This window comes from Guptibacillus hwajinpoensis, from assembly GCF_001039475.1.
Taxonomy (GTDB): domain Bacteria; phylum Bacillota; class Bacilli; order Bacillales; family Guptibacillaceae; genus Guptibacillus; species Guptibacillus hwajinpoensis.
The window spans coordinates 114,719-172,389 of record NZ_LELK01000001.1 but is presented as its reverse complement, the minus strand read 5'-3'; the positions used below and the strand labels follow the sequence as shown (position 1 = coordinate 172,389).

Here is a 57,671-nt window from a genome sequence, read left to right as displayed (position 1 = left end):
ATCAGATGATGTTCAAACTGAAGAACTAATTGCAGTCATTATGGGCGTAAATGCATTCGAGAAGACTGCCGCAGCAGCTGGTGGGGGCGGAGCTGTATAATACAGCAGATTAAAATAAGCTTTCCCGCTCATAGCTTTTAATAAATAAGAAAGCAGAACAGAAAAGCTTGTTATGTTGTATTCAGTAGTCTTGCTAGAGCATTTTATTATTTTTAGGGCTGTTGCTTTCATGATAGATCGCGTAATGTATAGTCAAAAATGGGAGAGAAAAAATCCTCATATCATGAACCGCCTTCAAACCCCCAGATGCTAGTTCTTCAACTAAGAATTCTTCCTCAATCGGAAGTTTATATCGATTTCTTTTCGTAGATAAATAGGTTCCAGAATCTGCTTCTACGTCTTTTTTCTTACTACTGGATAACCCAAGGCTACTTCCATATTGATTGAGTTCAAGAATACCTGTCATTATTGATCCAGGCAAAGGCAGTCCTATGTTCATATAGGTTCGCCCTTTTGTTTGATGCGAAGAGTACAAAGCAACGAAACAAACTTCACCGTTTACTTTTCGAATCCACGCTCTCGTGTCTCGTCTGCCATCAACTTCGTCTTTAACTGAAAGGATATCGCCTGTCATTTCAACTTCTTTATTTGAAAGAGGTAAATTGATTTGAAGTATTTTACGACTAATAAGCCGATATACTGCCGCAAAAGGCTTAAACCAGCTATGCCAGTTGACGCTTGCAAGCAAATGATATTCATTCGTATATTCATAAAAGTGTCTAATGGTTGGTGAGAGAGTATTTAAATTAAGATCTTTTTCATACATCGCCATATCATCAACTAACCCACTATATGTCGCGTTCTGTTCCAATCGTTTCTTAAGAACGTTTTCACCAACAACTCGCTTGCCTCTTATCTGACTAATAGGAAATGCTTTCTTTGTCTGACGCATCGTCCCTAAACACTCCTTCATACGAAAAAAGACTACCAATGATAGGGTTTTCCACTTTGACCTTAATGTGAAAAGCTTTTTCTTTTTCTAAGTAGCTTTCTGTTACGGTAGCTAAACCCTGAAAGATTCGCGGCAATGGAATCTCCCACCTTCCAAGTACAAGCCGTTGATCTTGCGATTGAATCGTTATACTACCAGAAGCGTCATTTACATTAAAAGCTAAATCAGAGTACATTAACGCTGGTTCCCCAAGATAGTCCTTTATAATAGATCGTTCCTCGTCAAGACTCATCAAGGCATTAAAATACCGCTTCTTTTTATCAAAATAAAAGATTCGCTCCCAATGTATCTGTTCTTCACCATTCTTTCCTTTTCTAGGCGTATTTTTGATCACAAACGTAATGTTCTCTCCGGATTCAGGGAAAAGCAATTTCCACTTTGTGCCTAGAAAGAAAAATGGATACAACCAAACAGGCCCTCCGCTTAATTTCTCCATTACACCTGACCCTTGAAAAGAGTTCAAGCTAGAAATCTCATATCGTTTCTGAAGCATCGGATGCAGATGTTGAAATTGTTTGCCTATTGCTTTCTTGTAAATTGACATACCAACACTCCTTATCTCTTTCTCTTACAACTTCTAGCTGATGGCACATCACGGCTCATCATCAAACCGATAACTGAAAGCACTAGTAAACTACTATTAAATGTTAGTGGACTAAAAGGATGTGTTAGCGTACTTGGGTCCGCTATGATAGCGGAGATCGTTAGGATTGGAAACGCTAGTATTTGAAGGCGGAATAACCACTCTCGCTTCGGAAAGAACAACCATAAGCAACCAAATAGAATTTCACTCATTCCGATCGCATAAACAACAGATGAAGCTTCTAAATTTGGCGGAAGCAAGCTAGCTGCCATTGCTACTTCCTCCGGGTGCATACTTACCACTTTCGGAACAAGGCCATGGTACACCCATACAAAAAAGAACAGTAGTGTAAGCATCCAATTACTCAAAAGCCGACTGTACTGAGAACGAGGCGCTTCTCCTTTTTCCAACCAGCGCTTTAGCACATCAAAGCTTAATGCCGTACCCCAACCAATAAGCGGTCTGAAAAAATACGTATCTACTAATGTACCAAACTTCCCAAAACGCGTTTTATAATCATATTGTGTTAAAAAAGTTATAGTTGAATCTTCATTTTTTATGTATTTCCAATACCCTTTACCTTCTGAGATAATTGAAATCGCTTGATCTGTCCCAAAGTGTAACGAAGATGTTCTTGAGCCGTCTTTCCCATTAAACGTTCCAACGCTTCTTCCCCATCCTTCGATCGATTTACCAAAACCAAGTTTCGTCTTATATGAAAAATCCTGAGGATCACGTTCATCTCGTTTAGGTAAATAAGTAATAGAAGAAAAACGAACATCCCACTGTTCATGCAATTGAGGTGTCTGGGAAGCCTTCCAAAGGTCCTCCATCTCAGCTTCTATTGGTATTTCTACATATATAGGCTTTCTATTCATCTTGTTCCTCCCCCTACAATTAAATGACGCCTTCTCAGTTTACCATTTTAAGTTAACAGATCGAGAGATTCATAAAGAAAGACGAATTCAAAAAACGAGCTTCATCCCTTCATGACTAGCGACAAAACCCAACCGCTCATAAAACTGATGAGCATGCCCTCGCTGCTTATCAGTTGTTAATTGGACAAGACCACACTGCTCTGACTTTGCGATTTCGATCGCTTCCTTAAAAAGTTCCTCACCTACTCCTTTCCCGCGATAATTCTCTTGAACTCGTACTGCTTCTATTTGTGCGCGCTTCATCCCTCGCCTAGCTAGACCAGGAATGATTGTTAATTGAAGACACCCAATGACTTGTTGATCGTTGCTTGCTACGATTAGTTTATTTCCAACTTGCGCTTCTATTGCAGCGAAGGCTTCAACATACTCTAGTGGTAAAGGATCTCTATACTCCTCGCGCTTTGACCCTATTTCATCCTCTGCAAGTAGTCGAACAATCGCACTCAAATCTTCTTCAGTCGCTTTACGAATTTTCATGAGCATTCACTCCTTTAGATAAGTTGACCTTACCTTTGAATCTTGCAGTAGAACTTCTCTTCCATAACAGACATTTATTATCCTTTAGAAAACAAAAAAGGATCTTTTCTAATTATTGTTGCTATTAAAAGATTTTAAAAAAACCACACTTAGCTAATTGGAGCGGAAGGATGATCGACTCCTGCGGGACTAGCGGGACAGATAAGACCCCCACAGGAGCGTTAGCGACGAGGAGGCTCAAGTGTCCCGCCCCGCGGAAAGCGGGTAGGAGCGAAAATTAACCTACTCTTATAGCAAAATGTATACGAAAAGATCCAATAAAAAAAGAGCATCACTCGATGCCCTTTCACCTTACTTTTGATTAAAAAACTTACCAGACGCTTTTTCCACTAGACCTGGAGCTGTATGATAAAGTTTAGCTCCTGCATTCATCCAACCAGGCAAGTTCACTTCACGTTTTCCTTTTTCGATTGCAGAGATAATTTCATCTGATACTTTTTCCGGTGAAAGCATCATTTTCTCTACATTTTTTGTGTAAGTTCCACTGGAATCGGCAATATCAAAGAAATTTGTTTTGATCGGTCCTGGATTAACGGTTGTTACGAAAATACCGTGTTCCTTCATTTCCAGTCGTAAGCTGTTTGAGAAGCCAAGGACTGCATGCTTAGAGGCAGAGTAACCTGAAGATTTCGGTGTAGCAAGCTTCCCTGCCTGTGAAGCAATGTTAACAATGTGTCCTTTACCAGCATCAATCATGCTAGGAAGGACATGGGAAGTGAATCGCATTAATCCAATCACATTCACGTCAAACATCGCTTCAATTTCTTTCATATCCGCATCAACAAACGAATCAAATTTCCCAAATCCAGCATTGTTAATTAAGATGTCAACTGCTGGCATCTCACCAAGTAATTTAGGGAGAAGGTCATCGACTCGCTCTCCATCGCCTACATCCATCGTCCAAACAGCAGGAGGATAGCCGCCACTTAATTCAATTTGCTTTTTGACTTCCATTAGCTTCACTTCAGAACGAGAAACAAGGATCAGCTTTGCACCCTGTTTAGCTAAATCAATTGCTAACTGTCGTCCAATCCCACTAGAAGCACCTGTAATTAGAACTACTTTGTTTTTTAAACTTTTCTTCATCTGTTTCTCCCCTTATGTTCGATACGTATATAGCATCTTTTCCTCACTTTTCATTTTGTTAACCATGTTTTCAGATTCAAGATAGTCTAAATGACCAATAGTTTCTGACATGGTCAAGCCAACTTGCTTTTTATAAATGCCAGGGAATAGCTTCTGACAAACCTGAAAAGCTGTTAGCTGTTCATTTTTTAGAAAAGAAGCTACTTTATCAGACCGCTCCTCCTGCTTTAGGAAACGTTCCTTTATCAATTCGTCCGGGTTAAGAATTGGCTCGCCATGCCCTGTGTATACATATGAAAGGTGAGCATCTAACGTTTTTTGGTACGAATGTCGTTGTTGGAGAAGAGGTTTAGGACGCTCTGTTCCTTTAATATATGGTGGTTCAAGTAGAGGATTAGAAGAGATCTTCTTAATTAAATGATCCCCAGCTATTAGCGTTCGACTTTGTTCATGTAGAAGAGAAATGTGACTTTGAGCATGACCGGGTGTTTCCATAACAAACCATCCGGGACATCCAGGAATCTCATCTCCCTCCGCAAGGTGCACATCACATTTCGCACGATCCGTAAAAGCAAGATAGCCCCTTGTATCTTGAACATGATTGTAATATTGTTCGCTAACGCCAGCTTCACGGTAAATACTAGTCATGAATGTTTCATGTTCCTTCAAAAACGAATCACTCATTTGTAGCCATCTGTCATTCTTCCAATGCCCTAACACTCGTTTCCCTTGATCCATTAACATGCCTACAAAGCCGATATGGTCCGGATGATGATGCGTCAGTACAACCTGATCAATATCTTCTAATGTTAAATTGTAGTTTTGAAGTTGTGTAACGAGCGCTTCCTTCGCCTCTGGTGTACGAGGCCCAGTATCAACAAGCGTAAGAGCTTCTCCTCTAATTACAAAACAATTGACAGGACCAACAGCAAACGGCGTTGGTACCGTAATTGGAAGCACTTCATTAGTCTTTATAAGATTCAATTCATCCGCCACCTCTACTTTACGTTCTTTACCTTTCATTCTATCGCTCTTCCCTCAATTTGTCATTATAGTAAGATAGTTTTCTTCAAAATTTTCTAATAATTACGATTGACATTTATTAAGTTCCGTAGCATACTATGTAGAATTAGAATGATCGTCTTGGCTTTGAGCGGGATTAGTAAAAGCAATCGCATGTTCCAGAGAGAGGAATTCCCCGGCTGAAAAATTCCTTAACGTTGCAAGCTTTGAACCTACTTCGCTAGCCTGCTGTGGAAACACAGCCGCTTCCCACGTTATAGGGAGTTTGAGGATATCTAATGATATCGAAAAAAGGTGGTACCACGGATTACGCCCATTCGTCCTTTTAATAAGGATGAGTGGGCGTTTTATATGGAAAGGATGGAAAAAGTGGAAATGAAAAACATCGGATTTCTCGGTGCTGGAGCAATGACGGAAGCGATGATTCAAGGAATGATTACGAAAGAATTCATTGATCGTGATCGACTCTTCATCATGAACCGATCTAATTCAGACCGACTTGCAGAGCTTGAAGAGAAATACGGCGTTAGAACGTTACAGGATGTAGAAACGCTTCTCAAACATTCCGATGTTATCGTTCTTGCAATGAAACCAGTTGATGCGGCATATGCATTGGAAAGCATGGAACCTTTTTTAACTGATCAGCACGTTATCATATCCGTCCTTGCTGGAATCACCACGTCCTATATCGAAGAATCGATTCAACCAAATATCCCTATCCTTCGCGCAATGCCGAATACATCTGCAGCAATTGGCTATTCAGCGACGGCAATCGCTAGAGGGAAATATGCAAATCAGGAGCATTCTTCATTTACTCAACAGCTTTTTGAAACAATTGGAACGGTTGTTCAAGTAAGAGAAGAGAAATTAAATGCTATTACAGGATTATCTGGGAGTGGACCAGCTTATTTCTATTACATGGTGGAATGCATGGAGAAAGCAGCTATTCTAAACGGAATTGATCAGGAGACTGCGCGTCATTTAATCATTCAAACGATCACAGGAGCTGCTAAAATGCTTAGTGAGACGAACAATCATGCAACTCATCTTAGAGAAAGAGTCACAAGCCCAGGCGGAACAACTCAGGCTGGTTTAACCGTTCTGGAGAAATACAAGTATGAAGAAGCTATAACTGAATGTATTACAGAAGCTGGAAAACGATCTGAGGAATTAGGGAAAATCCTAGAACGACAATCACATCTATAGGAGTTAAACCGCCGTCTGAAGCGGCGGATTTCTCTTCTTATAGAACGCTTACAAAATGCCATAAAAAAAAAGACCCCCACTAATCTCTATCTATTAAACGCTTCTTCTCTGTACAACCATACAATGTTTTTTAAGTTGCTCTAGAACCTCTTCACTATCAAGTCCAGTTGCAATAATCGTCATTGGCCCAAAATGTCCATTCAATCTCCCCATGCTTAACAGGCTTTTCGCATTAAGTTTCTTTCCATCAACTTCGATGATAATGTAACTGCTGAAAAGGTTCGCACTCGTTACAAAGTCCATAATAAAAGACATCGTCACTTTTCGTGTGATCAAAACGGTTTCTTTATAAGTCATGATAACATCCTCCTTGTCATCTTATACAACCGTTTGCACATTTTCATTCTGACACCCTATTAAGAAAACCTCAACCACCTTGTCACCTTTCCTCACACGAATTAATTACTATCTACATATCATATGTTAGATATTCTAACAAACTAGTTATCTACCTTTATTCGTTATGCTATAATGATACCAGATTGCCAGTTTCGTAAAGACTTCAATAGTATATGTAGCGGTAGCTGCATTATGAAAATGTTCACAGGGAGTGACTGCAGATGTCTTATAAAGATAAAAAAGTTTTACCAATCGGATCTGTCAGTGAGTTAACCGGACTATCTCTTAGAAAAATTCGCTACTACGAAGAAAGAGGCCTCATTTTACCTGAGCGATCAGGCGGAGGTACTCGAAAATTCTCGTTTACGGATGTAGAGAAATTAATGGATATCGCTAACCAGATTGAAGATGGCATGCAAACGTTTGAAATCAAGAAGATTTATAAGAAAGAAAAACAAAAAGACAAAGATAAAATTCGCGATGAAATGATTCGAGGTCAACTTAATGCTGCGTTTAAAATGACGAAATAATACCTTGCTGTTTTGATCGTTTTGTTAATAATCCGTTTAAAACATACTCTCTAGGGTATACAAAGGATGGGAAGATATTAATTTGTATTAAGGGAGATGTTAAACATGAGTTTTCACTACACAGTTGAAACATCAAAAACAGTTGATCAAGCTGTTACAGATTTAAGCGAATCATTACAAGAAGAGAAATTTGGGGTCTTATGGGATTTCGACCTTACTAGTAAACTTCAGGAAAAGGGTATGGACTTCAACACACCTTATCGTGTTCTTGAAGTATGCAACCCTAAAGAAGCAGAACGCGTATTGAGCGAAGACAAATTAGTAGGTTACTTTCTTCCATGCAAAATCGTCGTTTTCGATGACGAAGGACAAACGAAGATTGGTATGCCTAAGCCAACAACCTTATTAGGGTTAACAGGTGATGATCAGTTGAATGACATTGGAACAGATATTGAAAAGCGATTAGTTTCTTGCATAGATAATAGTAAATAATTCAAAGGTCCATACCTACATCGGTATGGACCTTTTTACACCCTTCTAATGACCTGCTTATTCACTCCATTTAGTCCAACCAATTGTAGCCGGAATTCTCCCTAAAAAGACCGCTAAACAACTAAGCCTTTTGGAAAGGACGGATGGAGAAAAATTATCAGAAGAATATTTGAATATAAGATCGCCTTTTTGATTACTCTTGTTCAGCTATTTCTCTATCATCTGGATTGAAACGATATTTGTCTAGATCAATCCTATTTGTTGCACTGAATTTGATCCCCTCTTCCTCAAGCATCATTTTTTGGTTAATAAAACCTTCTTCACTCTTGATTCCAATTTCACCCTTCGAATTGATGACGCGATGCCAGGGCAACTGGTAGTTTGTACTCATAGAATGCAGGATTCGAACAACTTGTCTCGCTCCGCGTGGACTTCCTGCACATTTGGCAATCTGACCATAGGCCATCACTTTTCCTGATGGAATTCGTTGAATGATATGAATGACTCGCTCTGTAAACCTTTCCACTGTTCTCATCCTCTATTATTTGTTATTTCTACTATAACAAACGGTTAGGTGTTTAAGGAGAATTCCTCTTCACTTTCCTTTGCTGTATAAAAAGCTTTTTTTGCTGGAAACTAGGATCAGTATGCTATTGCAAAGGAGTTTGTTAGTGATGAATAAACGGTTGATTGATTGGCCTACATTTATAGGCGCTCTAAGCTTGCTGCTTCTTGTTACGCTTCCACTCGTTCTCTTCCCTGAAAGCGGAAAAGAATTTGTGGATAAAGCAAATGAATTTATGACAACTCAATTTGGCGTTCTTTATTTAATTGTTGGACTCGGCATCTTTTTCTTTCTGATTTATGTTGCTTTTAGTGATAATGGACGCGTAAAGCTTGGTGAAGAAGATGAGCGCCCTGAATTCAACAACTTCTCATGGGCAGGAATGCTTTTCTGTGCTGGGATTGGATCTAGCATCTTATACTGGGGAACGATTGAATGGGCTTACTATTATCAGGGTCCTCCATTCGGTGTTGAACCTGGGACTAAGGAAGCTATTCTATGGGCAAGTACATACGGAATTTTTCATTGGGGACCTATTGCCTGGGCAATTTATACACTGCCAGCATTGCCAATGGCGTATTTCTATTATGTACGCAAAAAACCGGTATTAAAAATAAGTGAAGCTACTAGGCCATTGATTGGAAAGTTAGCAGATGGACCACTAGGAACAATTATTGACGTACTATTTATGTTCGGACTACTTGGCGGAGCAGGCACTACGCTAGCACTTGGAACGCCAATGATTGCAGAAGGAATCAACGCGTTAACAGGCATCCCAGTTACAATGGTACTTAAAACAATGATTCTAATTCTCGTGACCGCTATATTTGCAGTCAGTGCTTATTCTGGGTTAAGAAAAGGAATTAAAGTGCTATCTGATGTTAACCTAATCCTTTCGATCCTCCTTCTTCTCTTTGTCTTAATTTTTGGACCTACTCGTTTTCTTGTGGAAACAACAACGAACAGCGTTGGTTTCTTACTTGATAATTTCTTCCATATGAGCACATGGACTGAACCATTTAATACGCTTGGTCCTTATGAAAAAACAAACTTTCCAGAAAGCTGGACTGTTTTCTATTGGGCCTGGTGGCTCGTATATGCGCCTTTCGTCGGATTATTCGTTGCTAAAATCTCACGAGGTCGCTCTATTAAGCAAATGATTCTTGGAACTATCGGATACGGAACATTTGGAAGCATCCTGTTTTTTGGAATCCTGGGTAACTACGGACTTCACATGCAATTAACTGGTAAGTTTGATGTTGTTAGTGTTTTAAATGATCAAGGTGCACCGAGAGCGATTATTGAAATCATTGGACAACTTCCACTCTCATGGGTCATGATCTTTATCTTTGTTATTCTAGCGATCATCTTCCTTGCTACTACTTTTGATTCAAGTTCCTATATCCTTGCTTCAGTCGTACAAAAAGAAGTAGATGATGAGCCGCTACGTTGGAACCGACTTTTTTGGGCTTTCGCACTATGTTTAATGCCACTTGTGCTAATGTTCGTTGGAGGTCTCAGTACACTACAGACCGCAAGTATCGTCGGAGGGTTTCCGCTGCTCTTTATCATGATTATGTTAGGCTGGTCATTTATGCGGGCTTCAACAGAGGATATTAAAGCATCAGAACATTATGAGCCAAAGACTTTCTCATTAAACTATAAGAAAATCCTCCAAACCCTCCGTCGTAGAAAGAAAAAAGAAGAAGAGCAGCAAGGTCCAGTAGATGCTCATTTTGAGGAAGAGAAAAAAGACGAAGAGTAATAATGTGAGTATGTTTTCTATACAAAATGTTTCTAAAAGCTACAATCTTGCAGAAAAGAACCTTGTTAAAAGAACATGATAAAATTTCCAATTCTAAATTGTTATTGACACTATCACTTGGTCATGATAAAAATTGAATAACCTTATAATAATTGAACTGCTTTGAAGGAAAATAAGTAGCTGTCCCTTTCCCTGTTTATAGAGAGCCGATGTTTGGTGTGAATCGGTACAAAAAGGTAAGTGAATTTCATTTCTGGAGCTTCTTTTGCATTGCAAAAGACGGTGAAGATCGTTAAACAAACAAGTGGTGAGTGTAAACTCACAACCAGGGTGGTACCGCGATAACAATCGTCCCTACGGATAACGTAGGGGCGATTTTTTTGTGGAAGTAACGTGATTAGCATTCAATAATAAAACGAGAGGAGAATGAGCATGAACGAAAATGAACAATGGTCCTCAAGGCTAGGCTTTATACTAGCAGCTGCTGGGTCTGCCATTGGACTCGGGGCAATTTGGAAGTTCCCATACACCGCCGGTCAAAACGGAGGTGGCGCTTTTTTCCTTATTTTTATTCTTTTCACCTTAATACTAGGACTACCATTACTCCTTGCTGAATTCTCGATTGGTAGAACCGCTCAAAGCAATGCGGTTGATTCTTACAAAACTATATCTCCTGAATCCAAATGGTACCGTGTAGGAATTATGGGAATGATTACTTCATTTATTTTGCTATCATTCTATAGTGTTGTCGGAGGATGGATTATATCCTACCTGTATAAAGCCGTAACTGGTGAATTAACAGGACTTTCTTCCGATGAATACGCACAAGTTTTTGGTTCAACGATATCGAATCCTTTTGTTAGCGTATTTGCACAATTCCTATTTATCATCCTAACCATCCTTGTTGTTGCCAGAGGTGTTGAAAAAGGGATTGAACAAGCTAGTAAAATCATGATGCCTGCTCTATTTATTCTTTTTATCATTCTTGTTATTCGAGCTGTGACGCTCGATGGCGCTGTAGAAGGAATAACTTTCTTATTACAACCTGATTTCTCAAAGGTTACCTCACAAACCATTCTTGAAGCAATGGGACAGTCATTCTTTACATTAAGTGTTGGTGTATCTGTCATGGTTACGTATAGTTCATACCTACCAAAATCACAAAGTTTACCGCGTTCTGCATTCTCCATCGTAGCAATGAACATATTCATTGTACTGTTAGCAGGACTTGCGATTTTCCCGGCAGTGTTTGCGTTTGATCTTGAGGTTGGTGCTGGACCGGTCCTTCTCTTTAACGTTCTACCAACAGTGTTCAGTCAATTGCCATTCGGAATGTTATTTTTCATTGCATTCTTAGTGCTTTTCTTGTTCGCGGCCCTCACGTCGGCTTTCTCAATGCTTGAAATCATTGTTTCCGTTATTTCCAAAGGAAACCTTGATTTGCGCAAGAAGTGGGCATGGATTATCGGTTTTGCGATTTTTATTGCAGGTATTCCATCAGCTCTATCGTACGGCTTGCTAAGCGACGTCACATTATTTGATAAAACGATCTTTGATCTTGCAGATTATGCAGTTAGTAATGTTCTCCTCCCAATTGGAGCACTGCTCATTGCACTGTTTGTCCCACGTAAAATGAAAAAGTCAGCTCTTTATGAAGAATTAAAGCGCGGAAGCAGTTTAAAGAAGGGATTGTTTGAAACGTGGTATTTCCTTATCCGTTTCGTTGCGCCACTACTCATTCTCTTCGTTATGCTGGATGTACTTGAAATTTGGTAAATGCACACAAGAAACCTCACACTGATCAGTGTGAGGTTTCTTTGTGTCTTATGGTTTCATGTTAAGAAGCTTCCTTTTTTTCTTCTTTAGCCGTTGGTGCAGCACTTTTTGGTTCATCTTTTAAATCAAAATAAGCTTTGAACAACTTTCGAGCAATGTCTTTGTTAACCGATTCATTTCGATCACTGCTTAAATTAGGAACGACAACAGCTAAAGCTATTTCAGGGTCTTCATAAGGAGCATAACCTACAAAGGTTAAGTTAAATCCCTTATCTACTTCAGCTGTTCCTGTTTTACCCGCGTGTGTAAAGTCTGTTCCTTTAAAGTATTTCGTTGCAGTACCATTGCTTCCATTCGTTACTCTCCAGAAACCATTTTGAACTCGATTCAGATCTCCTTCAGACATCTGAATATGATTTAAAACATTCGTCTCGAATTGATCTACAATAATATTAGATAAACCATTTACCTGCGACGCTTCATGAACTTCTTTTAAGAAATGCGGTTGAATACGTTGACCACCGTTTGCAATGGTGGAGATATATTGTGCCATTTGAAGTGGCGTATACGTATCAAATTGACCAATCATTAAGTCCATTAAGTTCCCAAGTTGTTGTGTACCTCCATTAATACCTGTCGTCTCAATAGGCATATCGATACCTGTTCTTGTTCCTAGTCCAAACTGGTTAAAATGATAGCGCACTTGATTATAAGCATCACGATTCCATGGGATGCCAGCCGTGTTAGGAGTATAATTATATCCCGCGATTTTCATAGCAATTCGGAACATATAAACGTTTGAAGAACGCTCTAGAGCAGTTAAATCATTAACATAACCAAGATTACTATAGGATGCTTTTGCCTTTGTTTTCGGGATCTCAATAGGTGTATCATACAGCGTCGTACCATGACCGATTACACCTGTTTGGTATCCTGTCAGAACAGAAGCCCCCTTAACAACTGACCCCATTTCATATGCTTCTGAAAGCGTCCCATAAGAATACTCGATATAATCATTTTCTTTAGAACTATATTTCGTGCCACCAAATGCTAAGATTTCTCCAGTATCAGGATCCATTCCAATAGCATAAGCCCGATCAGCATATGGGTTTCCTCGAGACCTTGCTTTCCTCAATTCTTCTTCAAGAATCTTTTCAAGCTCTTGCTGTAAATCAATATCCACAGTCAGAACAAGATCATTCCCACGTTTACCTGGTATATTCTCTGGTTCCCCAATTGGTTTACCTGATTTGTCTGTCACATATTTCTTCAAGGCTTTTTGACCTCTTAAGAGATCTTCATATTGTTTCTCAAGATAACTAATTCCAACTAAATCATTCTGCTCATACCCTTTTATGGTATAAGACTTCAACGATTCCTTAGGAATTTGACCGAGATTTCCAAACATAGTCTCCATAGTTTCGTCATAAGGATAGACTCGCTCGGCATCAGGTGCAATATCAACACCAGGGAGGTCTCCAAGATTCTCACTAATCTTAGCGATTTCTTTACGAGTCAGCCCTTTTTTAATAGATTGAGAAGACAGTGCATAACCTGTATCCATCTCTCGTTTAATCGCTGCCACTTTTAATTCATCTTTGTTATCTGTAATTTCCTTTAAGTCTTCTTCTTTAATTCGATCAATCTGTAGTTGATAAGCTTTCTTCGAAGTCAGGTTTGTCCACTCTTCTTCTGTTAATTTCGCTTTCGCTTTATCTGGTCTCGTAATGATCCAGAAATCCTTTAAATCTCGCTCAGTTATCTTGTCTGTATCCATCTCAATATAGTGAGATAATTGGCGCGCTACTTCAAGACGCTCTTGCTGTTTAGTGTTTTGATTTCGAATGTACGTTAGCGTAAACGTTGGCTCGTTATCAACAAGAACGCGACCATACCGGTCATACATCTTCCCTCGTGGTGCTGATGATTTCGCCGTTACATTCTCAGTTTGTTCTGAAATCCTTTCAAAATCTTCCCCTTGGACAATTTGTATTACCCCCAACCTTAGAATTAAGACGGAAAATAGTAAAAATACGAAAAGAAATAAAATATTTAACCGAAACGGCACATGTGTTTTTTTCATTTTTTCTTTAATCATATAGTGCCCCCCAACACAATTTCCTTATCTTCCCATCTATCATAACATAGGATTATTAGGACTTTTTTCCTTAAAAGTGAATAACTTCTACTTTCTTTCTCGTAATCAATTGGAAGTCTTATATAGACGATTGATGAGGAGCATAGGTTTCATAAGTAATCACGAAAAAAAGAGAGTGTAGAAACGACTACACTCTCTTTCTCAAATTATAAAATTGGTGATAGTAACCTTGAAATAGATTCTTTAAATCGAATCCACATTGATCGTTCATGGTACCCTTCTAACGTTAGTTCTGTACTTTTATCCATATCGTTAATGAAAATCTCTTCAAGTTGTTTTGAAATGTCTTCATCATAAATAAAAGCATTAACCTCAAAGTTAAGTCGAAAGCTACGTACATCGATATTAGCTGTCCCAACTGATGAAATCTCACCATCAACAGCAATTGTTTTTGCATGAATAAAGCCATTCTGGTAGATATACATTTTAGCTCCAGCTTTCAAGAGTTCCCCCACATAAGAGTAAGTTGCCCAGTAAACGAATGGATGGTCTGGTTTATTAGGGATCATTAACCTCACGTCTACTCCACTAAGTGCTGCGATTCGCAAAGCGTCTAACAAACTTGCATCTGGGATAAAATAAGGTGTCTGAATAAAGACTGTATGGTTTGCTGAAGAGATCAGTTTAATGTAGCCATTTTTAATTTGTTCCCATTCAGAGTCAGGACCACTGCTAACAATCTGCACTCCTGCTTTTCCTTTAGGTTCCACAATCGGAAAATAACAGGCTTCATACCCTACCTTATTACGTGCAGCGTGATTCCAGTCCAGCAGGAATCTCGTTTGCATTGCAAGTGTTGCACTACCTTCTATACGGAGATGTGTGTCACGCCAGTAGCCAAACTTTGCTTTTAAACCTAGATACTCATCCCCTACATTAAATCCTCCTACATAACCAAGGTTTCCATCAATAATAACGAGTTTGCGATGATTTCGATAGTTTAAGCGCGTATTAACATATGGAATGCGTGAAGGGAAAAAAACTTCCACTTCTCCGCCCGCTTCAATTAGTTCCCGAAAGAATCCCTTCCTTGTTTTCCGAGAACCCATCTCATCATACAAAACACGAACTTTCACACCATCTCTTGCTTTTTGTGCGAGCTTCTGAACAATTTTTCTTCCAAGGTTATCTTTTTGGAAGATGTAGTATTGAAAATGAATATGATCTTTCGCACGACTTAAATCGTCGAGTAAGGCATCGAACTTCTCTTCTCCATCTGTAAAGATTTGAATCGAATTGTCCTGCGTCAAAACAGCATCATCATTTACGAGATGCATGTAAATGAGTTCCTTGTGCCTCGCAATTTCTTCATGTCTAAAGGGATAGATTCCACTTTTGATTTCACTGACCTGCTCTTCAATCAGATCTTCAATCCCTACCTTCTTTATATTATCCCAGTCAAATAATCTTCTTCTACTTAGGTTTTGTCCAAATAGTAAATACATGATAAAGCCAAGAAACGGAATAAAAAACAAAACCATAAGCCAAGCCCATGTAGCTCCGGCATCTTTTCGTTCGAGAAAAATAACGATGACTGCAAATACAAGATTTAATACAAATAAGATTCCTAGTAAAATCGATGAAATTTCCATTATGACAGCTCCTTTAACCAACATTGGACGAATGAATAGCTGTCCACTTATTCCAACTCACTTCAGTTTACCTTATTTCTTACATGATATTAAGCATATTCATTAACGAATGATAAACCCTCTATAGTAATCATTCATAATGACAAAAAACAATTTCATTAGAGACTAATAAAAGGTAAAATATAGATAATCAAAGTAAGGAGGAATATAAATGAAAACTAAACCACTCCATTACGATGGAAGTAAGATTTATTCTGCTCCTTCAAATGAGCTACAAAAAGAACCCTTTAAAATGACGGATGAAATTAGAAAATGTATTAGCTGCAATCCTTATCAATTACCAAATGAAAAATGACAGAAAAAAGATTTGCCAATGCGGCAAGTCTTTTTCTTTTATCCACCCTATTGAGTTATCTATGACGCTTTAAAAAAGAGCAAATAAAATGTGTGAAGCATATTAGTTGAATCATTTCGTAATCTGTTATATTATTTATCTTGAATTAAGATATTTTTAATTCGAGATAATTGAACTCAACTTGAAAGGAATGTTTATCGAAATGGCAAAAGTTCTATATATTACAGCACATCCACATGATGATACACAATCTTATAGTATGGCAGTAGGTAAATCGTTTATTGATACTTACAAGGACGTTAATGAGAATGATGAAGTCGTTCATCTTGATCTATACCGTGAAAACATCCCACAAATCGATGCTGATGTTTTCAGCGGATGGAGTAAACTGCAATCTGGAAAAGGATTTGAAGAGTTGTCTGCAAGTGAGAAAGAGAAAGTTCAGCGCCTTAACGAGTTAAGTGACGAATTCATCAATGCAGATAAATATGTTTTTGTAACACCTCTTTGGAACTTCTCATTTCCACCAGTTATGAAGGCTTATCTAGATTCTGTTTCAGTAGCTGGAAAATCCTTTAAATATACGGAGAACGGTCCTGTTGGACTTCTCACCGATAAAAAGGCGATTCACATTCAAGCACGTGGTGGCGTTTATTCTGAAGGACCAGCTGCCGATATGGAAATGGGACATCGCTACTTCTCAGTAATGATGCAATTCTATGGCGTACCGGAGTTCGAGGGTCTGTTTGTAGAAGGGCATAATGCGATGCCAGAGAAAGCAGAACAAATTAAGCAGGATGCAATTGCACGTGCAAAAGATGCGGCTCACACTTTCTAAATGACTTTTTAATAGAATTAACAAAACCAGCTGAGTGTTCAGCTGGTTTTTGTGTTGTTATCCAACGTCGTACCCTTGCTCTTCCACGGCTTCTTTCAACTTTGAAGTAGGAACCTTGTTAGCATCAAACGTAACATCTGCATGTCCCTCATCTAAATGTACTTCTACCGCCGATACCCCATCAAGTTCTAATAAAGCAGTACGAACCGCTGACTTGCAATGTTCACAGGTCATTCCTTTAATAGCAATTGTTGCTTGCTCCATACCACCTACTCCTTCCTCTTATCATCTATATCTACTATTCCCTAAAATGGGCAGTTGTTAACAACGTTCTTTATTTAAGAAAAAACAGCATGACTATTTTGTCATACTGTCTTTCGGTTTCGCGGCCCAGTAGACCCACCAGATTAATAATGGTTGGAATAGCAGTCTAACCCACAAAAGTGTTTGATTCGCTTCCTCCTGGCCTGGTGCCGGAATTCCAGCTATTGCTGCATAAATATTAGCTGGGAAAATAACAATTAAATAAACTACTGTCCAAAACCTTGCCTGCTTTCTTGTACTTGGCCATAACAGGAGAACTGCAAGAATGATTTCAAGCAAGCCAGTTACGTAAACGAGTTCCAATCGAAATGGAATCCATAGAGGTAACATTGCCGCAAACCCTTCTCCTTCAGCAAAGTGAGCAATACCTGCAAATACAAAAAAGAAAGCAAATAACACAAGTGCTATCATACGTAATGCTTTAATCATAAAGGGCTCCTTTTTTTCTGCCCTATTCATAATACCAAACTTCTTCTACATGCATAAAATAGAAAGCTCAACGGAGGAGTTTCCTAATCGTATAAGGTAACATGTCATGAAGCGTTTCAAATGAGTAAGTTACCTCCAAACGCTCTGTCCACTTGTGAGCATCCTTTCCTTTGGGACCAAGATTCATAACAGGAATCTTGAGTTGTTCTAAGGCATCAAGTGGGAGTTCATACGATTGACCATACAATGGCATGTTATCCATTAAGGGCTGAATTGTTTCTTTCGTCCGTTCAAGTCCAACGAAACTTAAATCAGATAGCCCAGGAAAATAATGCTGTGGCTTAAGCGTGACTTGATGTTTCTCTTTACTGTAAGAAACAATCTCTTTTATCGTCTCTTGTATAAACGGATCATGACGCGATGAAACGGCAGGATAGAAAGGAGGATTATAAAAAAGAATAATCATCGGCCCATCCTCTTTACAAAGAGCTGCAAGATCAAATACCATTCTCGTCGAAAGGTCACGATCACCGAGGTCTTTAAAGTTAGCTGTAATATAATCTTGGCGACGTTTAATTTCTGCTTCTCCGAACAATTCCACCGCTCGTTCATGAAGCTGCTCATACGTTAGTACCATCACATGAAAAGGTTTTGGCACGTATGTTTGAAGCTTAGAAAATTCAGTAGCTCTTTCAATATAGCGATCTTCTATCCGATTCGCTGCTATACGTACAGCTTTGAGCAATTTATCAGTAATGTCTTGAATACTACTTTCCATGCCAAGAACATTAAATAAAGTGACACCAACATGTGGAATTTGAACGGAATATTCTTCTTTCAAATCTTTTTGCATTAAATTTGTCGGCGGAGGTGTTACTTCTCCATCTATCACTTCACAGAAGTCCGCATTAAGTTCAAGCTCACGCGTCACTTCTGCTGCCATATAATTCGCATTTAACCCTGAGAAAGGTTCACCCACATGCGTTTCTTGACCATAACAGAAAAATCCTGGAAGAAGCTTTCCAATCGAACCAGTGTACACATATAAATTTTGGTCTCCTGGATAATTGGTGAAAACAGGTTCTGAGTTTAAACACGCTGTATAGTGAAGACCGTATTCATTTGCAAGCTCTACAAGAACCGGTACAGCTTCAATCATGCCAAGAGAGTTCACTTCCTCATCAGGCACGGTCAACAGGAGGACATTCCCATCGAAAGCACCCATACTTGCTTTTTCGAGGATGCTCATTTGTAACGCAAGCCCAGCCTTCATGTCCATCACTCCTCGACCAAACAACCACTCACCTGCTTTTAGATCTTCCTGAACATCTTCTGGCATTTTATCAAGATTTTTATATATTTCTTCTGTTAGATCGTACGGACTAAAAGCCAAATTTTTCAACTGACCGAAATCTTCAACATCAACAACATCAAAATGGCTAATTAAAATAACTGTCTTTTTAGAATCGCCATTCTTTACAAGACCAGTAACAAAAGACCGTCCATCACTAGTAGGATGCAGTGCGAGCTGGTCAGGATTCTCCTTGAAATATGACAAATCCTGAAGTTGCAGATGAATATACTCCGCAAGAGCAACTTCAGGATAAGTACCAGTCACACTGTGATGTTCAACCAACCTCGTTAGCAAATACATTAACGTCTCTTTTGTTTGCCATTTCCCCATATCCTAAGCCCCCTCTTATGTCTCTACTTTTTGCAAATAACACTTCTTTTTGGTAGGTTTAATGGGAATAGACGGAGTTTTATGAACTTTTGATCCGTTTATCATATTTTATACATACAAATCCCGAAAAGACCAGAAGAAATGGGGTAAATCATGACAATCATTTTTGCTCATAGAGGAGCCAGTAGACAACGTCCTGAAAACACAATGAGTGCCTTTAAACGCGCTGTAGAAATTGGTGCAGAAGGAATTGAAATCGATGTTCAGCTTTCAAAAGACGGCGTACCTGTCGTAATCCATGATCGAACATTAAAGCGTACGACATCTGGGAAAGGGACTGTTACTCAAACAAGTTTTGAGGATTTAAGCAAGCTTGATGCTGGAAGCTGGTTTTCTTCAAACTTCAAGAATGAATGCATCCCTTCCCTTGAAGAAGTACTCATATGGGCGAACCAATACCCAGATCTATGGCTAAATATTGAATTGAAATATTACAGCGAATACGATGATCAGCTTGCCAAAACAACTATTCCACTAATTAAACAGCTACGTTCTGAGAAGAATACAATTATCTCATCTTTTGAACACCAGCGTCTTCTTGATGTTCATAAACTTTGGTCTAAGCTTGAAACTGCGCCGCTTTACAAAGGGAATTTAAACGAACCTTGCAAATATGCAAAGAAACTAAAAGCGAAAGCCCTTCATCCACAATATAAGCTTGTAACGGAGTCACAGATTAAATCCATACACTCACATGGGGTTAAGATCCGTCCATACACAGTTAATGAGGAAAAGTGGATCAGAAAATTTCTTGATTGGGAAGTGGATGGCCTTATGACAGATGTTCCTGATCTAGCTCTCAATATCATGCACAACAAGCAGATAGCACAGCAAAAACAACCATGGTGGAAAAATTTATGGAGCATTGTAACACGATAAAGCATGATTTGCGACTTCTATTCTTGCACATGCTATACTTTTAGGGTCACGAAAGAAGGAACAAAGGAGAGATACGATGTCATCAGCATTATTTACACCCTACACGATCAAAAACGTCACTTTTCCTAACAGAATTGTTATGAGTCCAATGTGTATGTACTCATGTGAAGCAGAAGACGGAAAAGCGACAAACTTTCATTATACGCACTACACGTCAAGAGCTGTTGGCGGTACTGGTCTTATTATTACCGAAGCTGCAGCAGTCACTCAACAAGGGCGAATCTCTCCACAGGATCTCGGTATCTGGAGTGATCAGCATATTGAAGGGTTAAAGAAAATTGTTCAGCTTTCTCAAGAGCAAGGAGCGAAAGTTGGGATTCAACTCGCACATGCTGGTCGAAAAGCAGTTCTAGATGGACCGATCCTTGCCCCTTCAGCTATCCCGTTCAGTGAAGATAGGAAAACCCCAGAAGAGATGACAACTGACCAAATAAATGAAACGATACACGCATTCAAGGAAGGTGCACGAAGAGCAGATGAGGCTGGGTTTGATGTGATCGAATTGCACGGTGCTCACGGTTACTTAATGAATGAATTTCTATCTCCGTTAACAAATAAGCGAACGGATGAATACGGAGGTTCCAAAGAAAATCGCTATCGCTTTCTAAGAGAAGTCATTAATGAAGTGAAAGAAGTGTGGAACGGACCGCTGTTCGTGAGAATTTCTGCGGATGAATATAATGAAGAAGGAAATACAATGGATGACTTCATCTATTTTGCAAATGAAATGAAAGAACAAGGCATCGATCTTGTCGACTGTAGTACAGGTGGCGTAGTTCCGGCTACAATTGACGCTTATCCTGGCTATCAAGTTACACATGCCGAAAGAATAAAGAAAGAAGCGAATATCCCTACTGGTGCTGTTGGGTTAATCACACACCCACTTCAAGCAGAAGAAATTATTCACAACGATCGAGCAGATTTAGTTCTACTTGCAAGAGAACTCCTTAGAGACCCCTACTGGGCTCGTACCGCAGCCTCAGAACTAGGTGCAGAACTTAAGGCACCAAAGCAATATGAACGAGGTTGGAATTAATAAACTTCTTACAAAAAAGCTGGCTCATATCGAGCCAGTTTTTTTTAATGGGATTTGAAATGTCATTTGATCAAAAGCAATATCTGTATTTGGATAGACAGCTCTTGCTTCATTAAGTAACTGACGCTCATCTTCATCCTGATACCGGGAGCTAATATGATTTACGATCAGCCATGACACTTCTGCTCTATTTGCAACACGCGCTGCTTCTACTGTAGTTGAATGATAATAATCATGTGCAAGCGTTTGTTTATCTTGAGAAAATGTTGCTTCATGTACGAGTAGATCTGCACCTTTCGCCAAATCAACCGCTCTATTTGAATAACGAGTGTCACCACAAATGACAACACAACGACCTTTAATCGCTGGACCGATAACATCAGTTGGACGTATGATGTGACCGTCAAGTTCAATCGACTCGCCATCTTTTAGCTTCTTATAGATTGGACCTGGCTTCACTCCTAGCTGCATCAGTTTATCAGCATGTAACGTACCAGGTTTTTCATCTTCTTCAACACGGTAGCCGTAACTCTCAATCCCGTGCTCCAGAAGTCCGGTTCGAATTGTAAACCCCTTTTCATTTAATTCAATGCCATCTTCTATTTCTTCTATCCGTAATGGATACCTAAGATGAGTGTTACTTACACGTAATGCGGTTTCAAGAAAAGACTTAATTCCTTTAGGACCATAAATAACAAGCTCTGATTGTCCACCTTGAAAAGAACGACTTCCAAGAAGTCCTGGTAATCCAAAAATATGATCACCATGTAAGTGTGTAATAAAAATTTTGGTTATTTTGCTAAGTGTAATCGATGCTGAGAGAATTTGATGTTGTGTTGCTTCACCACAATCAAATAACCAGGTGTCACCTGAATCAAGCCTGAGAGCTGCAGAACTTACATTGCGTTTTGTTGAGGGAATACCTGCACCAGTTCCAAGAAATGTGATTTCCATTACCATTCCACCTTTTGAAATCAGTTAGTCGCAAACCTTACGTACTTAGGCTAAACTATATGTATGAATTCTTTCTGAGGAGCTGAAACTCGTGTCACCGATTCGCAAATTATTAGGAACGATCGTGCTTGCTCACGTTCTTCTCTTTCTATCATTCTTCCTTTTCAAAGACTTATTCTGGCCTCTCTTCACGGCATCACTCCTAGTGCTTGCTATCTTCTCGATCCGTAATGCCAGATGGAGAAAACCTTCTTCACTACAAATCTTTTATGGACTAGGAAGTGGTATTCTTCTATACCTGATCTTTTATCTAGGGAAACTAGTTATGCTATCTCTTTTTCCTGAGTCGATCACACAACTAGAAGAGTTGTATCGTCTCGTTTCGCCTAAACAAAATTGGCATTATGTTAGCCTCATCCTTGTCATCATCCCAGGTGAGGAATTGTTCTGGAGAGGAGCTGTCCAAGATCAGGTAGAGAAATTGTCCTTACGCTATTCGGTATTTGTAGCAGCGCTTCTCTATATGAGCGCACATATTTATGCCGGGGCTCTCCTATTGCTTGTAGCAGCTGTGCTAGCAGGAACGGTATGGGGTTATTTGTATAAACGAACATCAAATATGATCGTACCTATCCTTTCCCACCTAGTTTTTGATTTACTTCTGCTTGTTTTCTTCCCACTTCTTTGATGTGTGAAAGATACAATGCATTATCACTTTTCGTTATTCTTTCTTCTTTTTGTAATTCCAAAGAAAATCACGGTCAAGACTCGTCCCGCGTCGCTTCTCGTCTCTCAATGTATGACTTCCATCTTTACCAAGCTGGTTACCTTTAAGAAGAGAACTTTCTCCATATTTAGCTCGAATTGAACCAATTGTATTTTGCAAGTCAGCCCGTTTGGTATCAGCTTCGAACGAAAATAAATCTAACTGCACTGTCGCTTCGTTACGATCTATGAGACTTTGCCCTGTGATACCTAGCAAACGAATCGGCTGTCCAGACCAGTTCTTCTCGAATAAATGTTGCGCTGCTTCTAGAATATCTCCGGATTGAGAAATGGGGTTTTGTAATTTTCTGCTTCGAGTGACAGTCGTACGATCATTGTATCGAATCGTTAACTGGATATTAAAGCTCAGCACATTCTTTTTGGCCATTCGCTTCGCAACAGAATCAGCGAGATTTGTTAATGCCGTATTAATCCGATGATGGTCAACAAGATCCTCAGGAAAGGTGGTTGAATTCCCCACGCTTTTAAAATCGTCGATAGCGTCAGGGTCTACAGGTCGATTATCATTTCCATTGGCTCGATCATGGAGTCGCTTCCCATTAATTCCAAGCTTCATTTCCAATTGAACAGGATTCGCATGAGCGAGATCGTGGATTGTTGTGATTTTAAGCTCTTGTAGTTTCTCTTTTGTTTTCTTTCCTACTCCGTGCATTTCCCCTACATCAAGCGGCCAGAGTAATTTGTCTATCTCACGTTTCCGCAAAATAGTTATACCTAACGGCTTTTTCATATCTGAAGCCATTTTGGCAAGGAATTTATTAGGAGCAATTCCAATACTACAGGGAATGCCAATCTCATCATGTATCCGCTTCTGTATCTCTTCAGCGATCACAACCGGGCTTTTGTCACCACAGTCATCCGTCAAATCCAAATATCCTTCATCAATTGAGACTGGTTGAACAAGAGGGGTATATGATTCTAGCAGTTCGAAGATTTGAAGAGAAGTTTGGCGATACAGGGGAAAGTTAGGTGGCATAACGAGTAGCTCTGGACAGTGTTTTTTCGCTTGCCATACAGGCATAGTGGTTTTCACGCCTTTTTTTCTTGCTTCATAACTGCTAGTTACAACAATGCCGCGTCTTTCTTCTACATTCCCAGCAATTGCAAGTGGTTTACCCCTTAGATCAGGGTTATGTGCTGCTTCAACTGAAGCGTAAAAACTATTCATATCAACGTGAAAGATAATTCTTCCACGTCCTTGAGTCCCTTGCTTCTCCATTATGACCACCTCCTTAACCGCATCAATCGACATATTTCGAGTTAAATCAAGCTAAACCGGTGGTGCCTGTCACCGCATGGGGAGCTTTTGCTTTTCCACCCAATTTACGAATTCACTACCGTGAAAATGTTTATTAAAGTTTAGTTGAAATTGATACATCAGTTTCAAAAACTCTGCATTTTCTTCGGACTTTTGTCTATATTCATCCAAATAACTCATGACAGAATAGGAATATTGAGTACTATCATCTACTTTTTCTAGTCCTTCATCAGTAAGACTTACATAAGAAACGCGTCGATCGTTTGCTTTTTTTTCAAGCTTTACAAATGATTTGTTCTTGAGACGCTTCAGTACTTGCATCACTGTGGAGACATCCCATAAGCCAATTTCAGAAATTCTAGTAATCGTTACTTCATTTTCTAAATAAACAATCCACATCACATGTTGCTCTGCCTGGGTTAGTCCAATTTCTCTTGCATTTTTCTGCCATTCATTTTCGAGTACCTTATATGTACCACGCATATAATTCATCAGTTTATGAGTTTGAATAGAGTCCATATAAACACCGCTTCCACTTCGTTAATTGTAAATATACCAATCTATTTTAACATAATATAGGAAACTCGCCACAGCCAGCTCATATACAAAAAGGAACAATGTCCAAAATGCGACAATGTTCCCATGATCATTTATGCGTTATGCATTTGCAACTTCTTGAATAATGGATACAACGGCTTCAGATACCTTTATTAATTCTTTCACTGGCATACGCTCATTCTTCGTGTGAATTTCTTCATACCCAACAGCGAGATTAACGGTAGGAATGCCGTGTCCAGCGATGACGTTTGCATCGCTTCCTCCGCCACTAGTAAGAAGTTCTGGAGGACGTCCAATCTTCTCCATCGCTTTCTTTGCAACTTCAACAACATAATCCCCATCGCTGAATTTAAAGCCTGGATACATCACTTGAATATCAAGATCGACTGATCCACCCATGTCTTTAGCTGTTGTTTCAAAAGCATTCTTCATCTTCTCTACTTGTGCTTCCATCTTTTCTGGAACAAGTGAGCGCGCTTCAGCAAGAACCTCAACGTAATCGCATACGATATTCGTTTGGGAACCACCTTCAAATCGTCCAATATTAGCAGTTGTTTCGTCATCTAGACGACCAAGAGGCATTTTGGCAATTGATTTAGCAGCCATTGTAATAGCTGAAACGCCTTTCTCAGGTGCAACACCTGCGTGCGCAGTTTTACCATAAATCGTAGCTTTAATTTTGGCTTGAGTTGGAGCAGCTGTAATGATTTTGCCCACTTCGCCATCACTATCTAGAGCGTAACCGAACTTAGCAATAAGCTTCTCTGGGTTAAGCACCTTTGCGCCTTGCAATCCTGATTCTTCACCAACTGTAATAATAAATTGAATCGTACCATGCTCTATGTTCTGTTCCTTCAAAACACGAATGGCTTCAAACATCGCCGCTAAGCCAGTTTTATCATCTGCACCTAAAATCGTCGTGCCGTCCGTTACAACATATCCGTCCTTAATCGATGGTTTCACGCCATTACCTGGCACGACTGTATCCATGTGGGATGTGAAGTAGATTGGATCTGCATTTTCCACAGTCCCTTTAAGTGTACAAATTAAATTACCAGCTTCGTGCTCCGTTTTACTAGCCGCATCGTCTTCTTCTACTTCCACACCAAGTGCTGTGAATTTCTCTTTAAGAATACCTGCGATTTTCTTTTCGTGTTTGGTTTCGGAATCAATTTGGACAAGTTCTAAAAACTCATCAACAAGTCTTTGTTCATTAATCATGGTGTTGCCTCCTAGAATTCTGTTTAAAGTGGTATATTGCCGTGCTTCTTCTTTGGACGCTCTTCCTTCTTGTTTCTCATTAATTCAAGAGCTTGCATCAATTTAATTCTTGTTTCACGAGGATCAATGACATCATCAACCATGCCACGTGAAGCTGCTATGTAAGGGTTGGCGAATTTCTCACGATACTCTTCAATTTTGTCGGCTCGTGTTTGTTCAGGATAATCACTTTCGTTAATTTCTCTTGCAAAAATAACGTTCGCTGCACCTTCAGGCCCCATAACGGCTATTTCCGCATTTGGCCACGCATAAACAAGGTCGGCTCCAATTGATTTAGAGTTTAACGCTACGTAAGCCCCACCATATGCTTTTCTTAGTATAACCGTAATCTTAGGAACTGTTGCTTCTGAATAGGAATAGAGAATTTTCGCTCCATGACGAATAATTCCACCGTGCTCCTGCTTAATACCTGGGAAGAAACCTGTAACGTCCTCAAATGTAATAAGAGGAATATTAAATGAATCACAGAAGCGAATAAATCGGGAAAGCTTGTCCGACGAATCAATGTCTAATCCACCCGCCATTACTTTTGGCTGATTGCAAATCATCCCAACTGTTTCCCCTTTAATCCTGGCAAAACCTATCACGATATTCTTTGCGAAATGTTCCTGTACTTCAAGGAAAGAATCCTTATCAACGACAGATTCAATAACGTTCCTAACGTCATACGGTCTTGTTGAGTCAAATGGCACAATATCAGCTAGATCTGGACAAAAATCATCGCGTTCAGATGTTTCTTTCATTGGGCTTTTCTCTTCATTATTAAGAGGAAGATAGTCCACGAGATCACGAACGCTTGCGAGTACTTCTTCTTCCGTTTTGCCTGTAAAATGGGCGTTTCCACTTTTTGATCTATGCACTTTCGCTCCGCCAAGATCTTCTGCAGTAATTTTCTCACGTGTTACAGTTTCAATTACTTTAGGACCAGTAATAAACATCTGGCTCGTGTCTTCTACCATGAAAACAAAATCTGTAATGGCAGGCGAATACACCGCTCCACCAGCACATGGTCCCATTATCACTGAAATTTGTGGTATAACTCCAGAATAGATTGAATTACGATAGAAGATGTGACCATACCCGTCCAATGATAACACACCTTCTTGAATTCTAGCACCTCCGGAGTCGTTCAAACCAATGATTGGCGCCCCATTCCTTGCTGCAAGATCCATTATATGTGCAACCTTCTTGGCGTGCATTTCTCCAAGTGCACCACCAAAAACGGTGAAGTCTTGTGCAAACAGGTAAATCGGTCGTCCATTTACTTTCCCGTATCCAGTAACAACGCCTTCACCTGGAGCACTATTGTCTGCCATTCCAAAGTCTTGTGAGCGGTGCTCAATAAAGGAGTTTAATTCCACGAAAGAGCCTGGATCTACAAGTAAATCGATGCGCTCTCTTGCTGTTAACTTCCCTTTATCGTGCTGTTTATTAATTCGTTCATCGCCACCACCAAGCTCTACCTTACGACGACGATCATACAATTCATTAATTTTATCGTACATGTCCATTACTCTTCCTCCTTCGTATCCTTCTCACAAAGCTCGTAAAGCACTCCTCCTGCTGACTTAGGATGCAAAAAGGCAATATTAGCTCCGCCTGCTCCTTTTACAGGTGTCTCATGAATCAACCTCACGCCATTTGCTGAAAGCTCTCGTAGCCTCTCTTCAATTCGATCATCCGCAAGGGCAATATGATGAATCCCTTCTCCTCTTTTTTTAATAAAGGAGGCAATTGGGCTTTCTTCACTCATCGGTTCTAATAGTTCAATTCTGGACTCGCCAATTTTCATAAATGCTACTTTTACTCCTTCTGAAGGTACTTCTTCAATTGCTTCAAGCTTCAGATGAAGTTGGTTCACATAGAATGGCAAGGCTTCTTCAAGCGATGACACTGCTATACCAATGTGATCGATTTTTTTCGGAGGTTCTTTCTCCGTCTTCTGTATACCGTCGCGTTCAAAAACCGCTTTCTCGATGAAGATTGCCGTGTCTTTTGTAGGTGTTCCTGGCGTAAACACTTTTTGAATGCCTTTCGATTCAAGGAACGGAATGTCTTCCCACGGTATTACCCCACCACCGACTACAATAATATCCCCCGCTTGCCGTTGATCTAGCAACGAAACGATTTCAGGGAATAATTCATTGTGCGCACCTGACAAACAAGAAAGCCCAATGGCATCGACATCTTCCTGTATAGCTGCTGCTACGATTTGTTGTGGTGTTTGTCTCAGTCCTGTATAAATGACTTCCATTCCATAGTCACGCAACGCTTGAGCCACTACGAGTGCCCCTCTGTCATGACCATCAAGTCCAGGCTTTGCAATCAATACTCGAATTTTCTTCATGTCTCTTCACTCCCTGTTTCATTAGATTCCTGTATATTCACCAAATTCTTCCCTAAGAACACCGCATATTTCACCAACCGTGCAATAATCTCTTACACAATCAATAATAAGTGGCATGAGATTCTGATCTCCTTTTGCTCCACTTCTCAACTCTTCCAATCGAGCGCTCGCTCGGCTTTCGTCTCTCTTTTGACGGAGCGTCTCTAATTTCTCAATTTGTTTACGCTGCAGCTCAGGGTCAATTCGGTGCAGTTCAGGCTTAGGCTCATCGTCAAGCTTGTATTTGTTCATACCAACTACGACTTCTTCGCCGCTTTCTATTTTCTTCTGAGTAACGTATGATGCCTGATGAATTTCTTGTTGCATATACCCCTGTTCCACCGCCGAAACAGCGCCGCCCATATCATCAATCTTTTGAATATAGTCAAACACATAAGCTTCTAGCTCATCTGTAAGTTGTTCGATGTAATAAGAACCACCTAATGGATCTACAGTATCGGTAACGCCGCTCTCATTTGCAATAATTTGTTGCGTACGGAGGGCAATTCGTGCCGAATCTTCAGTTGGAAGAGCTAACGCCTCGTCTTTTGCATTTGTATGCAAACTTTGTGTGCCTCCAAAGACGGCTGCAAGCGCCTGAAGTGTAACGCGAACAATGTTGTTATCTGGCTGTTGTGCCGTCAAAGTCGATCCAGCCACCTGTGTATGGAAACGTAGCTGTAGGCTTTTCGGCTTCTTAGCTCCATAGCGTTCCTTCATAATTTTCGACCAGATTCTTCTCGCAGCCCTGAATTTGGCTACTTCTTCAAGAAACTGATTATGTCCGTTAAAGAAAAATGCAAGTCTAGGTGCAAAGTCGTCTACTTTTAATCCGGTTGCAATCGCAGCATCCACGTAAGCAATGCCATTCGCTATAGTAAATGCCAATTCTTGAGCCGCAGTAGATCCCGCTTCTCGTATGTGATAGCCTGAGATACTAATCGTATTCCAACGTGGAACATGTTCTGCACAATAAGCAAAAATATCAGTTATGAGTCTCATTGATGGCTTTGGAGGAAAAATGTAAGTTCCCCTAGCAATATATTCTTTTAAAATATCATTTTGAATGGTTCCTGAAATGTCTTGTTGGGACACACCCTGCTTTTCTGCAACGACAATATACATGGCAAGGAGAACAGATGCTGGCGCATTAATTGTCATAGAAGTGCTTACTTTATCAAGTGGAATATCTCGTAAAAGCGCTTCCATATCATCGAGTGAATCAATTGCTACGCCAACTTTCCCTACTTCCCCTTTTGCCATCATGTCGTCAGAATCATATCCTATCTGCGTAGGAAGATCGAACGCAACAGATAACCCAGTTTGTCCTTGATCCAGTAAATATCGAAAGCGTTTGTTCGTCTCTTCAGCAGATCCAAAACCAGCATATTGCCTCATTGTCCATGTTCTTCCACGATACATAGTCGGTTGTATACCCCGTGTGTATGGATATTGTCCCGGTAGCCCTAACTTATCCATGTAGGTTTGGTCTACTCTTTCTGGGTGGCCAAGACGTTCTATATCAATTCCAGAGCTTGTCTTAAATACTTCTTTTTTCTCTGGGTATTTTGCTATTAGCTTTTCTGTAAAGGCTTTCCATTCCTCGAATTGTTTTTGAAAATCTGTCTGATCTGTCGCCATCTCCATTCCTCCCTGGTAGTCACACTATAGTAAATACTTTCGAATATCAGATGTCTAACTTATATACTATTCTGTTTCAAGAAAGCGTTTTCCTGCTTATTTGAACAAATTGTAGCAAAGAAGTAGTGAAAGTTAAAGATTATTCATGAGATCAGCTTGTCCCTTTATATGAATACATGTAAAATAACGATAGAATGTTCAATTTGGGGAGGGACTCTCATGCCTCGTAAAGCGACAAAAATTGTTGTTTATATCATGATTATTTCCATGCTACTTAGCTTGTTTGCAGGAGCAACTGCTATGTTATTTTAAGCACAATATTAATTCGTTCTTCACTATATAAAACAGGAGGCTGTCAAATGACAGCCTCCTGTTTTACGTTGCTAAGAATGTGTTATTTAGAAAGCGCCCCTGCTTGCACACCAATATCTTCAATAGAATCGGAACTTGATGTGATTAATATACGCGTTCCTATTGGCACCTCATTAAACAGAGCTTCAATCTCATTATTTTGAAGACGCACGCAGCCAGCCGTTGTATACTGTCCAATGGAATCTGGTCGGTTTGTACCGTGTAAGCCATACATGCGACCATCTGTCTCTTTCGCATCAAAGCCAATCCATCGTGTTCCAAGCGGATTATCTTTAGTGCCTCCAGCAATGTTTTTCTTTCTATAATAAGGGTTTTCAGCTTTCACTATAATTGTAAACGTTCCTTCAGGAGTTAGTTCTTTGTTTCTGCCTGTCGCAACTGGTCGCACCTTCTTAATTTCATTTTCATTAATAAAAGCGAGTTCATTCGATGCTTTATTTACAATAATAAATGGATCTCCAGGGTTTGGTTGATCTCCGATAGGAAACAGAATGGATGCTGTTAAGCATAAAGACAAGAAGAGTTGGATCATACTGTTATCTCCTTTTACTCATTAGCATGCGTCCATTCCGTTGATTCATTCAGCTTTTGAGAAGGCACCTGGTTTAAAATAGCGCTTGAGCAATAAGTATTGTTCAATTTCATTTAGAAAATATAGCAGAGCAGAACGTGTTTCAAATTCATCTCGATCAGCAGGAAGCGGTGAATTCCTAAATTCTTCACGCATTTCTTCTAATTCATGAAGAAATACATTCGCTGTATTTTCAGGTTTCACTGATCGGCTTAGCTTTTCCATGAACTCCGCCATTTTCTTACCGTGAATATACGTTTGATCGAGAGATGAAATGATTGGAAGAACCCGTTCAAGAATCGCAAATTGTTTCTCCCTCATTTTAAAATACACGTAGTACTTATCATCATCCCGAAGCATATGATTCTCAATATCTTTCAGAGCAAGATTCTTTGCATCTCGAAGGAGTTCTTCGACTTCTAAGATTTCTTTGCCACCCCAGTGGCTTTCCCCTTCTCTCAGATAAACAGCGTATTCCTCTAAAATAGTTGAGAACTTATCTTCAATTTGTTTTCTAATATGCAACAAATCTTTCTCGAGACTTGGCATATAAAGGTTAAAGATAAGCGCGACACCTATCCCAATAACTATGATGGCTACTTCATTCCAAACAATATCCCAGCTTACGGTATTAAAGTTATAAATATGCAATATGATAACAGAACTTGTGATAACCCCTTCTGTCGCTTTAATTGCAACGACTACAGGTATAAAGAAGAGTAACAATAACGAGATGCTAAATGGCGTATAACCAATACCTTCAAAGAATACAGCACTAAATACAATCCCTAATAAACAGGCTAGAAATCTTTCCCACGAACTTCTAAATGAACGTTTTGTAGTCGGCTTTATACAGAGGATCGTTAAGATTCCAGCTGATACATAATTATCTAGGGAAAGCAATTGTGCAATCGTAATTGCTACTCCTGTCCCTACTGCTGTTTTTAGCGTTCGATAACCAATTTTCACTTTCAATCACGATACTTCCTTCCACTAGTAGTTACTCCATTAATATCCTTCAACTTACAGAGTCTAAACCATTTTCTACAAGTTGAACAGCATCTTTTTCCATAAAAACGTTTACATAGGTAAAATCATTCCATTAAAAAAGCGACCTTTAAGGTTCGCTTTTACAATACTTTATCAAGAAAGGCTTTGGCGCGTTCCGTTTTCGGTTCATTAAAGAACTCAGAAGGGGAGTTTTCTTCAACAAGCTTTCCTTCATCAAGAAACAGAACCCGATCAGCCGCCTCCCTTGCAAACGCCATTTCATGAGTCACAATGACCATCGTCATTCCTGTTGTGCCAAGTAACTTCATTACATCGAGTACTTCTTTAACCATCTCAGGATCAAGTGCAGATGTTGGCTCATCGAACAGCATGTATTCAGGCTCCATCGCAAGTGCCCTAGCAATAGCAACACGTTGTTTCTGTCCTCCTGATAAACGCTTAGGGTATTCATCAGCTTTCATAGAAAGACCAACCTGGTCTAAAAGCTGATGAGCCTTTGATTCTGCTTCTTCCTTACCTTCACCTTTCACTTTCATTGGAGCATATATTAAATTCTCTAATACTGTTTTGTGTGGGAAGAGATGGAAATGTTGAAAAACCATACCGATCTTTTGACGTAATTCCATCACGTTTGTTTTTGAATCGTTCAATTGTTGATCGTCTATCCAAATGGTACCGGATGTTAGCTCTTCTAACTGATTCATACAGCGAAGTAGCGTGGATTTACCTGAACCAGATGGTCCAACAATTGCCACTACTTCACCTTTATTAATTTCAGTCGTAATCCCACTCAGGACTTCATTCTGCCCGAAATTCTTCTGGAGATTCTCTATCTTAATCACTTCGGCTCATCCTCCTTTCTACCATTTTGCCAGCAAGCGTTAGAATCATAACGAGTAAGTAGTAAATTACTCCAGCAATAAGTAATGGCTCGAAGTATTTAAATTTCTCTGCAGCAACTATTTGACTTCGTCTCATAATATCAAAAACACCGATAACCGAAACAATCGCAGACTCTTTCGTTAGTGTAATAAATTCATTCATCAAGGCAGGTAGTATATTTTTCATTGCCTGCGGTAAAATGATATCTTTCATCATCGGACGATATGGAATCCCAAGTGCAGCTGCCGCTTCATTCTGACCAGTATCAACAGCTCTAATTCCAGCTCGTATAATTTCAGATATATATGCAGCGGAGTTTAACCCGAATGATAGTACCCCTGCTTCAAACGCACTAATATCATATCCAGTTAACTGCGGAGTCGCATGATAGAATAGTAAGAGTTGCAAAATAAGTGGTGTTCCACGAAATACAGATGTATAAGCATCCGCAATCCAGCTTAGGATCTTAACTCTACCGATTTTAAATAGTGCGAGAATCGTTCCTAGAACGAACCCGACAATTGCAGATACACTTACGAATTTTAACGTGACCAATATTCCTTGTAAGATGTATGGAATATTAGGCACGAATTGGGTGAAGTCCAAATTCATGCCTGTTCAACCTTTCTCTTCTTGTATTGTTATTCTACGGTGTCCTGTGCAAACCATTTCTCGATAAGTTCGTCCATTTTTCCATTTTCTTTCATATCTTTAATTACGTTATTGAACTCTTCTGTAAGCTCACTGTCCTTAGGAAATGCTACTGCCGATCCAGCTTCTTCAGTATTTGGAAGGTTTTCTCCTGACAAATCATCATTGCTCTTTAAATAGCCATTCGCAACCGTATCCTCTATAACAATAGCGTCATATCTACCAGATTTAAGTTCCTGAATGAGTTCTGGTATACGGTTAAGTGTAATAATTTCCATGCCTACACCGCCGTCTTTTATCTCATTCGCTTTATCTTCTTGAATAGAGCCAAGTTGCACGCCAACTTTCTTGCCTTCTAGTTCCTCAGGAGTTGTGATCTTGTTACTTGCTGAAGACACAATCATGTGATTTGCTGTGTAATAAATCTCAGAGAAGTCTACGTTTTCCTTTCGTTCTTCTGTTGGAGTCATACCTGCAAGAACAAAATCAACTCGTTCACTACTAAGTGCTGTAATTAGTCCACTAAAATCCATATCTTTAATTTCAATTGTATAACCAAGTTCATCAGCAATGTAGTTCGCTATGTCTACATCGAATCCGATAATGTCGTCACCTTTTGATGAGTCTATATATTCAAACGGTGGATAATCCGCTGACGTTCCCATCACAAGTGTTTCTTTTGATTCTTTTGTATCTCCATTAGACGCTCCGTCTTCATTAGAAGCCCCGCACGCCACAAGTGCTATCGCCAAAAGTAGTCCAACTAGTCCAACTAACCAATTTCTTTTCATGTTATATCCCCCTGTAATATTGTATATTAATTCATTAACTTGAATATTTATCACTATACCAGACAATAAAACATTAATCTACATTTTTATACATATATTTTAATATAAATTAATGTTTATATTTTCTGACTTATTTGCGAGGAATTCTATATTTATATAAGTAGTGGTTGAAGAATTAAACTCCAGTCAGCGTATACACTCTTTCATTACCTCCGATTTTTCCACATATTAATGCATACAAAAAAGCACCAGGACAGGGCCTGATGCTTCGAATGAACTATTTAGCAATACTTATCAAATAAATACTGCAACATGCCAGAAACTTCTTCTGGATCGCTACCTTCAATTTCATGTCTTTCTACCATATTGATAATTTGCCCATCTTTTAAAATAGCAAATGAGGGGGACGATGGAGCGAATCCGGTAAAGTATGAACGAGCTTTTGCAGTTGCTTCTTTGTCTTGACCAGCAAAAACCGTTACAAGTTTATCTGGTGTTTTCTCATTAGCAATTGCAAGTCTTGCTGCAGGACGAGCAACTCCACCAGCACAACCACATACTGAGTTAACCATGACAAGCGTTGTTCCTTCGCTAGTGATAGCCTCCTCAACAGCTTCTGGTGTTGTAAGCTCCTGATAACCTGCTGCTTTGATTTCTTCGCGCGCAGTTGCTACAACGTCATTCATGAATAAATTAAAGTCCATTGACATTCTATATTCCTCCCTTATTTCGTGACACCTTACTTTATATTGTATCGCGAAACCCCGATAATTTCCAAGAAAGGCTTTCATTCTCTGCAAAGAAAGTGGCCACCCCGTTAGACGGGATAGCCATTTAACTTAGTAGACAGAAGTGTTTTCTTTAGAAATAGTCTCAAGATTCTCTTTAACTCGTGCAAGGAATTTACCACAAATCATCCCATCAAGAACACGGTGGTCAAGTGAGAGACACAGATTAACCATATCTCGCACAGCGATCATTCCATTGTTCATTACGACTGGACGTTTCACAATACTTTCAACTTGAAGGATAGCAGCTTGAGGATAGTTGATAATCCCCATAGATTGTACCGATCCGAAAGATCCAGTATTGTTCACTGTAAACGTACCACCCTGCATTTCTTCCCCTTTGAGTTTGCCTGTTTTAGCTTTTTGAGCAAGCTCTTTTACTTCTCGTGCAATGCCTTTGATGGACTTTTCATCTGCATTTTTAATCACTGGTACGAAGAGAGACTCATCTGTTCCAACTGCAATGGAGATGTTGATATCTTTCTTTTGAACTATCTTATCTCCTGCCCACATTGAATTCATTTGCGGGAATTCTTTAAGAGCTTCAACGACCGCTTTAACGAAGAAAGCAAAGAACGTTAAACCATAGCCTTCCTTCTTCTTGAAATCGTCTTTAATGCCGTTTCTGTATTCAACCAGACTTGTCACATCAACTTCAACCATTGTCCACGCATGTGGTGCTTCATGCTTACTGCGTAACATATTGTTTGCAATTGCTCGTCGAACACCCGTAACCGGAATTTCGATGTCCCCTTCTGAAACAGGTACATCGGATCCTTTAGAAGCTTCAGGTGCTGCTGGTTTTGGAGCTGCTGCTGGCGCTTCCTTCTTCTCTTGCTTAGGTTCTGGCGCTTTCTCTTCTTGCTTAGGTGCAGGAATCTCACCAGAGTCGATAACCTTTTGGATGTCTTTACGAGTAATACGACCGCCCTTACCAGATCCATTAACGTGTTCAAGATCTATATCATTCTCTTGAGCAAGTCGAAGAACAGCAGGTGAGTAACGGCGTTTCATTGGTTGCTCTTCATCCTGTGTCTGTTCTTTTTTGTCTTCTGAGATATTCTCAATAGCTTGTTGGCCGGTAGACTCCTCTTGTTTTTCTTTAGTAGCGCCACCTTCAACATCGATGTAGCAAACAAGCTCGCCAACTTCAATTGTATCTCCTTCTCCTGCAATAAGCTCTTTAATAACGCCTGTATAGGAAGAAGGAACTTCCGCATTTACTTTATCTGTATTAACCTCTGCAATTGGATCGTATTTATTAACAGTATCCCCGACTTCTACAAGCCACTTCTCAATTGTTCCTTCGGTGACACTCTCCCCAAGCTGAGGCATCAGTATTTTTTCAACTGCCACATGAAACCCTCCTCTTCTTGCAATTAGAATTCTGCTAGGTCACGCATCGCTTTCTCAACTTTATCCGGATTAAGCATAAAGAATTTCTCCATTGGTGGTGAATAAGGCATAGATGGAACATCAGGCCCTGCAAGGCGCTGAATAGGTGCATCTAGATCAAACAGACACTCTTCTGCAATAATGGCAGATACTTCACTAATGATGCTTCCTTCTTTATTGTCCTCTGTTATGAGAAGGACTTTTCCGGTCTTTTTAGCAGCTTCTACAATTGCTTCACGATCAAGCGGATAAACTGTACGTAGATCAAGAATATGAGCTGAAATTCCATCTTTCTCAAGCTTTTCTGCAGCTTGAAGAGCGAAATGCACGCTTAGACCATATGTAATGACCGTGATATCTTCTCCTTCACGTTTCACATCAGCTTTTCCGATTGGAAGCGTATACTCTTCTTCAGGTACTTGACCTTTGATTAAGCGGTAAGCTCGCTTGTGCTCAAAGAACAGGACAGGATCGTCGTCACGAATCGCCGCCTTAAGAAGTCCTTTTGCATCATAAGGAGTGGAAGGCATAACAATTTTTAGTCCAGGTACATTTGCGAATAGTGCTTCAACTGATTGTGAGTGATAAAGAGCTCCATGTACTCCTCCACCGTATGGAGCACGGATCGTAATTGGACAATTCCAATCGTTATTTGATCGATAGCGAATCTTTGCAGCTTCAGATACGATCTGATTAACAGCAGGCATAATAAAGTCAGCGAACTGCATTTCAGCAACAGGTCTCATGCCGTACATGGCTGCACCAATTCCAACTCCTGCAATCGCTGATTCTGCAAGTGGTGTATCAATAACGCGCTGCTCACCAAATTCATCATAAAGACCATCAGTAGCTCTAAAAACGCCTCCGCGTACGCCTACATCTTCACCTAGAACGAAGACTTTCTCGTCACGTTGCATTTCTTCCCTGAGGGCTTGAGTTATCGCTTGAATATATGAAATAACTGGCATAATGGTTCCCCCTTACTCTCCGTAAACATGCTTCATTGCATCTTCAGCAGGTGCATAATCAGCATTTTCGGCGTATTCTGTTGCTTCGTCTACTTCTTTTTGAACACGATCATGAATTTCTTTTTCATTCTCATCAGTGAGAACGCCAACTTCTTTTAAGTACTCGGCAAATGTAATAACTGCATCCTTTTTCTTTGCTTCTTCAACTTCTTCGCGAGTACGATAAGCACGATCATCATCATCACTTGAGTGTGGTGTTAAACGATAGGACACCGTTTCAATCAGTGTCGGACCTTCGCCTCGACGACCTCTTTCAACCGCTTCCTTTGCAGCTTCATATACAGCAAGTGGATCATTACCATCAACCGTTACACCCGGCATTCCGTAGCCAATTGCACGATCTGATACTTTCTCACAAGCTAGCTGTTTAGAAACAGGAACCGAAATAGCATACTTGTTGTTTTCACAAACGAAAAGAACTGGAAGCTTGTGAACACCAGCAAAGTTAGCTGCTTCATGGAAATCTCCCTGGTTAGAAGAACCTTCTCCAAATGAACAGAACGTTACAAGATCCTTTCCTTCCATCCGGCCTGCTAATGCAAAACCGACTGCATGTGGAACCTGTGTTGTTACTGGAGAAGAACCTGTAATGATGTTGTTTTTCTTTTGTCCAAAGTGACCCGGCATTTGGCGTCCAGCTGAGTTTGGATCTTCTGCCTTAGCAAACCCTGATAGCATAAGGTCTTTTGCTGTCATTCCAAAAGCAAGAACAACACCCATATCACGATAATATGGAGCTACAAAATCCTTTTCTGGATCCATTGCGAATGCAGATCCTACCTGAGCAGCTTCCTGTCCCTGACAAGAAATAACGAATGGAATTTTACCAGCGCGGTTTAAAAGCCACATACGCTCATCAATTTTACGAGCCATCAACATTGTTTCGAACATCTCAAGCACACGTTCATCAGATAGACCAAGTGCTTCATGTCGTTTTTCAGCCATCGTATTTACCTCCTTTATTTAACCAAGATTAAGAGTGGATTGCTTTTCCATCTACTGCAAGAGCAGCTTCCCCAATCACTTCAGATAGAGTCGGGTGCGGGTGAATTGTATGAGCAACTTCCCATGCAGCTGCGTCAAGAACTTTGGCAAGTCCAGCTTCAGAGATCATGTCTGTTACATGAGGACCAATCATATGTACACCAAGCAAGTCCTCATTATCTGCATCAGCGACAATCTTAACAAAGCCATCTGATTCACCAAAAACAAGCGCTTTACCAATTGCTCTAAATGGAAATTTACCAATTTTAACATTAAGTCCTTTTGCTTTTGCATCCTCTTCTGTTAAACCAACACTTGCCATCTCAGGACTACTGTAAATACAGCTAGATACCATTGAGTAGTCAATAGGTTCAGGATTTTGATCTGCTAAATGCTCAACAGCCGTGATGCCTTCGTGAGAAGCCACATGCGCAAGTTGCATACCGCCAATCACATCACCAATTGCGTAGATATGTGATTCTTTTGTTTGGTAATATTCATTTGTTTGAATAACACCTTTCTCTACTTCAATTGTTGTGTTTTCTAAACCAATATTTTTGACGTTGGCTTCACGTCCGACAGAAACAAGCATTTTATCAGCACTAAATGTTTTTGTTTCTCCTTTATGCTCAGCCTGAATTGATACGCCGTCCCCTTTTTCAAGAGTGTCACCCATCACTTTAGCACCTGTGAACAGCTTAATACCTTTTTTCTTCATTAATTTATCAGCTTCTTTGGAAATTTCATGGTCTTCAGTTGGAACAATCCGATCCGCATATTCAAGAACGGTAACATCTACACCGAAATCAACTAGCATTGAGGCCCACTCAATACCAATGACTCCCCCACCGACAATAATGATTGATGAAGGAAGGGATTCCATCCGTAGTGCCTCGTCAGATGTCATAACAAATTCCCCATCCACATCAAGGCCAGGAAGGGTTCTTGGCTTAGATCCTGTTGCAACAATGACATTTTTAGGAATTAACATTTCGTTTTCTTCACCATTGTTCATCTCTACAGATACAGTACCTGGCATAGGCGAAAAAATAGATGGCCCAAGAATTCTACCAAATCCTTCGAATACATCAATCTTCCCCTGTTTCATTAAATGCTTCACACCATTATGAAGTTGATCAACGATACTTTGCTTTCTTTCCTGCACTTTCTTGAAGTCAAGCGCTACTTCTTTAGCCATAACTCCAAATTTCTCGCCATGCTTTGCAGTTGCGAACACTTCTGCGCTACGAAGTAATGCTTTACTTGGGATACACCCTCTATGCAAACATGTTCCACCAAGCTCACGCTTTTCAACTATTGCTGTTTTGAGACCGAGCTGAGAAGCACGTATTGCGGCAACATATCCACCAGTACCTCCGCCCATTATGACAAGATCGTATTCTTCAGCCATTCAAATTCTCCTTTACAGAACGTATTATAATACTATGGACTCTACAGAGGAAACCGGATAGATCTTAGCATCTTCTTCATTTCTTAACACCCGCAATCCACCTTCTGCAAGTGCTTGTAGTTCATTCTCACCGGGATGAACAATAACGTCTGCAATCCATTTAATATTCTCGGTAATTTGAGAAACAAAATCTTTACCATATGCAAGTCCTCCGGTTAAGACGATTGCATCGACTTCACCTGCAAGAACGGCACTAGCTGCTCCAATTTCCTTAGCTACTTGATAAGCCATTGCATCGAACACTAGCTTTGCCTTCTCATCACCTTCACTAATACGTTTCTCAACTTTCACAGCATCATTTGTACCTAGATATCCAACATACCCAGCTTGTCCTACTAGCTTCTTCATAATTTCTTCGGCATAGTATTCACCAGAGAAGCACATCGACACAAGATCACCAACGGGTACTGTTCCTGCACGTTCAGGAGAGAAAGGTCCTTCTCCATGTAAACCATTGTTTACATCGATCACTTTTCCCTTTTTATGCGCACCAACTGTAATACCGCCGCCCATATGCGTAACAATCAAGTTCAATTCTTCGTATTTACTGTTTAGCTGGGTCGCTACTCTACGTGCGACTGCTTTTTGGTTTAACGCATGAAAAATACTTCTTCGCTCAATTTGCGGCACACCTGAAAGGCGAGCCACGTCCTGTAGCTCATCTACGACAACCGGATCAACAATAAAAGATGGAATATTCAGTTGTTCTGCAATTTCAAAAGCAATAATCCCACCTAAATTAGATGCATGCTCTCCAGAGTAACCGTTTCTGAGATCTTCAAGCATTTGGTCGTTTACTGAGTAAGTACCACCTTCGATTGGTCTTAACAATCCGCCTCTACCCACAACCGCATCAAGCTTGGATATATTAATAGCTTCCTCATCTAATGCTTCAAGAATGGTTTTCTTTCTAAATTCATACTGATCAATAATTGTTTCGAACTGATTTATTTCATTTGTATCGTGCCGTAATGATTTCTCAAATACGGCACGTTCATTATCAAATACGCCAATCTTCGTTGAAGTTGATCCTGGATTAATAACTAGAAGTCGAAATTCTTTATCTATCACTTGAAACCCTCCGATTATTTGCGATGCCCTAAAATATGCTGAGAGTTCATTAAGAACTGGCTTCTTGAATGCTTCATTTGGGCAATTCTCTCTTCAGCAAGACGGTCTGCAGCTGCATAAGTAGGAATACCATCACGTTTAGAGATTTCAATTACTTTAGCAATCGTATCGTAAATGCCGTCAACACGTTTCATAGCGCGATCACGGTTATAGCCATAAAGCTCATCCGCTACATTGATTACACCGCCTGCATTGATTACATAGTCAGGTGCATAAACGATACCCATTTCGTGAATCTGATCACCATGAGTCGTTTCACGAAGCTGGTTGTTAGCTGCTCCTGCGATTACTTTAGCTTTAATTTTCCCAATTGTATCGTCGTTGATGATAGCACCTAGTGCACACGGCGCAAAAATATCGCAATCCACTTCATAGATGTCATCAGGGTCAACGGCTTTAGCACCAAAATCAGCCACAGCACGATCTACAGATTCTTTGTTAATATCTGTTACAACGAGTGAAGCTCCTTCTTCATGTAGATGCTTACAAAGGTTATACGCCACGTTTCCAACACCTTGCACAGCTACTGTCTTACCTTCAAGAGAGTCAGTACCAAATGCTTCTTTCGCAGCGGCCTTCATTCCAACATAAACGCCGTAAGCTGTTACTGGAGAAGGGTTACCAGACGATCCAAACGCTGGAGAAATTCCTGTTACGTATTCTGTTTCTTCATGAATGGTATCCATGTCTTGAACCGTTGTACCTACGTCCTCTGCTGTAATGTAACGGCCATTTAGCCCTTGAATGTAACGACCAAATGCACGGAACATTGCTTCGTTCTTATCTTTACGAGGGTCGCCAATGATTACCGTTTTTCCTCCACCAAGGTTAAGACCAGCCGCAGCGTTCTTATACGTCATTCCTTTTGCAAGGCGAAGAGCATCTTCAAATGCCGCTTCTTCTGAAGCATATGTCCACATTCTCGTTCCACCTAAAGCAGGTCCAAGTGTTGTATCGTGAATAGCAATTATTGCTTTTAATCCAGAAGCTTTGTCCTGACAAACTACGACTTGCTCATAATCATATTTCTCCATATAAGTAAAAAGTTCCATTGCAATCTTCCTCCCTGATTTTCCTCTAAATTAGTTAGTTGAACTTACTGCTAGTGCAATGCTATATACTTTACTTTTTGCACTATCGGCTCGCGATGTTAGTACAATTGGTGCTCTAGCACCCGCAATGACTCCTCCAACTTTTGCATTTGAAAAATAGACGAGTGATTTATATAAGGCGTTACCTACTTCGATTGAAGGAACAAGTAAAATATCGGCTCGCCCTGCTACTTCACTTTTGATTCCCTTGTGTGTTGCAGCTTCTATCGAGATAGCATTATCAAGGGCCAATGGGCCATCAATGACGCAATTTGTAATTTGATCTCGTGTATTCATTTGTGTAAGTGCAGCAGCATCTAGCGTAGCCTGCATAGAAGGATTAACTACCTCAACTGCAGCAAGTGCTGCAACCTTTGGTGATTCTATCCCAACACCTCTAGCAATACTCACCGCATTTTTAACAATCTCTACTTTCTGTGTAAGATCAGGTTCAATGTTCATACCTGAGTCTGTAACAAAAATTAAGCGATCATATCCAGACACATCAAAAGCAGCTACATGTGAAAGAACTTTTCCTTTACGAAGTCCGTATTCCTTATTTAATACTTCCTTCAAAATAACAGATGTAGAAACCATGCCTTTCATTAAGACATCCGCTTCTCCATTACTGACAGCGGTTACAGCGGATTTCGATGCCTCTCTATCAGATGACTCATGAACTACCTTGACATCTGCAGATTGAGATAAGCTGAACTCGTTTAACAGATTAGTGATCTTATCTTGATCTCCATATAAAATGAATGAGGCAAGTTTCTGCTCAACTGCTAATTTAACTGCTTCGATGACTTCCTTATCTGCAGCCGCAGCCAATGCAACAGTTTTATTGGGGTGATCAGAAGCTTGAGTCAAAAGTTGATCTAGATTCATTGGTGTCCCTCCTTATACGCCCTTCTTCTAATATGCAAGTTCCGTGCCAACTTCGGATCCTTGATAACTAAACGTTCCAGTAAAAAATATCATGCAATTTATTGCGTAGTGTGAAATTTATTGCATGCTAGATTTTTCAATATCGTGCTTTTCCATTTTATAATAAAGATTGCGAAGTGACACTCCCAGCGCTCTTGCAGTGGCTGTTTTATTCCCGTCATAAAGTTCAAGGGTCTGGCTAATCGTTTTCTTTTCAAACTCATCGACAAGTTGAGATAACGTCTTTTCGGGTGTTCGTTCTACTGAAAGTATTTCAGCATCTTTTTGTTCACTCAATAAAGAAGGAATATGCGCTAAGTCAATCATGGACTCTGACGAATCCATATGAATGACTATTCTTCCAAGTACATTCTCGAATTCTCTTACGTTCCCAGGCCAATCGTACTCTTTCAAATACTCAGCAGCTGCCGGTGTAATCCCTTCAACGTTTCTTCCATAATCTTGATTTATTTTGGTTATTAAGTGATTGGCTAATGCAGCAATATCTTCTTTCCGCTGTTTGAGTGGTGCAATCTGAATGGGAAGACGGTTTAATCGATAGTATAAATCTTCCCTAAATGAACCATCCATTATTCTTTTTTCTAACTTTGCATTGGTTGCCGCAATAACTCGAACGTTGATTGAGATTGGTTTCGATCCACCTACACGCACAATCTCACGCTCTTGCAGCACCCTAAGTAATTTCACCTGAGTAGTAAGGGAAATTTCGCCTATTTCATCAAGAAAGATACTGCCTCCGTTCGCCTCTTCAAACAGACCTCTTTTTCCTCCTTGTTTAGCTCCAGAGAAGGCCCCTTCTTCGTACCCAAAGAGTTCACTTTCGAAAAGAGACTCAGAAATAGCTGCACAGTTCACTCTGACAAACTTGTTATATTTACGATCGCTTGCATTATGTATAGCGTGCGCAAAAAGTTCTTTACCTGTCCCAGACTCTCCACGAAGCAATACTGTTGCAGGCGTTGAGGCCGCTAACTTTGCTTGTTGAATTGAGAATGTCATTTCCTCAGAATTCCCAATGATATCTTCAAAAGAATATTTCGCTTCTAAAGTGCGAATGATTTGTCTCGCTCGCTGGAGTTGATTATTTAAAGAATGGAGCTCTGAAATATCGTGAATAACTCCGACGCTACCCTTTAATCGACCATCCACAATCACCGGAGAAACGTTTACAACAACTTCCCGCTTGCTTGGTCCTACCTTCATCTGGGCGCCACGGACAGGTTTTCGTGTCCTCAGTACACGCATATGCATGCTTTCACCCTCAGAAATATCTGTAGTGGCGGGTTTTCCTATTACTTCATCACGTTCTAGACCAGTTAGTCTTGTATAAGCAGGATTAATCATAAGACCTTTCCCATCCCCATCAACTACTGATATCGCTTCATCTGAAGATTGAATAATAGCCTCAAGCATGGATTGAATACTTTTCAGATTGGTTACCTCTTGCGCCATCTCTTCTATTGCTGTCATGTCTTTAAAAACCGCAAGTGCACCAATCCGTTTACCTTCCTCGTCAAACATCGGGATGCGCGTGGTAATTATTTTCCTACCGTTTGGCAGCAGTTGTTCTTGATTAACTTCAGGCTGTCCTGACGACAAAACTCTTGGTAACATACTCGAGGCCATAAGTGACCCGATTAATTTACCTCTAGCTTGAGCTTTCCTAATTCCAGTAATTTTCTCAGCACTTCGATTAAACAACGTTACTTCTTCATCTACGTTGATAGCAATCATTCCATCATGCGTAGAGTCAAGAATAATTTCCTGCTGTTTCGACTGATGTTGCAATGTATCAATAAGTATTTCTTTTTCTTCAATTAGATTTAGAACAATGTTCGCAACTGATCCAGGAATTAATACAGTATGTTTCTCTCGCTTATCTCTAATTTCTTCAAAAACTGCTTCATTACCCGTAGCCTCGATAATGACATCGATTTCAAAACGAGTTAAAACCACTTTCCAATCAGAGTAAACTGCGATACCCGCTTCACGCGCTATTTGTATGCCAGGGGCATCCAAATTACAATCCACTATCGCAATAACATTCATCATATTCGTTTCTCTAAGAATATTGAGAAGCGCTTGGCCACCTTTTCCAGCACCAACAATCATACACGTTCGCAAACATTCATCACCTGCATTCTCTACATGCAATATATTTCATACTAATCATACATCTCTTTCGACATTTTGACAAATCATGCATGGTTTTTCTTTTCTTAATGATAAGACAGCAACTGACACCCATAGACACATCACATTCACTTCGCTACAATAGCAATAGTGAAGTGTAGAAAGGGTGCACAATCAATGCGTTTAATAGCATTACTTATCGTTTTGATTCCAGGTATTTTCGGAGTAATAGGTATTAAATTAATGAGAGATGTACTTTTTGGCGTTCTAAATGCACCATTTACTTCTCTTGTAGTCCAATTTATACTCGGATTACTTTTTCTTATCTTAGGGTTAGCTTTCGTTGGAGGGTTCATCTTCTATCGAGATCGTAAACGAAACAAAGTACAGGATCGATTCTCTACTAGAAGTGCTAAAAATGGCTCTAATCGTTGATAATCAATTAATAACAGGCTATGTTAGCTCATATTGTTGATTTCTCGATTGTTGGCTCATACGAGCGAAACCTCAGTTTCACTCGAACCAAACAAAAAAACAAAGCCGTTTTTCAGGCTTTGTTTTTTAATATAAGAGGATTAAAAGTGCTTATTATCTCGTATGAGAGTAGTTATCCATGTTGTGCTCAATGCGTAATTTATCTGCGACCATTGCAATGAACTCTGAATTTGTTGGTTTAGCTTTTGACATGCTTACTGTATAACCAAACAAATTAGAGATTGATTCAACATTCCCTCTACTCCATGCAACCTCGATCGCATGTCGAATCGCTCGCTCCACACGTGATGAAGTTGTATTAAATTTCTTTGCAATATCAGGATAAAGAACTTTAGTAATTGAACCAAGTAGTTCAATGTCATTATATACCATTGTAATGGCTTCTCTTAAGTACATGTAACCTTTAATATGTGCAGGAACTCCAATTTCATGAATAATACTCGTAATACTTGCATCAAGATTTCTTGGACGGTTCTCTCTTGGCTGACGCTTGTAGGAACTAGAGCTACTGTTTGTGAAAGTCGTTTTCTTGCCACTTACCTGTCTCACGTGACTTGCAAGGTTATCCATGTCAAACGGCTTCAGGATAAAATAGGATGCCCCAAGATCAACAGCCTTCTTTGTTACATCTTCTTGGCCAAACGCAGTTAACATTATTACACTGCACGTGTAATTCATTTCTCTTAAGCGTTCAAGTACAGCAAGACCGTCAAGATGTGGCATAATAATATCAAGAACTAATACATCAGGCTCTTCGTCTTCGAGCACTTCTAAACATTCCTGGCCATTGGAAGCGGTTCCGACTACCTCCATATCCTCCTGCCTCGACATATATTCCTCAATCAAATTGACTAATTCCCGGTTATCATCAGCTAAGCATACTTTGATTTTTTGCACGGCTCCGTCTCTCCTTCCACAAGTTTGGTTACCGTAGTAGTATAAACATTCAACGGGTTTGGTATATTTCCTCTAAAATTTCGAAAAACATTTATAAACAATATTTATTCAACAAATATCTCTTCCATTCTCGCCATACCTCTACATAGCATAAAATTCTGAATAGTCTTTCAATTTTGTCGAATTTTCTTCATACCAAGTATATCACGTCAAGAAAACGAAAGAAAGCGAACAGTGAGCTTTTTTAGCTCGCTGCCCGCTTATTATTATGATTTTGCTGATAGATGTTAATTCCAGCCTCTTCTAACATCCACTCAATGTGAACACCATAACCTGATGTTGAATCGTTAACAAAAACATGAGTTACTGCTCCAATAACTTTTCCTTCTTGAATAATAGGACTTCCACTCATTCCTTGAACGATGCCACCAGTTTCTTTCAACAATTCTGGATCTGTAACTTTAATGACCATACCCTTAGTTGCCGGGAATTTTTGTGGTATAGAACTTACCACTTCAACATCATAAGCCTTTACTTCACTGCCTTTAACAACTGTTAATATTTTTGCAGGTCCCTCTTTCACCTGATGCGATAAAGCGATCGGCATTGGCTTGTCATACAATCCCTTTTTCACTTCATTATTCATTTCTCCAAAGATCCCAAATGGACTATTTCGAGTAATGGTACCAAGTTTCTGATCGGTATTCGAAAACCTTGCTAACTTTTCTCCTGGGTGTCCATTACTTCCTTTTTCTATCGAAGTAACAGAAGATGGATAAATTTCTCCGTGGTGAACAACAATCGGTTTTTTAGTATCCATATCGGATATAACATGACCTAATGCTCCATACTTTTTAGTATTAGGATGAAAAAAAGTTAGAGTTCCAACACCTGCTGCTGAATCTCGAATATATAACCCAATACGATAGGATTCATTCTGTTTGTCTTTTACCGGAACAAGCTTCTTACTAAGTTCTTTATTTTCTCGAACGATCGTTACTTGTAGCGCATTGCCTTCATTAGCAGCTTTCTTCACTATTGAACCAATGTCACTCATTTTCTTTACAGATTGACCATTAATTTTGGTAATAATATCTCCAACTTGTATATCTGCTAACTCTCCTGGGGATCGATCTCCCTGATTTGTGTGAATGAGGTGATGACCTACAACAAGGACACCGCGCGTATTAAGCTTCACACCAATTGATTGACCTCCTGGAATCACTTTGAATTCAGGAAGAATCTTAACATCAACCTTCTTAACGGGAAAATCACCAACCGTTAAGTCAAGTATATCCGAACCGCTATTTTTACCACTAATCGTCAGTTCTTTTTGCTGCTTATCAATACTTACTACTTCCGAACTTCCAATAGTAGCCGCGGCTGGTATAACAGATGGGATCGTTGCTTGATCTCCTTCAAACATGACAATCTCATCTGGAATCGATATAAACAATTGTACCGGTTTCATAAAACCAAGTGCAATTAAACATCCAAGGAGAACTACACCTAACAATTTACGAATCATGTCTGTCCTCAATTCTTCACTCTCCTCGCTCTTGCCCACACCTCCAACATGGCTGTATCTATAATTTTGCCTTGAGAGCTCGTTATTATAACCTGTAAAAATGAAAATGCTACCCTTAGTTGGATAGCATTTCATATCATGATTTTATTTGGTTAGCTTGAAGCAATAATTCTCGCGCGTGTTTTTTCGTAAGTTCAGTCATTTCAGCACCTGAAATCATTCTACCAAGTTCTTCAATTTGTTCTTCATTGCTTAAATTTCCAACACTTGTCTTTGTCCGACCCTCACCCGTCTCTTCTTTTGAGATATACAAGTGATGATCAGCCATAGCAGCTACTTGTGGGAGGTGAGTGATGACAAGAACTTGTGAACCAGAAGAAAGACGCTGAATTTTCTCAGCCATCGCCTGTGCAACTCTTCCACTTACACCTGTATCTACTTCATCAAAGATAATTGACGTAATGCCTTGATGCCTCGAGAAAATTGATTTTAACGCAAGCATAATTCGTGAAAGTTCACCACCAGAAGCCGTTTTGGATAATTGCTTTAATGGCTCACCAGGATTAGTTGAAATCATAAAATCAATATCATCTTTTCCCGATTTATGAAATGGTTCATTTTTGTTATCTATTTCGTTAAAGTGAATCGCAAATTTCGTTTTCTCCATATACAAATCTCTAAGTTCGTGATGAATCGCGTCTACAAGGACTCTGGCAACCGTTTTACGAAGACCCGTTAAATTATCGGCCTCAACGGATAAGTCCGCTTTAATGCTCTTTAAATCAGATTCTAGCTCCTCTACACGATCTTCTCTATTTACTAACTCATCCACTTCATCCTCAATGGAAGCAGCGTATTCCAGAATTTCTTCTACGGATTCACCGTATTTTCTTTTCAAAACCTGGATCTCATTCAAACGTTCTTCTACAAAATCTAATCGTGCTGGATCAAATTCAAGTTGATCGCGGTATGTATTTAGCTTACCTACGGTTTCTTCAAGTAAATAATATTGGTTTGCAACTTCCTCATGATAACTCTTTAACTCTTCATCAAGATCTGAAACTGATTCAAGCTGCGACATCGCAAGGCCAACCCAGTCAAGTCCTTTATTATCCCCGTGTAATGAATGATAGACATCTTGTAGAGCAGAAAATAGCTTCTCGAAATTACCTAAACGCATTTTCTCTTCCATAAGCTCTTCGTCTTCATTTGGAGAGAGTTCTGCTTTCGTAATTTCTTCAAGCTGATATTGTATTAAATCAAGCCTATGGGCCATTTGTTGTTCATTCTCTGTTAGATTCCTCATCTGCAGTTGGATCTTCTTAAACCGTGAATAAATTTCCCTGTATTCAATTAATGCGGGTCCTATCGATCCATCACCAAATTGGTCAAGTAGAGATAAGTGTTTGTCTGACTGCATAAGATCCTGGTGTTCATGTTGTCCATGAATATCAATTAGCGTTTGACCAATCTCTCTTAGTATTCCGAGTGTTACTAATTTCCCATTTACCCTGCAAATACTTTTGCCTGAGCTGGATATGTCTCGACGTAATACGACCATATCATCGGTAAACTCAATTCCAATATCCTCTAACTTTTGAACTGTAGGGTGTGCTGGGTCTATATGAAATAAACCTTCAATTTCAGCCTTCTTTGTGCCATATCGAACAAACTCTGCTGAACCTCTGCCACCTACTAGCAGTCCGATTGCATCAATAATAATTGATTTCCCCGCACCCGTTTCGCCAGTAAGAACCGTTAAACCGCGTTCAAAAGAAACGGTAATCGCTTCTATAATCGCAAAATTACGAATGGATAGTTCGGCTAACATATTCTCCCACCTTCAAAGATCATCGTTCTGCTCTTATAGCATATCAATAAAGCGTTGAGATAGCATAGGAGCTGCATCTGCGCTCTTACAAATAATAAGAATCGTATCGTCCCCACTGATGTTACCCATAATCTCTTCCCAATCAAGATTGTCAATTAACGCTCCGATCGCATTCGCATTACCCGGTAACGTTTTCATAACGATAAGGTGGTCCGCATGATCAATACTTATAAATGCATCGGTTAAAGTTCTTTTAAGCTTTTGCAATGGATTAAAGCGCTGGTCAGCAGGAAGACTGTATTTATACCTTCCGTCTATAGTTGGTACTTTAACAAGATGCAGCTCTTTAATATCTCTTGAAACTGTAGCTTGCGTGACATTAAAACCTGCACTTTTGAGACTGTAAACGAGCTCATCTTGAGTTTCAACATCTTGATTAGCAATTAATTCACGAATTTTAATGTGACGTTGTCCTTTATTCATAAGTAAAACCTCCAGAAATTCCGGTAAGTAAATTGTGACAGCCTTATTATATAGCCCTTTCCTACTTTTGTATAGGCATTCATAAATATTCAGCACTATGACTACATAACAAATTGACTTAAAAGATCGTTACGTAAGTAGAAAAAAAGGACACACATGGTGTATCCCTTTAAAACTCCTGATGCGCCTGTACTACTACGTCTTCTGGGTCCGGAACATCTTCAGTCAACATCTCTTGCTTCCACCCAAGATGAAGAAGAAATTCAATATTACCTTCACCACCGGTTATTGGAGAATAAGAAAGTCCGTTGATCTGATACCCTTCGCGAGTCGCAAAATCCATCATCTCTTTTAGTACACGAAGATGAATTTTCTTATCACGTACAATCCCTTTTTTACCTACTTCTCCTCTACCTGCTTCAAACTGAGGTTTAACAAGCGCAACCACCTCACTATTTTCTTTAAGAATTCCTTTAAGGACAGGTAAAATTAATTTCAATGAAATAAAGGACACGTCAATTGTTGCTAAATCCGGTAGACCTTTATCGAAATCCTCTTTTACAGAATAACGAAAATTGGTTCTCTCTTTCACAACGACACGATCATCAACACGAAGTTTCCACGCTAACTGGTTGTATCCTACATCTAAAGCATAAACAAGCGTTGCGCCATTTTGGAGCGCACAGTCAGTAAATCCTCCTGTAGAAGAACCTATATCGAGTACAACTTTATTCGCTGGTTCTAATGAGAAAACCTCAATCGCTTTCTCGAGCTTTAATCCACCACGTCCAACATAACGTAATGTGTCGCCCTTGATTTGCAATGCAATATCTTCATTTACTTTCATGCCAGGCTTGTCCATTCTCTCTGTTTCAGAGAACACTAGACCAGCCATAATGGCTCTCTTTGCTTTTTCTCTAGTATCGATTAATCCACGATTCACAAGAATTACATCAAGTCTTTCTTTTTTTGCCATGCTTTTTTATGCCCTCTTTTGTTTTGCTGGTATCATTTTCTTTGCTTTTGCAGCAATATCGTTTGGTGTTAATCCTATTTCCTTCAGCAACTCATTCACACTTCCGTGTTCGATATACGCGTCTGGAATACCCATTCTTTGGATGGTGCCATGTTGATAGCCGCTATCATTTACGTATTCTAAGACAGCACTACCAAAGCCTCCTTGAAGAATAGCTTCTTCAACTGTTAGCATCGGAATACCTTCCTCCATCAATTCAGCCATCATCAACTCGTCAAGAGGCTTAATGAATCGCGCATTAATGACGCGTGCAGAAATGCCTTCTTTTTCAAGTATTTCAGCAGCCTTTAATAAGTCCTGAAGCGTAGGACCAAATGAAAGTAGCGCTACATCTTTACCTTCTCTAAGAACTTCCCATGTACCGATAGGAATTTCTTTAAGCTCTTTGTCCATTTGCGCACCTATTCCATTGCCTCTAGGATAGCGAACGGCAATCGGTCCCTGGTTATATTGAAGACTCGTATAAACCATATGCTGTAGCTCATTCTCATCTTTCGCCATCATCAAGACCATATTCGGCATATGGCGAAGGAAGGAAACGTCGAAGACCCCTTGGTGCGTTTCTCCGTCTGCACCGACTAAACCTGATCGATCAATTGCAATGAATACGTTTAAATTCTGTCGACAAACATCATGAACTAATTGATCATACGCTCTTTGTAGAAATGTTGAATAAATAGATAATACAGGCTTGAGTTCTTGGGTAGCTAGACCAGCTGCCATTGTCGTAGCGTGCTGCTCAGCGATTCCAACATCAAAAAGCCTCTCAGGAAATTGTTTCTCAAATCCTTCCCACTTCGATCCAACAGTCATAGCAGGCGTAATCACAGATATCCGATCATCATCTTCTGCTAACTTTCGTACGGTTTCACTCACAACCTTGCTATAGCCTGGTGCCGCTACTTTCGGTTTAATTTGCTCGCCAGCTTCAATTTTATATGGGCTTACGCCATGCCATACGCCAATTTCATCGTTCTCTGCTGGATGATAACCTTTTCCTTTTTTCGTAAGAACATGGATTAAGACAGGGCCTTTTGTTTTCTTTGCATATTTGATATTCTCCATTAACGCTTCAATATCGTGACCATCTACTGGACCAAGATACGTAAAACCTAGTTCCTCGAAGAAAATACCCGATACTAGTAAGTACTTTAGTGCATCCTTAACTCGCTCAGCAGTAGACGCTAAAGCACCACCGAATGCAGGAATCTTCTTTAATAAGTATTCAAGTTCTTCTTTCGCTTTATGATATTTACCAGCTGTACGAAGTCGCCCTAACACATTATGAAGCGCACCTACGTTTGGTGCTATTGACATTTCATTATCATTTAGGATGACTAGCATATCTTTCTGTTCATGACCAATATGATTCAACGCTTCCAATGCCATTCCGCCAGTCAAAGCACCATCACCGATAACTGCTACAACGCTCTCATCGGTACCCTTCATATCACGAGCCGCTGCCATACCCATAGCTGCAGATAATGAAGTGGAACTATGTCCGGTTTCCCAAACATCATGAACGCTTTCATTACGCTTAGGAAATCCACAAAGCCCTTTATACTTACGCAATGTATCAAATTTCGAAGCTCTACCTGTTAGTATTTTGTGGACATATGCTTGATGTCCTACATCCCAAATAAACTTATCTTTTGGGCTATCGAATATTTTATGCAATACAATTGTAAGCTCAACAACGCCCAAATTTGGACCCAGATGACCCCCAGTTTCGGATAGTTTGTTAATTAGAAAGGATCTAACTTCTTCAGCAAGTTCTGTCATTTCATTCGTATCATAATTTTTCAGGAATTTTGGACTATCGATTTTTTCTAAATCCATGGGATTTCCTCCCCTTCTTTATTTCGATTTACGGTTGCCTTTTTTCTTTTTTGACTGATTACCTACCATATTAATTTTGAATGTTTTTTCAACATAATAAAGGAACCGACCTACTTGAAAAATGATTCCAGTAGAAAAGTGGATGGCAAACGTTTTACCGAGCGCTTTTCCCCCTACCGTTAATGCTGCAACTACACTAGTAAATACTACTGATATTATATATTGAAACATTGATCCATCACTATGTCCAAGTTGAAGTGTTAATTGCACGACAACAGTTGCAGAGGCTGTACCACTTATAATACCCGAAATATCACCTATCACATCATTACAAAAGCTAGCTACGCGATCTGCGTTACGCGTAACAAATATCGCATGCTTTGCTCCAGTGAGTCGTTCAGCAGCCATCGCATGAAAGGGTACTTCATTAGCAGCTGTTGAAGCTACACCAATTGTATCAAAGAAAATACCAATAAGAACGATCAATAGTACAACAATCATTCCAATTGCCCAAGATACACCAGTCAATACTGCTGTGGCAATAATTGAAAAAATAGCCGCTAACACAAGTGTGATAACGGCAATAGCTAAACTCCAGTTTATGGATTTTGATACGGAAGCTTTCATATCTACTCCTTGTCCATTATATAATCACATAAAAATAGGTGTTCAATTAACAGGTAGCTCAAGGGTCAGTCAAAACGGCCCCTGTTCCCTATCAATCAAACAACCTTGTTAAAGTATGTAGTGAAGAGTGGTCACTTAAAGAGTAAAGACTGCGGCTTAGGTCCAGTAGGTTTTCCCAGATCGATACCTGAACGTCGCCATTCAGGCGGTTTCCCTTTACATCAACCTTAGCGTAGTCACCAGGCGCTAGACTGGATTACCACTTAGTCCGCACTATAATCCCCTTTAAGTGTCACTCGGAACAGTCTAGGAGTTTTCCTCAACAGCCCCACACATTTCCTAGCCTCTTTTGCAGAGCAGATTTCATATGGGTGGTAGGAAAAACGCGGCCGGCCGAGCTGCAAATTTCCAATAATCCATAATCCCCTCTAGCTCCACTCAAGGCAGGCTACGCTGTTCAACTGCGTTCCCATGCAGCTGAAACAGGTTCATACCCCAATTCATAGCAGGCAGCGTTAACCGCACTGCTACAAGAATGGGCCTCCGCGGAAGCAGGGTCAACGCCCACATGCCTTTGTGGATCGCCCTGCGACCTTAACTCCCAGCATCGACCCAAGTCTGGGCGACTCAAGCCAACACCAGGAACTTCATCGATGTGCCCTATGGCGGATTTTTAGGCCCGCCTTCAGAAATGGCGAACTGACTAGAATACTGCACCACTCTAGCTTAACCTATTATACCATATAATATAGTAATCCTCAATTATGTGTTAATGATCACGTTCGACAATAAACTTAGCGATTGATTGAAGCCTTTCATGATCAATCCCAGAGGCCGATAGGTGTTTTAAGGCTTCTTCAAAGTGGAAAGTAAGCTTTTCCTTAGCACCATCTAGAGTAAGTAGCTTTGGATATGTGCTTTTGTCATTATTCTCATCGCTTCCAGGTGATTTTCCGATTTTTTCTTGATCGCCTTCCACATCAAGAATATCATCGCTAATCTGGAATGAAAGACCCATATGCTCTCCGAACTCTTTTAGATGCGAGCGCTGCGAATCGCTAGCATGTGCGATAATAGCACCTGCAATGACTGAGAACACAAGCAACTTTCCTGTTTTATGATGATGAATATATTCAAGCTTCTCAAGAGTTAACTCTTGCTTTTCTCCATCTAAATCAGCCATCTGTCCCCCGACCATACCGCCAGGACCGGCCGAATGGGCTAGAAGCTTGATGATTTCCACTTTTTGATCACTTGTAAGGGAAGAGTCTGCAATAATTTCGAAGCTTTGTGTTAACAAAGCGTCTCCCGAAAGAATCGCCGCTGCCTCTCCAAACACTTTATGGTTTGTCGGCTTTCCTCGCCTTAAATCATCATCATCCATAGCCGGGAGATCATCATGGATAAGAGAATATGTATGAATCATTTCGACCGCACACGCAGCAGGAATGGCTTTTTCAATCGGCTGACCAAATGCTTCCACAGTAGCGAGCATAAGTATGGGACGAATTCGTTTTCCGCCTGCGTGAATCGAGTAAAGCATTGCTTCCCTAAGCGTATCAGGCATTTCCACTTTCTCGATAAAGAGTGGAAGCTCTTTGTCTATAAGCTTCTTGTAAGTAGTCATATATGAGGAGAGATCAGAGGTCACGCTTCATCCTCCTGAACAGAGAAAGATTTAATCTCACCATTCTCCTCCACGATCTGATCCATTTTACCTTCAATGGATTGAAGTTTTTCGTGACAAATATTAGATAAATTCATTCCTTCTTGGAATAAAGAGATCGCTTTTTCAAGCGGAACATTTCCTTCTTCTAACGCACCTACGATTTGTTCAAGCTTTTGCATCGCTTCTTCAAATGTTACATTCTCATTTTTCTCCATTCGAGTCACTCTCCTCTAATCCCCAAACATGGCAATCTATTTTTCCATCAGTCATCTCAACCTTTAGTACATCACCAGGTTGAACCTGTTTGACAGATTTAATAAGTTCGTCTTCTTTATATGCAAGGCTGTAACCACGCTCCATCACCTTTAGAGGGCTCAGAGCATTTAACTTGCCTGCAAAAAGTGAGAAATCACGCTGTTTCCCATGTAGTACTCGTTGCATTTCTTTCTGTAGAGATCCTTTTAATTCATTAAGTTCCTGAGTTGAATCTTTCAATAAGCGATTTGGATGCTGTTTTAAAAGTTGTTTGTGATTTCTGTCGACGCGCTCTTCGGTATAAACGAGCAGCCTTTTCATTGTCTTCTGTAGTCGTTCAACCTGTAGGTCAAGCTCTTGTTCTTTCTGTCTCAAAAGTTGATCAGGATATCGAAATGCATAAGATTTCTGCAGGTTGGACAGTCGTTCTCGTTCTGAAAGATGCTTTTCTCTCATAGCTCTCATTAGTCTATGTACTCTCTGATTTAGTCGTTCTTTCAATTCAACCACACTTGGAACCGCTAGTTCTGCAGCACCAGTAGGCGTTGGCGCTCTAAGATCAGCCACAAAATCAGCAATCGTAAAGTCCGTTTCATGACCAACAGCTGAAATCACCGGTACATGAGACCGAGCAATACTTCTAGCTACATCTTCTTCATTAAATGCCCATAGCTCTTCGATAGACCCGCCACCACGTCCGACAATTAATACATCGAGCATATTCATTGCGTTCGCCATTTCAATTGCTTGCACAATTGAACTTTTAGCACTATTCCCCTGCACAAGAACGGGGAATACGGTTATCCTAGCTGCTGGATACCGTCTTTTTATAGTTGTGAATATATCCCGGATTGCTGCACCAGTAGGAGAGGTAATAACACCAATTTCTGTAGGATATCGTGGAATTGGTTGTTTGAGGTCTTCAGAAAACAATCCTTCAAACTCCAGTTTGCGTTTCAATTCTTCATAAGCGAGGTACAAGTTTCCAATACCATCAGGCTGCATTTCCTTTGCATATAGCTGATATTGACCGTATGGTTCAAAAACTGAAATTTCTCCTCGTATTAATACTTTCATACCGTTCTCTGGCTTAAACTTCATGTGGCGGTTATTTCCTGCAAACATAACCGCCTGTACACGAGATTTATCATCTTTCACTGTAAAATATAGATGACCTCTATTATGAAGCTTAACATTAGATAATTCACCACGGAGCCATACATCTTGAAGTGCAGGTTCATTATCAATCATTCGCTTAACATGCCTCGTTAATGCGGTGACAGATATGTAGCGATCTGCTTTCACAACAATCCCTCCTGCCTGTCTTAGCTTTTTTGCATGATCTTAGAGAGAACGCCGTTAACAAAACGCCCTGATTCTTCTCCTCCGAACAGCTTTGCTAGTTCAACAGCTTCATTTAAACTTACGTTAACCGGTATATCATCTCTGATAACCATTTCGTACGATGCCATACGAAGAACGGAACGATCGACATTTCCAATTCTACTAAAGCTCCAGTTAACCAGATTTTCTTTAATCACTTCATCAATTTTCTCGAGGTTTTCAAGCGTTC

General features: G+C 40.0%; 58 protein-coding genes and 1 other annotated feature (2 of these 59 running past the window's edge). Of the genes, 13 read left to right on the top strand and 45 right to left on the bottom strand.

The genetic code is table 11. The features are described from left to right. A protein-coding gene (locus tag AB986_RS00925; protein WP_048309014.1) for a hypothetical protein crosses the window boundary here: on the top strand, window positions 1–100 show its final stretch. Its footprint begins 407 nt before the window's first position; 100 of the gene's 507 nt are visible here — the last part of the coding sequence; its start codon lies off the left edge, out of view; it ends in the stop codon at window positions 98–100. Window positions 101–193: 93 nt separating this feature from the next. On the opposite strand, the gene AB986_RS00920 is transcribed toward AB986_RS00925, so the two are convergent. The 6 genes from AB986_RS00920 to AB986_RS00895 form a co-directional block, all read right to left on the bottom strand. Next, window positions 194–952 carry a hypothetical protein gene (locus AB986_RS00920; protein WP_053215990.1) on the bottom strand — a complete coding sequence of 253 codons (759 nt, stop codon included), beginning with the start codon at window positions 950–952 and terminating at the stop codon, window positions 194–196. Beyond that, entirely contained in the window at window positions 921–1,556 is a 636-nt protein-coding gene (locus tag AB986_RS00915) for a DUF4166 domain-containing protein (RefSeq protein WP_048309013.1), read from the bottom strand. The genes AB986_RS00920 and AB986_RS00915 overlap by 32 nt, the downstream gene beginning before the upstream one ends. Window positions 1,557–1,567: 11 nt before the next feature. Continuing rightward, complete coding sequence (locus AB986_RS00910; RefSeq protein WP_048309012.1) at window positions 1,568–2,473, bottom strand: DoxX-like family protein; 906 nt, start codon at window positions 2,471–2,473, stop codon at window positions 1,568–1,570. An 87-nt stretch (window positions 2,474–2,560) separates the two neighbouring features. Further along, window positions 2,561–3,010: a GNAT family N-acetyltransferase gene (locus AB986_RS00905; RefSeq protein ID WP_048309011.1), complete on the bottom strand. Its 450-nt coding sequence runs from the start codon at window positions 3,008–3,010 to the stop codon at window positions 2,561–2,563. 351 nt (window positions 3,011–3,361) lie between these two features. After that, a complete protein-coding gene (locus tag AB986_RS00900) occupies window positions 3,362–4,156 on the bottom strand; it encodes an SDR family NAD(P)-dependent oxidoreductase (protein WP_048309010.1) in 795 nt (264 codons plus the stop codon). 12 nt (window positions 4,157–4,168) lie between these two features. Continuing rightward, a complete protein-coding gene (locus tag AB986_RS00895; RefSeq protein WP_048309009.1) occupies window positions 4,169–5,179 on the bottom strand; it encodes an MBL fold metallo-hydrolase in 1,011 nt (336 codons plus the stop codon). Window positions 5,180–5,554: 375 nt separating this feature from the next. Here AB986_RS00895 and proC point away from each other — a divergent pair, with 375 nt between their 5' ends. Beyond that, window positions 5,555–6,385: a pyrroline-5-carboxylate reductase gene (proC, locus tag AB986_RS00890; RefSeq protein ID WP_048310759.1), complete on the top strand. Its 831-nt coding sequence runs from the start codon at window positions 5,555–5,557 to the stop codon at window positions 6,383–6,385. Window positions 6,386–6,478: 93 nt separating this feature from the next. On the opposite strand, the gene AB986_RS00885 is transcribed toward proC, so the two are convergent. After that, complete coding sequence (locus AB986_RS00885; RefSeq protein ID WP_048309008.1) at window positions 6,479–6,742, bottom strand: HPr family phosphocarrier protein; 264 nt, start codon at window positions 6,740–6,742, stop codon at window positions 6,479–6,481. A gap of 263 nt (window positions 6,743–7,005) precedes the next feature. Between AB986_RS00885 and AB986_RS00880 the strand changes: the two genes are divergently transcribed. Together AB986_RS00880 and AB986_RS00875 are read left to right on the top strand one after the other, a co-directional pair. Continuing rightward, window positions 7,006–7,314 carry a MerR family transcriptional regulator gene (locus AB986_RS00880; protein WP_048309007.1) on the top strand — a complete coding sequence of 103 codons (309 nt, stop codon included), beginning with the start codon at window positions 7,006–7,008 and terminating at the stop codon, window positions 7,312–7,314. A 105-nt stretch (window positions 7,315–7,419) separates the two neighbouring features. Further along, window positions 7,420–7,806 (top strand): DUF302 domain-containing protein, encoded by a 387-nt coding sequence (locus AB986_RS00875; protein WP_048309006.1) that lies wholly within the window; start codon window positions 7,420–7,422, stop codon window positions 7,804–7,806. 193 nt (window positions 7,807–7,999) lie between these two features. Here AB986_RS00875 and AB986_RS00870 read toward each other — a convergent pair whose 3' ends face one another. Further along, complete coding sequence (locus tag AB986_RS00870; protein WP_269082684.1) at window positions 8,000–8,332, bottom strand: MGMT family protein; 333 nt, start codon at window positions 8,330–8,332, stop codon at window positions 8,000–8,002. Between the two features lie 148 nt (window positions 8,333–8,480). Here AB986_RS00870 and AB986_RS00865 point away from each other — a divergent pair, with 148 nt between their 5' ends. Together AB986_RS00865 and AB986_RS00860 are read left to right on the top strand one after the other, a co-directional pair. Continuing rightward, window positions 8,481–10,136 carry a BCCT family transporter gene (locus tag AB986_RS00865; RefSeq protein ID WP_048309004.1) on the top strand — a complete coding sequence of 552 codons (1,656 nt, stop codon included), beginning with the start codon at window positions 8,481–8,483 and terminating at the stop codon, window positions 10,134–10,136. Window positions 10,137–10,289: 153 nt separating this feature from the next. Next, window positions 10,290–10,495 (top strand) — a binding site (T-box leader). A 73-nt stretch (window positions 10,496–10,568) separates the two neighbouring features. Further along, window positions 10,569–11,912: a sodium-dependent transporter gene (locus AB986_RS00860; RefSeq protein ID WP_048309003.1), complete on the top strand. Its 1,344-nt coding sequence runs from the start codon at window positions 10,569–10,571 to the stop codon at window positions 11,910–11,912. A gap of 61 nt (window positions 11,913–11,973) precedes the next feature. Here AB986_RS00860 and AB986_RS00855 read toward each other — a convergent pair whose 3' ends face one another. Continuing rightward, window positions 11,974–14,010: a peptidoglycan D,D-transpeptidase FtsI family protein gene (locus tag AB986_RS00855; protein ID WP_048309002.1), complete on the bottom strand. Its 2,037-nt coding sequence runs from the start codon at window positions 14,008–14,010 to the stop codon at window positions 11,974–11,976. Between the two features lie 206 nt (window positions 14,011–14,216). Next, window positions 14,217–15,662, bottom strand: coding sequence for a cardiolipin synthase (gene cls, locus AB986_RS00850; protein WP_048309001.1), 1,446 nt, complete (start codon window positions 15,660–15,662; stop codon window positions 14,217–14,219). 211 nt (window positions 15,663–15,873) lie between these two features. On the opposite strand from cls, the gene AB986_RS22525 reads away from it, so the two are divergent. Then, complete coding sequence (locus tag AB986_RS22525) at window positions 15,874–16,017, top strand: hypothetical protein (RefSeq protein WP_169749935.1); 144 nt, start codon at window positions 15,874–15,876, stop codon at window positions 16,015–16,017. A gap of 202 nt (window positions 16,018–16,219) precedes the next feature. Then, entirely contained in the window at window positions 16,220–16,855 is a 636-nt protein-coding gene (locus tag AB986_RS00845) for an FMN-dependent NADH-azoreductase (protein ID WP_048309000.1), read from the top strand. Between the two features lie 57 nt (window positions 16,856–16,912). Here the strand turns inward: AB986_RS00845 and copZ are convergent, their stop codons facing one another. The 3 genes from copZ to AB986_RS00830 all read right to left on the bottom strand — a co-directional run bounded on the left by copZ (window position 16,913) and on the right by AB986_RS00830 (window position 19,292). After that, window positions 16,913–17,119: a copper chaperone CopZ gene (gene copZ, locus AB986_RS00840; protein WP_048308999.1), complete on the bottom strand. Its 207-nt coding sequence runs from the start codon at window positions 17,117–17,119 to the stop codon at window positions 16,913–16,915. 93 nt (window positions 17,120–17,212) lie between these two features. Next, window positions 17,213–17,608 carry a DoxX family protein gene (locus AB986_RS00835; protein ID WP_048308998.1) on the bottom strand — a complete coding sequence of 132 codons (396 nt, stop codon included), beginning with the start codon at window positions 17,606–17,608 and terminating at the stop codon, window positions 17,213–17,215. 67 nt (window positions 17,609–17,675) lie between these two features. Next, window positions 17,676–19,292 carry a M20/M25/M40 family metallo-hydrolase gene (locus AB986_RS00830; RefSeq protein ID WP_048308997.1) on the bottom strand — a complete coding sequence of 539 codons (1,617 nt, stop codon included), beginning with the start codon at window positions 19,290–19,292 and terminating at the stop codon, window positions 17,676–17,678. Window positions 19,293–19,445: 153 nt separating this feature from the next. Between AB986_RS00830 and AB986_RS00825 the strand changes: the two genes are divergently transcribed. Both AB986_RS00825 and namA read left to right on the top strand, forming a co-directional pair. Continuing rightward, window positions 19,446–20,231 carry a glycerophosphodiester phosphodiesterase gene (locus AB986_RS00825; RefSeq protein WP_048308996.1) on the top strand — a complete coding sequence of 262 codons (786 nt, stop codon included), beginning with the start codon at window positions 19,446–19,448 and terminating at the stop codon, window positions 20,229–20,231. Window positions 20,232–20,307: 76 nt separating this feature from the next. Then, window positions 20,308–21,327 (top strand): NADPH dehydrogenase NamA, encoded by a 1,020-nt coding sequence (gene namA / locus AB986_RS00820; protein WP_048308995.1) that lies wholly within the window; start codon window positions 20,308–20,310, stop codon window positions 21,325–21,327. Between the two features lie 24 nt (window positions 21,328–21,351). On the opposite strand, the gene rnz is transcribed toward namA, so the two are convergent. Beyond that, complete coding sequence (rnz, locus tag AB986_RS00815) at window positions 21,352–22,281, bottom strand: ribonuclease Z (protein WP_048308994.1); 930 nt, start codon at window positions 22,279–22,281, stop codon at window positions 21,352–21,354. A gap of 91 nt (window positions 22,282–22,372) precedes the next feature. Here rnz and AB986_RS00810 point away from each other — a divergent pair, with 91 nt between their 5' ends. Next, window positions 22,373–22,969 carry a CPBP family intramembrane glutamic endopeptidase gene (locus tag AB986_RS00810; protein WP_053215989.1) on the top strand — a complete coding sequence of 199 codons (597 nt, stop codon included), beginning with the start codon at window positions 22,373–22,375 and terminating at the stop codon, window positions 22,967–22,969. Window positions 22,970–23,002: 33 nt separating this feature from the next. On the opposite strand, the gene AB986_RS00805 is transcribed toward AB986_RS00810, so the two are convergent. The 6 genes from AB986_RS00805 to AB986_RS00780 all read right to left on the bottom strand — a co-directional run bounded on the left by AB986_RS00805 (window position 23,003) and on the right by AB986_RS00780 (window position 30,191). Further along, window positions 23,003–24,286: a DNA polymerase IV gene (locus AB986_RS00805; protein WP_053215988.1), complete on the bottom strand. Its 1,284-nt coding sequence runs from the start codon at window positions 24,284–24,286 to the stop codon at window positions 23,003–23,005. 69 nt (window positions 24,287–24,355) lie between these two features. Next, window positions 24,356–24,844 carry a MarR family winged helix-turn-helix transcriptional regulator gene (locus AB986_RS00800; protein WP_048308991.1) on the bottom strand — a complete coding sequence of 163 codons (489 nt, stop codon included), beginning with the start codon at window positions 24,842–24,844 and terminating at the stop codon, window positions 24,356–24,358. A gap of 138 nt (window positions 24,845–24,982) precedes the next feature. Further along, a complete protein-coding gene (locus AB986_RS00795; RefSeq protein WP_048308990.1) occupies window positions 24,983–26,104 on the bottom strand; it encodes a M20/M25/M40 family metallo-hydrolase in 1,122 nt (373 codons plus the stop codon). A 23-nt stretch (window positions 26,105–26,127) separates the two neighbouring features. Then, window positions 26,128–27,675 (bottom strand): acyl-CoA carboxylase subunit beta, encoded by a 1,548-nt coding sequence (locus AB986_RS00790; RefSeq protein WP_048308989.1) that lies wholly within the window; start codon window positions 27,673–27,675, stop codon window positions 26,128–26,130. After that, window positions 27,675–28,511, bottom strand: a complete 837-nt coding sequence (gene mce / locus AB986_RS00785) for a methylmalonyl-CoA epimerase (RefSeq protein WP_048308988.1) — start codon at window positions 28,509–28,511, stop codon at window positions 27,675–27,677. Before mce ends, AB986_RS00790 begins: the two co-directional genes overlap by 1 nt. A gap of 21 nt (window positions 28,512–28,532) precedes the next feature. Continuing rightward, entirely contained in the window at window positions 28,533–30,191 is a 1,659-nt protein-coding gene (locus AB986_RS00780; RefSeq protein WP_048308987.1) for an acyl-CoA mutase large subunit family protein, read from the bottom strand. 219 nt (window positions 30,192–30,410) lie between these two features. Between AB986_RS00780 and prli42 the strand changes: the two genes are divergently transcribed. After that, window positions 30,411–30,503, top strand: coding sequence for a stressosome-associated protein Prli42 (prli42, locus tag AB986_RS22170; RefSeq protein WP_142329569.1), 93 nt, complete (start codon window positions 30,411–30,413; stop codon window positions 30,501–30,503). An 82-nt stretch (window positions 30,504–30,585) separates the two neighbouring features. On the opposite strand, the gene AB986_RS00775 is transcribed toward prli42, so the two are convergent. From AB986_RS00775 to AB986_RS00710, 14 genes are all read right to left on the bottom strand, one after another. After that, a complete protein-coding gene (locus AB986_RS00775; protein WP_048308986.1) occupies window positions 30,586–31,095 on the bottom strand; it encodes a L,D-transpeptidase in 510 nt (169 codons plus the stop codon). 45 nt (window positions 31,096–31,140) lie between these two features. Beyond that, window positions 31,141–32,109: an aromatic acid exporter family protein gene (locus AB986_RS00770; protein WP_048308985.1), complete on the bottom strand. Its 969-nt coding sequence runs from the start codon at window positions 32,107–32,109 to the stop codon at window positions 31,141–31,143. Between the two features lie 155 nt (window positions 32,110–32,264). Beyond that, entirely contained in the window at window positions 32,265–32,987 is a 723-nt protein-coding gene (locus AB986_RS00765; RefSeq protein ID WP_048308984.1) for an amino acid ABC transporter ATP-binding protein, read from the bottom strand. After that, on the bottom strand, window positions 32,980–33,639 hold the full coding sequence (locus AB986_RS00760) for an amino acid ABC transporter permease (RefSeq protein ID WP_048308983.1): 660 nt from the start codon (window positions 33,637–33,639) through the stop codon (window positions 32,980–32,982). Before AB986_RS00760 ends, AB986_RS00765 begins: the two co-directional genes overlap by 8 nt. 29 nt (window positions 33,640–33,668) lie before the next feature. Beyond that, window positions 33,669–34,469, bottom strand: coding sequence for a transporter substrate-binding domain-containing protein (locus AB986_RS00755; RefSeq protein WP_048308982.1), 801 nt, complete (start codon window positions 34,467–34,469; stop codon window positions 33,669–33,671). A gap of 281 nt (window positions 34,470–34,750) precedes the next feature. Next, entirely contained in the window at window positions 34,751–35,179 is a 429-nt protein-coding gene (locus tag AB986_RS00750; RefSeq protein ID WP_048308981.1) for a BrxA/BrxB family bacilliredoxin, read from the bottom strand. A 129-nt stretch (window positions 35,180–35,308) separates the two neighbouring features. Then, window positions 35,309–36,613 carry a dihydrolipoamide acetyltransferase family protein gene (locus AB986_RS00745; RefSeq protein ID WP_048308980.1) on the bottom strand — a complete coding sequence of 435 codons (1,305 nt, stop codon included), beginning with the start codon at window positions 36,611–36,613 and terminating at the stop codon, window positions 35,309–35,311. Window positions 36,614–36,636: 23 nt separating this feature from the next. Next, complete coding sequence (locus AB986_RS00740; RefSeq protein WP_048308978.1) at window positions 36,637–37,620, bottom strand: alpha-ketoacid dehydrogenase subunit beta; 984 nt, start codon at window positions 37,618–37,620, stop codon at window positions 36,637–36,639. 12 nt (window positions 37,621–37,632) lie between these two features. Further along, window positions 37,633–38,625 (bottom strand): thiamine pyrophosphate-dependent dehydrogenase E1 component subunit alpha, encoded by a 993-nt coding sequence (locus tag AB986_RS00735; RefSeq protein ID WP_048308977.1) that lies wholly within the window; start codon window positions 38,623–38,625, stop codon window positions 37,633–37,635. Between the two features lie 28 nt (window positions 38,626–38,653). Further along, window positions 38,654–40,075, bottom strand: a complete 1,422-nt coding sequence (gene lpdA, locus AB986_RS00730) for a dihydrolipoyl dehydrogenase (RefSeq protein WP_048308976.1) — start codon at window positions 40,073–40,075, stop codon at window positions 38,654–38,656. A gap of 24 nt (window positions 40,076–40,099) precedes the next feature. After that, window positions 40,100–41,206, bottom strand: coding sequence for a butyrate kinase (buk, locus tag AB986_RS00725; RefSeq protein ID WP_048308975.1), 1,107 nt, complete (start codon window positions 41,204–41,206; stop codon window positions 40,100–40,102). Between the two features lie 14 nt (window positions 41,207–41,220). Further along, window positions 41,221–42,318, bottom strand: coding sequence for a branched-chain amino acid dehydrogenase (bcd, locus tag AB986_RS00720; protein ID WP_048308974.1), 1,098 nt, complete (start codon window positions 42,316–42,318; stop codon window positions 41,221–41,223). Between the two features lie 30 nt (window positions 42,319–42,348). Beyond that, window positions 42,349–43,245 carry a phosphate butyryltransferase gene (gene yqiS / locus AB986_RS00715; RefSeq protein WP_048308973.1) on the bottom strand — a complete coding sequence of 299 codons (897 nt, stop codon included), beginning with the start codon at window positions 43,243–43,245 and terminating at the stop codon, window positions 42,349–42,351. Window positions 43,246–43,362: 117 nt separating this feature from the next. Next, on the bottom strand, window positions 43,363–45,429 hold the full coding sequence (locus AB986_RS00710; protein WP_048308972.1) for a sigma 54-interacting transcriptional regulator: 2,067 nt from the start codon (window positions 45,427–45,429) through the stop codon (window positions 43,363–43,365). 186 nt (window positions 45,430–45,615) lie between these two features. Between AB986_RS00710 and AB986_RS00705 the strand changes: the two genes are divergently transcribed. After that, window positions 45,616–45,873, top strand: a complete 258-nt coding sequence (locus AB986_RS00705; protein ID WP_048308970.1) for a DUF2627 domain-containing protein — start codon at window positions 45,616–45,618, stop codon at window positions 45,871–45,873. A 153-nt stretch (window positions 45,874–46,026) separates the two neighbouring features. Here AB986_RS00705 and spo0A read toward each other — a convergent pair whose 3' ends face one another. From spo0A to nusB, 11 genes are all read right to left on the bottom strand, one after another. Beyond that, on the bottom strand, window positions 46,027–46,830 hold the full coding sequence (spo0A, locus tag AB986_RS00700) for a sporulation transcription factor Spo0A (protein ID WP_048308969.1): 804 nt from the start codon (window positions 46,828–46,830) through the stop codon (window positions 46,027–46,029). Between the two features lie 244 nt (window positions 46,831–47,074). Further along, the gene (gene spoIVB, locus AB986_RS00695) at window positions 47,075–48,370 is read right to left on the bottom strand and encodes a SpoIVB peptidase (RefSeq protein WP_152670899.1); all 1,296 of its coding nucleotides are present in this window, start codon (window positions 48,368–48,370) and stop codon (window positions 47,075–47,077) included. Window positions 48,371–48,494: 124 nt separating this feature from the next. Then, a complete protein-coding gene (gene recN / locus AB986_RS00690; RefSeq protein WP_048308968.1) occupies window positions 48,495–50,189 on the bottom strand; it encodes a DNA repair protein RecN in 1,695 nt (564 codons plus the stop codon). 33 nt (window positions 50,190–50,222) lie between these two features. Continuing rightward, window positions 50,223–50,672, bottom strand: coding sequence for a transcriptional regulator AhrC/ArgR (ahrC, locus tag AB986_RS00685; protein ID WP_048308967.1), 450 nt, complete (start codon window positions 50,670–50,672; stop codon window positions 50,223–50,225). A 169-nt stretch (window positions 50,673–50,841) separates the two neighbouring features. Then, complete coding sequence (locus AB986_RS00680; protein ID WP_048308966.1) at window positions 50,842–51,648, bottom strand: TlyA family RNA methyltransferase; 807 nt, start codon at window positions 51,646–51,648, stop codon at window positions 50,842–50,844. 6 nt (window positions 51,649–51,654) lie between these two features. After that, window positions 51,655–53,547 carry a 1-deoxy-D-xylulose-5-phosphate synthase gene (gene dxs / locus AB986_RS00675; RefSeq protein ID WP_048308965.1) on the bottom strand — a complete coding sequence of 631 codons (1,893 nt, stop codon included), beginning with the start codon at window positions 53,545–53,547 and terminating at the stop codon, window positions 51,655–51,657. An 18-nt stretch (window positions 53,548–53,565) separates the two neighbouring features. Further along, complete coding sequence (locus tag AB986_RS00670; protein ID WP_048308964.1) at window positions 53,566–54,174, bottom strand: CNNM metal transporter family protein; 609 nt, start codon at window positions 54,172–54,174, stop codon at window positions 53,566–53,568. Window positions 54,175–54,943: 769 nt separating this feature from the next. Continuing rightward, window positions 54,944–55,825: a polyprenyl synthetase family protein gene (locus tag AB986_RS00665; RefSeq protein ID WP_407921913.1), complete on the bottom strand. Its 882-nt coding sequence runs from the start codon at window positions 55,823–55,825 to the stop codon at window positions 54,944–54,946. Next, the gene (locus AB986_RS00660) at window positions 55,822–56,058 is read right to left on the bottom strand and encodes an exodeoxyribonuclease VII small subunit (RefSeq protein WP_048308963.1); all 237 of its coding nucleotides are present in this window, start codon (window positions 56,056–56,058) and stop codon (window positions 55,822–55,824) included. The genes AB986_RS00665 and AB986_RS00660 overlap by 4 nt, the downstream gene beginning before the upstream one ends. Continuing rightward, complete coding sequence (gene xseA, locus AB986_RS00655; protein WP_152670898.1) at window positions 56,045–57,403, bottom strand: exodeoxyribonuclease VII large subunit; 1,359 nt, start codon at window positions 57,401–57,403, stop codon at window positions 56,045–56,047. Before xseA ends, AB986_RS00660 begins: the two co-directional genes overlap by 14 nt. Window positions 57,404–57,423: 20 nt before the next feature. Beyond that, on the bottom strand, window positions 57,424–57,671 hold the 3' portion of the coding sequence (gene nusB / locus AB986_RS00650) for a transcription antitermination factor NusB (protein WP_048308962.1). Its footprint extends 139 nt past the window's final position; only the last 248 of its 387 coding nucleotides appear in the window; its start codon lies off the right edge, out of view; its stop codon occupies window positions 57,424–57,426.

Excerpts from the sequence above, each read along its gene's own strand:
- dxs (WP_048308965.1), bottom strand. The coding sequence starts at position 53,547 with ATGGATTTAGAAAAAATCGATAGTCCAAAATTCCTGAAAAATTATGAT.
- namA (WP_048308995.1), top strand. The coding sequence starts at position 20,308 with ATGTCATCAGCATTATTTACACCCTACACGATCAAAAACGTCACTTTT.
- AB986_RS00680 (WP_048308966.1), bottom strand. The coding sequence starts at position 51,648 with ATGGCAAAAAAAGAAAGACTTGATGTAATTCTTGTGAATCGTGGATTA.
- AB986_RS00855 (WP_048309002.1), bottom strand. The coding sequence starts at position 14,010 with ATGATTAAAGAAAAAATGAAAAAAACACATGTGCCGTTTCGGTTAAAT.
- cls (WP_048309001.1), bottom strand. The coding sequence starts at position 15,662 with ATGGAAATTTCATCGATTTTACTAGGAATCTTATTTGTATTAAATCTT.
- AB986_RS00835 (WP_048308998.1), bottom strand. The coding sequence starts at position 17,608 with ATGATTAAAGCATTACGTATGATAGCACTTGTGTTATTTGCTTTCTTT.
- rnz (WP_048308994.1), bottom strand. The coding sequence starts at position 22,281 with ATGGAAATCACATTTCTTGGAACTGGTGCAGGTATTCCCTCAACAAAA.
- AB986_RS00660 (WP_048308963.1), bottom strand. The coding sequence starts at position 56,058 with ATGGAGAAAAATGAGAATGTAACATTTGAAGAAGCGATGCAAAAGCTT.
- AB986_RS00830 (WP_048308997.1), bottom strand. The coding sequence starts at position 19,292 with ATGGGGAAATGGCAAACAAAAGAGACGTTAATGTATTTGCTAACGAGG.
- AB986_RS00705 (WP_048308970.1), top strand. The coding sequence starts at position 45,616 with ATGCGTTTAATAGCATTACTTATCGTTTTGATTCCAGGTATTTTCGGA.
- AB986_RS00875 (WP_048309006.1), top strand. The coding sequence starts at position 7,420 with ATGAGTTTTCACTACACAGTTGAAACATCAAAAACAGTTGATCAAGCT.
- AB986_RS00800 (WP_048308991.1), bottom strand. The coding sequence starts at position 24,844 with ATGGACTCTATTCAAACTCATAAACTGATGAATTATATGCGTGGTACA.
- AB986_RS00775 (WP_048308986.1), bottom strand. The coding sequence starts at position 31,095 with ATGATCCAACTCTTCTTGTCTTTATGCTTAACAGCATCCATTCTGTTT.
- AB986_RS00755 (WP_048308982.1), bottom strand. The coding sequence starts at position 34,469 with ATGAAAAGAAATTGGTTAGTTGGACTAGTTGGACTACTTTTGGCGATA.
- AB986_RS00735 (WP_048308977.1), bottom strand. The coding sequence starts at position 38,625 with ATGGCTGAAAAACGACATGAAGCACTTGGTCTATCTGATGAACGTGTG.
- recN (WP_048308968.1), bottom strand. The coding sequence starts at position 50,189 with ATGTTAGCCGAACTATCCATTCGTAATTTTGCGATTATAGAAGCGATT.
- prli42 (WP_142329569.1), top strand. The coding sequence starts at position 30,411 with ATGCCTCGTAAAGCGACAAAAATTGTTGTTTATATCATGATTATTTCC.
- AB986_RS00845 (WP_048309000.1), top strand. The coding sequence starts at position 16,220 with ATGGCAAAAGTTCTATATATTACAGCACATCCACATGATGATACACAA.
- AB986_RS22525 (WP_169749935.1), top strand. The coding sequence starts at position 15,874 with ATGAAAACTAAACCACTCCATTACGATGGAAGTAAGATTTATTCTGCT.
- AB986_RS00780 (WP_048308987.1), bottom strand. The coding sequence starts at position 30,191 with ATGGCGACAGATCAGACAGATTTTCAAAAACAATTCGAGGAATGGAAA.
- AB986_RS00900 (WP_048309010.1), bottom strand. The coding sequence starts at position 4,156 with ATGAAGAAAAGTTTAAAAAACAAAGTAGTTCTAATTACAGGTGCTTCT.
- AB986_RS00905 (WP_048309011.1), bottom strand. The coding sequence starts at position 3,010 with ATGAAAATTCGTAAAGCGACTGAAGAAGATTTGAGTGCGATTGTTCGA.
- AB986_RS00860 (WP_048309003.1), top strand. The coding sequence starts at position 10,569 with ATGAACGAAAATGAACAATGGTCCTCAAGGCTAGGCTTTATACTAGCA.
- lpdA (WP_048308976.1), bottom strand. The coding sequence starts at position 40,075 with ATGGCTGAAGAATACGATCTTGTCATAATGGGCGGAGGTACTGGTGGA.
- AB986_RS00910 (WP_048309012.1), bottom strand. The coding sequence starts at position 2,473 with ATGAATAGAAAGCCTATATATGTAGAAATACCAATAGAAGCTGAGATG.
- AB986_RS00750 (WP_048308981.1), bottom strand. The coding sequence starts at position 35,179 with ATGTCAATGGACTTTAATTTATTCATGAATGACGTTGTAGCAACTGCG.
- mce (WP_048308988.1), bottom strand. The coding sequence starts at position 28,511 with ATGAAGAAAATTCGAGTATTGATTGCAAAGCCTGGACTTGATGGTCAT.
- yqiS (WP_048308973.1), bottom strand. The coding sequence starts at position 43,245 with ATGAATCTAGATCAACTTTTGACTCAAGCTTCTGATCACCCCAATAAA.
- proC (WP_048310759.1), top strand. The coding sequence starts at position 5,555 with ATGAAAAACATCGGATTTCTCGGTGCTGGAGCAATGACGGAAGCGATG.
- bcd (WP_048308974.1), bottom strand. The coding sequence starts at position 42,318 with ATGGAACTTTTTACTTATATGGAGAAATATGATTATGAGCAAGTCGTA.
- AB986_RS00670 (WP_048308964.1), bottom strand. The coding sequence starts at position 54,174 with ATGAAAGCTTCCGTATCAAAATCCATAAACTGGAGTTTAGCTATTGCC.
- AB986_RS00885 (WP_048309008.1), bottom strand. The coding sequence starts at position 6,742 with ATGACTTATAAAGAAACCGTTTTGATCACACGAAAAGTGACGATGTCT.
- AB986_RS00920 (WP_053215990.1), bottom strand. The coding sequence starts at position 952 with ATGCGTCAGACAAAGAAAGCATTTCCTATTAGTCAGATAAGAGGCAAG.
- AB986_RS00915 (WP_048309013.1), bottom strand. The coding sequence starts at position 1,556 with ATGTCAATTTACAAGAAAGCAATAGGCAAACAATTTCAACATCTGCAT.
- ahrC (WP_048308967.1), bottom strand. The coding sequence starts at position 50,672 with ATGAATAAAGGACAACGTCACATTAAAATTCGTGAATTAATTGCTAAT.
- copZ (WP_048308999.1), bottom strand. The coding sequence starts at position 17,119 with ATGGAGCAAGCAACAATTGCTATTAAAGGAATGACCTGTGAACATTGC.
- AB986_RS00760 (WP_048308983.1), bottom strand. The coding sequence starts at position 33,639 with ATGAATTTGGACTTCACCCAATTCGTGCCTAATATTCCATACATCTTA.
- AB986_RS00825 (WP_048308996.1), top strand. The coding sequence starts at position 19,446 with ATGACAATCATTTTTGCTCATAGAGGAGCCAGTAGACAACGTCCTGAA.
- AB986_RS00790 (WP_048308989.1), bottom strand. The coding sequence starts at position 27,675 with ATGGACATGTACGATAAAATTAATGAATTGTATGATCGTCGTCGTAAG.
- AB986_RS00805 (WP_053215988.1), bottom strand. The coding sequence starts at position 24,286 with ATGGAGAAGCAAGGGACTCAAGGACGTGGAAGAATTATCTTTCACGTT.
- AB986_RS00865 (WP_048309004.1), top strand. The coding sequence starts at position 8,481 with ATGAATAAACGGTTGATTGATTGGCCTACATTTATAGGCGCTCTAAGC.
- AB986_RS00740 (WP_048308978.1), bottom strand. The coding sequence starts at position 37,620 with ATGCCAGTTATTTCATATATTCAAGCGATAACTCAAGCCCTCAGGGAA.
- AB986_RS00880 (WP_048309007.1), top strand. The coding sequence starts at position 7,006 with ATGTCTTATAAAGATAAAAAAGTTTTACCAATCGGATCTGTCAGTGAG.
- AB986_RS00795 (WP_048308990.1), bottom strand. The coding sequence starts at position 26,104 with ATGATTAATGAACAAAGACTTGTTGATGAGTTTTTAGAACTTGTCCAA.
- AB986_RS00895 (WP_048309009.1), bottom strand. The coding sequence starts at position 5,179 with ATGAAAGGTAAAGAACGTAAAGTAGAGGTGGCGGATGAATTGAATCTT.